The 57,671-nt window shown below is 57.6% G+C and carries 42 protein-coding genes and 1 tRNA gene; 21 read left to right on the top strand and 22 right to left on the bottom strand.

The annotated features are described in order from the left end of the window. The first annotated feature begins 78 nt into the window (after window positions 1-78). The 9 genes from RISK_RS32120 to RISK_RS05970 all read left to right on the top strand — a co-directional run bounded on the left by RISK_RS32120 (window position 79) and on the right by RISK_RS05970 (window position 6,363). Window positions 79-537 carry a hypothetical protein gene (locus RISK_RS32120; protein ID WP_160311402.1) on the top strand — a complete coding sequence of 153 codons (459 nt, stop codon included), beginning with the start codon at window positions 79-81 and terminating at the stop codon, window positions 535-537. A 176-nt stretch (window positions 538-713) separates the two neighbouring features. Beyond that, on the top strand, window positions 714-899 hold the full coding sequence (locus tag RISK_RS06015; RefSeq protein ID WP_047813372.1) for a hypothetical protein: 186 nt from the start codon (window positions 714-716) through the stop codon (window positions 897-899). A gap of 35 nt (window positions 900-934) precedes the next feature. Next, window positions 935-1,183 carry a type II toxin-antitoxin system RelE/ParE family toxin gene (locus tag RISK_RS33525; RefSeq protein WP_201778933.1) on the top strand — a complete coding sequence of 83 codons (249 nt, stop codon included), beginning with the start codon at window positions 935-937 and terminating at the stop codon, window positions 1,181-1,183. Window positions 1,184-1,370: 187 nt separating this feature from the next. After that, window positions 1,371-1,604: an addiction module protein gene (locus RISK_RS06005; RefSeq protein WP_047813371.1), complete on the top strand. Its 234-nt coding sequence runs from the start codon at window positions 1,371-1,373 to the stop codon at window positions 1,602-1,604. A 544-nt stretch (window positions 1,605-2,148) separates the two neighbouring features. Next, window positions 2,149-2,529 carry a T6SS immunity protein Tdi1 domain-containing protein gene (locus tag RISK_RS06000; RefSeq protein ID WP_150122498.1) on the top strand — a complete coding sequence of 127 codons (381 nt, stop codon included), beginning with the start codon at window positions 2,149-2,151 and terminating at the stop codon, window positions 2,527-2,529. 747 nt (window positions 2,530-3,276) lie between these two features. Next, the gene (locus tag RISK_RS05995; RefSeq protein ID WP_047813370.1) at window positions 3,277-3,762 is read left to right on the top strand and encodes a hypothetical protein; all 486 of its coding nucleotides are present in this window, start codon (window positions 3,277-3,279) and stop codon (window positions 3,760-3,762) included. A gap of 381 nt (window positions 3,763-4,143) precedes the next feature. Next, window positions 4,144-4,434, top strand: a complete 291-nt coding sequence (locus RISK_RS05990) for a hypothetical protein (RefSeq protein ID WP_150122497.1) — start codon at window positions 4,144-4,146, stop codon at window positions 4,432-4,434. Between the two features lie 141 nt (window positions 4,435-4,575). Continuing rightward, complete coding sequence (locus RISK_RS05985; RefSeq protein ID WP_047813368.1) at window positions 4,576-4,878, top strand: hypothetical protein; 303 nt, start codon at window positions 4,576-4,578, stop codon at window positions 4,876-4,878. Between the two features lie 738 nt (window positions 4,879-5,616). Beyond that, window positions 5,617-6,363 (top strand): DUF2071 domain-containing protein, encoded by a 747-nt coding sequence (locus RISK_RS05970; RefSeq protein ID WP_047813365.1) that lies wholly within the window; start codon window positions 5,617-5,619, stop codon window positions 6,361-6,363. A gap of 359 nt (window positions 6,364-6,722) precedes the next feature. Here RISK_RS05970 and RISK_RS05965 read toward each other — a convergent pair whose 3' ends face one another. The 3 genes from RISK_RS05965 to RISK_RS05955 are packed head-to-tail and all read right to left on the bottom strand — an operon-like array spanning window position 6,723 to window position 9,628. Next, window positions 6,723-7,619: a DUF6528 family protein gene (locus tag RISK_RS05965; protein WP_047813364.1), complete on the bottom strand. Its 897-nt coding sequence runs from the start codon at window positions 7,617-7,619 to the stop codon at window positions 6,723-6,725. Window positions 7,620-7,640: 21 nt separating this feature from the next. Continuing rightward, on the bottom strand, window positions 7,641-8,792 hold the full coding sequence (locus tag RISK_RS05960) for a 3-dehydroquinate synthase (protein WP_053061073.1): 1,152 nt from the start codon (window positions 8,790-8,792) through the stop codon (window positions 7,641-7,643). After that, window positions 8,789-9,628, bottom strand: a complete 840-nt coding sequence (locus tag RISK_RS05955; RefSeq protein WP_390173924.1) for an alpha/beta hydrolase — start codon at window positions 9,626-9,628, stop codon at window positions 8,789-8,791. The genes RISK_RS05960 and RISK_RS05955 overlap by 4 nt, the downstream gene beginning before the upstream one ends. Window positions 9,629-9,988: 360 nt before the next feature. On the opposite strand from RISK_RS05955, the gene RISK_RS05945 reads away from it, so the two are divergent. After that, window positions 9,989-11,026 (top strand): aldo/keto reductase, encoded by a 1,038-nt coding sequence (locus tag RISK_RS05945; RefSeq protein ID WP_047813363.1) that lies wholly within the window; start codon window positions 9,989-9,991, stop codon window positions 11,024-11,026. 358 nt (window positions 11,027-11,384) lie between these two features. Here the strand turns inward: RISK_RS05945 and RISK_RS05940 are convergent, their stop codons facing one another. Further along, entirely contained in the window at window positions 11,385-11,948 is a 564-nt protein-coding gene (locus RISK_RS05940) for a GrpB family protein (protein WP_047813362.1), read from the bottom strand. A 178-nt stretch (window positions 11,949-12,126) separates the two neighbouring features. Between RISK_RS05940 and purE the strand changes: the two genes are divergently transcribed. The 3 genes from purE to RISK_RS05925 all read left to right on the top strand — a co-directional run bounded on the left by purE (window position 12,127) and on the right by RISK_RS05925 (window position 18,690). Beyond that, window positions 12,127-12,648, top strand: coding sequence for a 5-(carboxyamino)imidazole ribonucleotide mutase (gene purE / locus RISK_RS05935; RefSeq protein WP_047813361.1), 522 nt, complete (start codon window positions 12,127-12,129; stop codon window positions 12,646-12,648). Beyond that, window positions 12,645-13,865 carry a 5-(carboxyamino)imidazole ribonucleotide synthase gene (locus tag RISK_RS05930; protein WP_047813360.1) on the top strand — a complete coding sequence of 407 codons (1,221 nt, stop codon included), beginning with the start codon at window positions 12,645-12,647 and terminating at the stop codon, window positions 13,863-13,865. The genes purE and RISK_RS05930 overlap by 4 nt, the downstream gene beginning before the upstream one ends. Before the next feature lie 349 nt (window positions 13,866-14,214). After that, on the top strand, window positions 14,215-18,690 hold the full coding sequence (locus RISK_RS05925) for a vWA domain-containing protein (RefSeq protein ID WP_047813359.1): 4,476 nt from the start codon (window positions 14,215-14,217) through the stop codon (window positions 18,688-18,690). Window positions 18,691-18,716: 26 nt separating this feature from the next. Here the strand turns inward: RISK_RS05925 and ribD are convergent, their stop codons facing one another. From ribD to RISK_RS05895, 6 genes are all read right to left on the bottom strand, one after another. Then, window positions 18,717-19,907 (bottom strand): bifunctional diaminohydroxyphosphoribosylaminopyrimidine deaminase/5-amino-6-(5-phosphoribosylamino)uracil reductase RibD, encoded by a 1,191-nt coding sequence (gene ribD / locus RISK_RS05920; RefSeq protein WP_047813358.1) that lies wholly within the window; start codon window positions 19,905-19,907, stop codon window positions 18,717-18,719. Next, on the bottom strand, window positions 19,907-22,198 hold the full coding sequence (locus RISK_RS05915) for a tetratricopeptide repeat protein (protein ID WP_047813555.1): 2,292 nt from the start codon (window positions 22,196-22,198) through the stop codon (window positions 19,907-19,909). The genes ribD and RISK_RS05915 overlap by 1 nt, the downstream gene beginning before the upstream one ends. A 79-nt stretch (window positions 22,199-22,277) precedes the next feature. Beyond that, complete coding sequence (locus RISK_RS05910; protein WP_102017529.1) at window positions 22,278-23,096, bottom strand: hypothetical protein; 819 nt, start codon at window positions 23,094-23,096, stop codon at window positions 22,278-22,280. A gap of 38 nt (window positions 23,097-23,134) precedes the next feature. After that, entirely contained in the window at window positions 23,135-26,281 is a 3,147-nt protein-coding gene (locus RISK_RS05905; RefSeq protein WP_047813356.1) for a M28 family peptidase, read from the bottom strand. Window positions 26,282-26,355: 74 nt separating this feature from the next. Then, window positions 26,356-26,748: a hypothetical protein gene (locus RISK_RS05900; protein WP_047813355.1), complete on the bottom strand. Its 393-nt coding sequence runs from the start codon at window positions 26,746-26,748 to the stop codon at window positions 26,356-26,358. Between the two features lie 21 nt (window positions 26,749-26,769). After that, window positions 26,770-28,761 (bottom strand): Mur ligase family protein, encoded by a 1,992-nt coding sequence (locus RISK_RS05895; RefSeq protein WP_047813354.1) that lies wholly within the window; start codon window positions 28,759-28,761, stop codon window positions 26,770-26,772. A 216-nt stretch (window positions 28,762-28,977) separates the two neighbouring features. On the opposite strand from RISK_RS05895, the gene RISK_RS05890 reads away from it, so the two are divergent. The 5 genes from RISK_RS05890 (at window position 28,978) to RISK_RS05870 (ending at window position 37,519) form a co-directional block, all read left to right on the top strand. Beyond that, a complete protein-coding gene (locus RISK_RS05890) occupies window positions 28,978-29,502 on the top strand; it encodes a hypothetical protein (protein ID WP_047813554.1) in 525 nt (174 codons plus the stop codon). A gap of 60 nt (window positions 29,503-29,562) precedes the next feature. Further along, complete coding sequence (locus tag RISK_RS05885) at window positions 29,563-32,847, top strand: hypothetical protein (RefSeq protein ID WP_047813353.1); 3,285 nt, start codon at window positions 29,563-29,565, stop codon at window positions 32,845-32,847. A gap of 17 nt (window positions 32,848-32,864) precedes the next feature. Further along, a complete protein-coding gene (locus tag RISK_RS05880; protein WP_047813352.1) occupies window positions 32,865-34,802 on the top strand; it encodes a polymorphic toxin-type HINT domain-containing protein in 1,938 nt (645 codons plus the stop codon). A gap of 276 nt (window positions 34,803-35,078) precedes the next feature. After that, on the top strand, window positions 35,079-36,575 hold the full coding sequence (locus RISK_RS05875) for a hypothetical protein (protein ID WP_047813351.1): 1,497 nt from the start codon (window positions 35,079-35,081) through the stop codon (window positions 36,573-36,575). A 251-nt stretch (window positions 36,576-36,826) separates the two neighbouring features. After that, on the top strand, window positions 36,827-37,519 hold the full coding sequence (locus RISK_RS05870; protein ID WP_236696071.1) for a hypothetical protein: 693 nt from the start codon (window positions 36,827-36,829) through the stop codon (window positions 37,517-37,519). A 232-nt stretch (window positions 37,520-37,751) separates the two neighbouring features. On the opposite strand, the gene RISK_RS05865 is transcribed toward RISK_RS05870, so the two are convergent. From RISK_RS05865 to RISK_RS05810, 12 genes are all read right to left on the bottom strand, one after another. Continuing rightward, window positions 37,752-39,071, bottom strand: a complete 1,320-nt coding sequence (locus tag RISK_RS05865) for a DUF1501 domain-containing protein (RefSeq protein ID WP_047813349.1) — start codon at window positions 39,069-39,071, stop codon at window positions 37,752-37,754. Window positions 39,072-39,148: 77 nt separating this feature from the next. Next, the gene (locus RISK_RS05860) at window positions 39,149-41,929 is read right to left on the bottom strand and encodes a DUF1549 and DUF1553 domain-containing protein (protein ID WP_047813553.1); all 2,781 of its coding nucleotides are present in this window, start codon (window positions 41,927-41,929) and stop codon (window positions 39,149-39,151) included. A 264-nt stretch (window positions 41,930-42,193) separates the two neighbouring features. Then, the gene (locus RISK_RS05855) at window positions 42,194-44,047 is read right to left on the bottom strand and encodes a glucuronate isomerase (protein ID WP_047813348.1); all 1,854 of its coding nucleotides are present in this window, start codon (window positions 44,045-44,047) and stop codon (window positions 42,194-42,196) included. A gap of 113 nt (window positions 44,048-44,160) precedes the next feature. Then, on the bottom strand, window positions 44,161-45,258 hold the full coding sequence (locus RISK_RS05850; protein ID WP_236696070.1) for a peptidase M50: 1,098 nt from the start codon (window positions 45,256-45,258) through the stop codon (window positions 44,161-44,163). A gap of 3 nt (window positions 45,259-45,261) precedes the next feature. Then, complete coding sequence (panD, locus tag RISK_RS05845) at window positions 45,262-45,750, bottom strand: aspartate 1-decarboxylase (RefSeq protein ID WP_047813551.1); 489 nt, start codon at window positions 45,748-45,750, stop codon at window positions 45,262-45,264. A 4-nt stretch (window positions 45,751-45,754) separates the two neighbouring features. Then, a complete protein-coding gene (locus tag RISK_RS05840; protein WP_047813347.1) occupies window positions 45,755-46,129 on the bottom strand; it encodes a response regulator in 375 nt (124 codons plus the stop codon). A gap of 198 nt (window positions 46,130-46,327) precedes the next feature. After that, a complete protein-coding gene (locus tag RISK_RS05835) occupies window positions 46,328-46,624 on the bottom strand; it encodes a hypothetical protein (RefSeq protein ID WP_047813346.1) in 297 nt (98 codons plus the stop codon). Between the two features lie 337 nt (window positions 46,625-46,961). Further along, the gene (sigZ, locus tag RISK_RS05830; RefSeq protein WP_047813345.1) at window positions 46,962-47,549 is read right to left on the bottom strand and encodes an RNA polymerase sigma factor SigZ; all 588 of its coding nucleotides are present in this window, start codon (window positions 47,547-47,549) and stop codon (window positions 46,962-46,964) included. A gap of 244 nt (window positions 47,550-47,793) precedes the next feature. Further along, window positions 47,794-49,317: an NAD(P)-binding domain-containing protein gene (locus RISK_RS05825; RefSeq protein WP_047813344.1), complete on the bottom strand. Its 1,524-nt coding sequence runs from the start codon at window positions 49,315-49,317 to the stop codon at window positions 47,794-47,796. 235 nt (window positions 49,318-49,552) lie between these two features. Then, a tRNA-Pro gene (locus tag RISK_RS05820) sits at window positions 49,553-49,626 on the bottom strand. Between the two features lie 155 nt (window positions 49,627-49,781). Beyond that, entirely contained in the window at window positions 49,782-50,246 is a 465-nt protein-coding gene (locus RISK_RS05815; protein WP_047813343.1) for a hypothetical protein, read from the bottom strand. Between the two features lie 273 nt (window positions 50,247-50,519). Further along, the gene (locus tag RISK_RS05810) at window positions 50,520-51,125 is read right to left on the bottom strand and encodes an HNH endonuclease (RefSeq protein WP_047813342.1); all 606 of its coding nucleotides are present in this window, start codon (window positions 51,123-51,125) and stop codon (window positions 50,520-50,522) included. A 188-nt stretch (window positions 51,126-51,313) separates the two neighbouring features. On the opposite strand from RISK_RS05810, the gene RISK_RS05805 reads away from it, so the two are divergent. The 3 genes from RISK_RS05805 (at window position 51,314) to corA (ending at window position 57,047) form a co-directional block, all read left to right on the top strand. Further along, window positions 51,314-52,189, top strand: coding sequence for a DUF456 domain-containing protein (locus tag RISK_RS05805; RefSeq protein ID WP_236696069.1), 876 nt, complete (start codon window positions 51,314-51,316; stop codon window positions 52,187-52,189). A gap of 135 nt (window positions 52,190-52,324) precedes the next feature. Continuing rightward, a complete protein-coding gene (gene smc / locus RISK_RS05800; RefSeq protein WP_047813340.1) occupies window positions 52,325-55,903 on the top strand; it encodes a chromosome segregation protein SMC in 3,579 nt (1,192 codons plus the stop codon). A gap of 19 nt (window positions 55,904-55,922) precedes the next feature. Next, window positions 55,923-57,047, top strand: a complete 1,125-nt coding sequence (corA, locus tag RISK_RS05795) for a magnesium/cobalt transporter CorA (RefSeq protein ID WP_047813550.1) — start codon at window positions 55,923-55,925, stop codon at window positions 57,045-57,047. Window positions 57,048-57,671 lie beyond the last annotated feature (624 nt).

Raw genomic sequence — 57,671 nt, 5'->3', positions numbered from 1 at the left:
GACCCAATTTTTGACCGTTGCTTTTCTCCACTCATTGGTCGCCCGTGTTGGCAGGTCAAACGTGGGTACGGATCATTCGTGACGCTCGAATTTGGCGAACCGCATCTCGAAATCCGCGAACCACGCGATCCCAAGCCTGAAGCGTCGGCGAATGTTCGCGACCTGCTTGCACGGCGGCACGTAACAATTCGAGGTGACTGGCATCTTTGGGTCTATTGCTGCAGTTGGTCAATTCTCAACGACGGTCAACCCGTTGGCACTTCCGAGGATGATGACGCAGGGATAGATGACGCCGTACGTTCGTTGGACGGGCAGGCTTTGACTGCATTCTCCGCAGATTCCCAAGCTAATTCCAAATTCACGTTTGATCTGGGTGGTGCGTTATCTACATCCCCCTACGACGCCGACAGTGAGCAATGGATGCTGTACCAGCCTGATGGCAATGTCCTTTCCCTCCGCGCGGATGGCCTCTACTCATACTCACTATCCACAACGAAACAAGACGCCGAACAATGGCTGCCAGCATGGAAACCGTAGTGGCGACGCGACGGTCTTCTAACATGGTTTTTACGCTGGTCCTTCGGCACACCTTCCATCTTTGGCGACGCGGGCTGGCCTTGGTACAATTTCCGGTAATTCAGACATCGTTCGCTTCGTTTAGGGCGGTGTCGTAAAAGCCTTCCGTTAGCCGACCTACCCGCAAGGAAACCCAAATGTCCACCGTTAAACAGGCGATGGCTGACCTCATCGCACAACAACCCGACGACAGTAGCTACGACGAGATCCTACGCGAACTTGCGTATGCCCGAATGGTTGACCGAGGCCTGGCAGATTCCGACGCTGGCAACGTCATCTCCGATGACGAAGTCAAGCAGAGGATCGAATCGTGGCAGAAATAGTCTAGACTCACGAATCGGCTACTTGGCTCGAGAAGATTCACGAACATATCGCAGAGGACAATCCGACCGCCGCATCGGACGTTGCGCGTGGAATATACGCGAAGATTCAATTGTTGCGAACGTTCCCTCGATTGGGCGGACGCTACATGCCGATTACAGACCGTGAAGTTCGCGAGATTCTTTACGGTCACTACCGAATACCATACCTCGTCGTCAGCGAAGACCGTGTTGAGATACTCGGGGTATTTCACGGTGCAATGAAGATTGAGGGCTATCTCCAGTAACCGGTCGCCTAACATGGTTTTTACGCTAGGCCTTCGGCACACCGCTGTCGTTTGTTCAAGCCTCCCACTGGTGGTAGAATCTTTCGTAGTTCAGTCATCGCTCGCTTCGTTCAGGGCGGTGTCGTGAAAAACTTCCGTTGGCGGTCACAAGTATGGATTAGCGTCTCAGGGACGCTACAATGGAAATATGGACACACAATCACAACAACTGCTGGCTACTGCGCTCGGTATGCCAGAGTCTGACCGTGCGACTCTGGCGGCGTCGCTGCTCAGGAGCCTTGACCCTGCCGATGACCCGCAGGCTGACGCTGCTTGGGCGGCTGAAATCCAGCGACGCATTGAGTCCATCGACAGTGGCACAGCGGAATTGCGGCCATGGGATGACGTGATGTCAGAAATGCGACAACGCCGCAGTGGATGATCTTCCGTTTTGGTTTCATCCCGATGCTAATGCTGAGGTGCTCGCCGCTCATGATCGGTATTTCGAGGTGCGTCCAGAACTAGCCGAAGATTTCGCGGCTGAACTTGAGCGATCACGCCGGGTCATTGCGCGCAGTCCACAGGCTTGGCCTGCGCCCCTTTCGGTACGCAGAGATACTTGATGAAAAGGTTTCCGTTCTTCATCGTCTTCCGAGTGACCGATGTCCGCATTGAAATCGTCGCAATTGCGCACGAGCGTCAGCGTCCCGGATACTGGGCAGGCCGATCGGCAACCCAGTGACCGCCAACATGGTGTTTACGCTAGGCCTTCGGCATACCTTCCTTGGTTGGTCACGCGGGATGGCATTGGTGCAATCTCTCGTAGTTCAGGCATCGTTCGCTTCGTTCAGGGCGGTGTCGTAAGAACCTTCCGTTGTGCGGCAAAGCCATCCGTGTAAATCGACGACTATCTACTCGATCGCTCTGACGTCGACTGGCCGACCGTTCTCGCTCCGTGGCACTGGCTTCTCCCTGAAACCCTTACCGTGTGGCTCGTCAATCGCTTCGGTGACGTTTTCGCCGTATTGGACGACGACAGAGTCCACATGCTTGGCGTTGGTGGCGGCACTTTTGAACGTGTCGCTGATTCACGCGATCACTTCTGCGACCTGCTGGACGTTGATGACAACGCTAGCGAGTGGCTCATGATCTCACTAATTGATGCCCTTGTCGCGGCGGGCAAACCGCTGAAATCCGGCTACTGCTATGGATACCTTCGCAATCCTGTTCTAGGTGGCAACTGCGCTGTGGCCAACTCGATCGTAATACCCATCAACGAACACTTTGGACTCAACGCCGAGCTTCACCAGCAAATCAAAGACTTGCCGGACGGCGCGCAGGTCACAATAAAATTCACCGACGATTAACACCGCTTCATTTTCCGCACAACATGGTGTTTACGCTAGGCCTGCGGCACGCCTTCGCTCGTTGGCCCGGTGGCGATAGCTTTGGTACAATTATCGTAGTTCAAGCATCGCTCGCCTCGTTCAGGGGAGGTGTCGTAAAGGCCTTCCGCTGGGCGACCTGCCGTTTACAAATGGCCGGCGACAAACCACCACCCGACCCTTGGAACGTCACTTGGGACACGGCGCTCGTTCGCTTCGATGATGCCGTCCCGTTGGCAACGCCGCGATCGCCTTGGCTGTGATTTCAACGGCGCTCGATTTGGTACACTGTTCGACACTTCCAAGTCGTCAACTTCGTTTGGGGCGGTGGCGTAAAAACAATCCGTTAGGCGACCTGCCGAGGTCGGGGGTTCGAGCGGTCCGAGGGGGCCTATTAGTGTGCGATTAGCGCTGATTAGTGTTCCTGAAAAAGCCGGGCTGCGCTGAACACTAATCTGCGCTAATTGAACACTAATCCCGCGCGGGCTCTCGGCTTCGATGCTGAACAGTCGCCTGACATGGTTTTTAAGCTGGGTCGCGGCTTCGTCTCTAGAGCATCGTTCGGCGGGTCACGTCGTTCGCTTCAATGATGCCTTCCCGTTGGCAACGCCGCCATCGCCTTGGCTGTGATTCCAACGGCCCTCGATTTGGTACACTGTTCGGCACTTCCAAGTCGTCCGCTTCGTTGAGGACGGCGACGTAAAAACCTTCCGTTGGGGGACGCAGTCTATGAGCAATGGAGAACGCAATATCGCGTGGTTGCCTCCGTTGTTCACGAACGCTGGTGGTTCCGCCATCGTCGTCGGTGTGTCCGGGACCGATTGGTTCATTCAGCATGATTCCCCAGTTTCTCTTTCCGTCGATCGTCTTCCCCCTTGGATACTTCCACTCGTCCAACCGGGGTACGGTGGCGACTATCCGACGGCCCGCGGTTTGATCGCCTCCCGACTTGCGGACGCCGCACTGCCCGCGGCGCTCGTTGACACATTTCCGTTCTTTGCGGTCGTTCAACTTGCGTTCCGCTTCTCTGGCTTTTGGGCCGTCAACGCCGCGGAATGGTTGCCGCACTTTGACTTCGACGAATCATTTGCAAACGTGCTCCTTCAATTTCAACTCGACGACCAGCATTCGCAGTCCGATCGGCTGTTGGTAGCGAAACATCTTCACAAATGGGAGTCTGATCGGGGCATCTCGCTGCTGAGACCTTCAACGTAGTTCAGCGTCACCTAAGCAGGTCGGCAGGAGTCTTTCGGCGTTTGAAATCTCTTGGCAAGCGTGGTTGCTTCCACGTCCAACCGGGGCTAACGCCCAAACGGCTCACATGGTGATGCCCGATCATTCCTGCCGACCTGCTTAGCATGGTTTTTACGCTAGTCTTGCGGCACACCTTCGCTCTTTGGCAACGTGCGTTGGCATTGGTACAATCCATCGTGATCCAGACTCGCTCGCTTCGTTTATGGCGGTGTCGTAAAAACCTTCCGTTGGCAGACTCAAACGATGGCGAATCCCTCGCGGCTTCTGGTTCACTATCTTTTGGCCGAATCAATCAAGGAACGCGTGACTCACCTGAAGTATATCTGCGACGACGGAGATGGAATGCTCCACGCGACAAACGCCACAGAGACCTTCGAGGTGGTTCCGCCACCTGTCAGCGTTGTCCCCGGCCTGGTGGCTGAATTGGCATCACTTGCCGGCGTTGAAAATGCTGTCACATCTGGGACGTTTCAATTGGTCAATGCAACTTTCCCCTCCATTGGTTCATGGAATTGTGACCGTCCAGTCTGGGTCGATGTAAAACTATCAGCCGATGGCTTTGACTTGGAATTGACGTATTCGGAATCGCCGGATGCCCCAGTCGAGGTAGGCCTGGAGGATCCGCCAACATAGAACATCTGCAATGGCGGTGCACGATCTCCTTCCCTGTTTCGCAACGTGGGCTGGCGTATTAGAATCCATCGTTGTTCAACGTCGTCTCCTTCGTTCACGGCGGCGAAGGTTGTTCTACCTGTTGTATGACCGAGGCGCTCGTTGGATCGTAAACGCGTAATCTACATCGACGTTGATGACACGTTGATCCGCACTGTTGGCACCACGCAGATTCCGATGCCCGCCAGTGTGGACTTTGTTCGTCGGATGCATGCCGCCGGGCACACGCTTTACTGCTGGTCTCGCGGTGGCGGTGACTACTCACGTGATGTTGCCACGTCGCTCGGGATCGCCGACTGCTTCACCGGTTTCTTGCCCAAGCCTGATATCTGCCTTGACGATCGCGGCGACAAGCTGCTTGACTATTGTGACGTGATCCTGCCGTCAAACGCTGCTAACCACTGACCGAAGCCAATGCTCGACCCATGGTCGCGGTCACATCACATGGTTTTTGTGTTAGGCCTGCGGCACACCTTCGTTTGTATGGTACCGGGCGCTGGCATTGGTAGCCGTTCTCGTGGCTCAGGCATCACTCGCCTCGTTCAGGGCGGTGTTGTCAAAGACTGCCGTTGTGCGGAGTAACCAAATGGAACGCAAAGAGATTCTCGACGTCGCAGTCGGCTTTTTGCCACTCGCGTTGACTTGCGCTCTCGTTCCGCTGCACTTTGATGTTGCGCGGGGTGGTGCGGTTGTTCTCGCCGTCGTGCTTTGCCTGCCGCGTCTCTGGTGGTCATGTGTCTTTGGGCTGCTGTGATCTGACGGCCGCACAAAACCCCGTTGAGCGACCTGCCGAGATCGAAGGTTCGGGCTGGTCGAGGGGGGCTTGGTGTGCGATTGGTATTCCCCAGGAATTGGCTGCGTTGAACACACCTCTTGGCTGATCGTACGCGGTGGGTGTCTTCGTTGGAGAGTGTTTCGGGGGGGCAATTGTCAATCGCTTCGGTCATGATCCATCTGCTGCCAGTCCGCGATCGCCTTCGCTGCTCGGCGACGGGGGTGGGGGATTCGGGGCGTTCGTTCATCTCGTTGGTCGCGGTTGGGGGGATGGCTGGATATGAGGCATCCGTTTGCCGTTGCAAGTTAATCTGGGAACGACGTTGCGGTTCCTTTCATAATCGATCCATCAATCGTGAGGCACTCTGAATGCGAATTCCAACAATTCGAGGACTGATTGATCGGCGTGTGCTGGTCAATTTTCGAGTTGACCTCGACGTGCTGTCCCGCGTTTGCCCGTCCCCGTTCCGCCCGCAGGCCGTCGGTGGGTTCGGCATCGCAGGCATCTGCCTGATTCGCCTCAAGCATATCCGACCGAAACGTTGGCCTTCGTTTCTCGGGATCTCCTCTGAGAACGCGGCTCACCGCATCGCCGTTGAATGGGACATCGACGGAGTCACGCAGACTGGCGTGTATATTCCCCGGCGGGACACCTCTTCCATTTTGAACGCGGTTGCAGGTGGTCGTGTTTTCCCTGGCGTCCACCATCGGGCACGTTTCATGGTCCGGGAAACGGATGAGGAATATCACATCGCAATGGACAGTGTTGACGGGACTGCTCACGTTGCTGTGGAAGGACGGACGGCGGACGGATTGCCAGAGCATTCTGTCTTTGCCAGCGTCGCGGAGTGTTCGCAGTTCTTCGAGGCTGGTTCCCTTGGGTACTCGCCCGCCAGTGAGGCCGCGCAGTTCGACGGGTTGGAGCTTCGGGCGGCCAACTGGCGTGTTCAGCCCCTCGCTGTCACGAGCGTTCAGTCGTCGTTCTTCGATGACCAAGCCGTCTTCCCCGAGGGTTCCGTTGCGTTTGACAACGCGCTACTGATGCGTGGGATGGACCATGAATGGCATCACCGAGAATCGCTTTGCAGTCGCGTGCTTTCAAACGACACGGATTGATCGGCGACGCTTAAGAAGCTCGGCAGAAGTCTTTCCGCATTTGGACTGTTTGGGGGAGCGTTGTTGCTCTCTCGTGCAACCGGGGCGAACGCCCAAACGGCTCACATGGTTTTGCTCGATCATTCCTGCCGACCTGCTTCGCAATAGGCGAAGAAGAAGTGTCGGATTGAAATGGTGAGGCTTCTATCTTGTGTTCCGTGCAATCACAGACTGGAAGCCAATGCCACTTGTGTTAAGAAGCTCGGCAGAAGTCTTTCCGCATTTGGACCCCTTTGGGTAGCGTCGTTGCTCCCACGTGCAACCGGGGCTAACGCCCAAACGGCTCACATGGTTTTGCTCGATCATTCCTGCCGACCTGCTTAGTAGCTGAAGTTGACGTCTTGCCACCAGCGGGCCTTGTAGAACTTTGAGCCAGCGATGGTGTGTCGTTGGTTGGCACCGGTTGGCTGCACGGGGATGACGGAGTCGCTTTGCCAGGAAGTGCCGATTTCGGTTCGTTGCGGATCACTGACCCAGATCGAGCCATCGGCGTGTTGGCTGGCGCTCTTGATCCACTGGAGGTCTGATAACGGTTTGAAGGCTTCGGTTTCGATGTCAAACCAATACAACGCGTCGTTGTTGCTGACCAAAAGCTTGGGTTCCGTTCGCAACGGGAACAGGTCATGGCCGGTTGGCGACGTTGGCAAGTCAAATGACTGGTCGAGCGAGAGTCTCCGGTCTCGGTATCGAAACCGATAGAGTCGGTCGCCGAGAACCCACAGGCATTCGCGTTTTTTGTCCCAGGTCACACCGTGGGCGTAGGGCAATTCAGTGTCGACGAAATCATCGGCTGAGTGATGCAGGCGGAGCATGCCATGGTTGCTGTTGACGGTGGCAATCGAGCCGTCTGGAAGGAGTTCAGCGGAGTGGCAACTGCTGTAGCTTGGGTAGTCTTTGATCAACTTTGAATCTCGGAAACGCACCAGTCGAACGCGTCCGTGGTAAGCGGCGAGGATGAAGACCTCCCCGTCGATTTCGACTCGCTTCGCATCCGTCGGGATGTATTCGCTTGGCGGGGCTTTGGACGCTGGGTAGGTCCAGAGGTCAGCATCTTTCGCGAATGGATCGACCAGTCGGATGCGGTTGTCGGATTGGTCGGTGCAGAGGATCGCAGGGGTTTGCGTTGAGACGCCACCATGGACTTCGTCATTGGCTGGCTGTTGCGCGTGAGCAACGTTGACCAGCAGAACCAGGAAGACAATCGCCAGGGCTTTCATCGGTCGTCTCGTCGCAGTTGGTCAAGCGGTTTGTGGTTTGGCAATTTCGCGCAGTTCGTCGATGCAGGATTTCATGACCGGAAGGTCGATCTCGTGCACGTTGATGGCTTCGCCTGGGTTCTTCAGCATGGTCACGGTCAAGCGACCACCGAGGTGTTGGCGGAACTCTTCCAGGCCTTGCAGGACGTCGTCGGGCGTGTCGAGTTGGTCGCACCAGAGCGGCGTGCCCAGGTCAGCAAGGGTTCGGCAGACCGCGTGAGCCAACGGCGTGGGGAAGCCGAATTTTCGGGCTGAATACAGCGTGTCGAGAGCCACACCGATGCCAACCGCTTCGCCGTGACGAAGGGCGTAGTTGGACATCGGTTCCATGCGGTGAGCGGACCAGTGTCCAAAGTCGAGCGGGCGAGCTTCGAGGGCTTCGAAGGGGTCGCCTCCTGCGGTGATGTGATCCAGGTGCAATTGGCAGGAACGCGCGATCGCTTCCTGGGAGACATCGACGACTCGCCGGCGAAGTTGATTGGCAGATTTTCGCAGGAAGTCGAAGAAGGCAGCGTCTTTCAGCAAGGCGACTTTGACGGCTTCGGTCAAACCCGATCGGAAGTCGCGATCGGGAAGCGTCTTCAGGATGGCGGTGTCATTGAAGACGGCCCAGGGCACCGCGAAGCTGCCGATCCAATTCTTCTTTTCGAAGTAGTTGATCGCGTTCTTCACGCCGACGCCGGAATCCGCTTGCGCGAGCGTGGTCGAGGGCAACCGGATCAAACGCACGCCTCGGTGAGCGATGGCGGCAGCGAATCCGACCGCGTCCAGGACGGCACCGCCGCCGGCAACGATGATGTAGCTGCGGCGATCCAGGTCGTGCGAGTTGATTGCAGCGAGCAGGTCCCGAAGGGTGTGCTCGGAGTTTTTGCAGGATTCACCACCGGGCACGATCATCGGTTCGCGAACCAATCGCATTCGGTCGCTGGTTCGCATTTGTGCGATCAATGCGGTGGCGAATTCGCCGCTCTCGAGGTTGCTGTCCAAGCAGAACAGAACCTTCGGCGGGGAGCTTTCACTTTGTTCGCTGTGCAGGACTGATTCCAGCACCGGGAAGTCGGCTTGAGAGACGTCGTCGGTTTGTCTCAGGCGATGAACAAATTTGACTTCGAAGGAAATGTCATGTTCGGTCACGGCGTCAACTCTTTCCATCCGCGCCACAGCCACCGCAACGAGTCGGGGAAGATCGAGCCCCCGTGCTTTCCGTTGTGGCCACCTTCGCCGTAGACAAACTTGTAGTCGTATTCCTGGAAGGCCAGAGCCGCCGCCATTTGCTGGTTGGCCAGGGGCCAGTTGCCGTGCCGGTTGTCCAGGTCGCCGCTGCCGTCTTGCAAGAAGACTCGGATGGGTTTGGGATCGGTTTTGCGGATCATGGCGGGGTAGTGATCTCCGCCACGAATGTTGACGAAGCTGCCGATGTGCGACATGACTTTTCGAAACGATTCAGGTCGGAACCAGGCGACTGAGAATGCACAGATGCCACCGGAGCTGTTGCCACAGATGGCTCGCAGTTCGGGATTGTCGGTGATTTTGTATTGCTCTTGGATCACCGGCAGCAGTTCAGTCAGCAAGAACTCGGCGTAGTCACCCGAGACGGTGTCGTATTCAAACGCTCGGTTGGATGGCGTGGGGCTCCAGCCACGTTTGGGTGGCAGTTCGCCTTTGTGACCGGGGTCGACCATCACGGCGATCGTGACGGGCATGTCGCCTGCCGCGATCAGGTTGTCAAACACGGTGGGAAGGCGAAAGTCGCCGCCGGGGCCTTGGAACGTGTGGCCGTCTTGGAAGACCATCAAAGCGGCGGGCTTTGACCCGTCGTATTGGGCCGGCACGTAGACGCTGTATCGACGCTGGGTGCCTTCGAAAACTTTGCTGTTGGAAAACTCATGCTGGGTGACTTTGCCTTGAGGAACACCCGCTTGGGGGTTCGAGTCAGCCGACCAGGTGTAGTTCTCTTCCGCCGCGAGCATGCTGGATGGCTGGATCGCCAGGAGCAGCACCAAGGCAATCGGGGGGATGCGAAACCACTGGGCGTTCACCGGTCTTGAGTGGGCGTTCAGCGAGGCGGGAGGCGTCTGTGAATCGAAAGGCGGGCGGGCATGCCCGTGGGACTGGTTCATGTGTTTTCGGTTCGGCGAGGTGGGGATTTGGCGGGAATACGGTCGGAAGAGGGAGGGAAGCGATCCGGGGAGGATTCGGCAGGCGGGTTTCGACGACGAACGGGCAGGTGGTGGGATTCCAATGCGGTTTGGGCTAAAACTTCCGCCGTCGAAGACCGAGCCTTCGAAAGACCGAACAGTGTAACCCAATTTTCTCTTGGTGGATCCGTCGTGCAACAGCGTCGTTTAGGAAGCAGCGGAATTGTCGTTTCGGACATTTGCATGGGAACGATGACGTTTGGAAGTGCGTGTGACGAAGCCCAGAGCCACGCGATATGCGATCATGCGTTTGATGCGGGGATCAATTTCTTTGATGCAGCCGAGATTTATCCCGTGCCTCCGAAGGAGGAAACCTACGGCGTCACCGAAGAGATCTTCGGTCGTTGGTTGAAGACAAAACCTCGGGACTGCGTGACGGTCGCTACCAAAGTGACGGGGCCCGGCCACGGATGGTTCACGCCACCGGTTCGCCACGGCCGCACCACGCTGGATCGTCATCAAATCATTCGGGCCTGTGAAGACTCGCTGCGTCGTTTGGGGGTGGAGACGATCGATCTGTACCAGATTCACTGGCCCGATCACGGCATGCCTTACGAGGAAGTCCTGGAGTCACTGACACATCTGCGTCGCACTGGAAAAGTCCGCGTGATTGGCTGCAGCAACGAGACGTCTTGGGGGCTGATGAAGAGTCTTTGGGCGGCGGACGTGCACGGCGTCGATCGCTATCAAACGGTCCAGAACAATTTCAGCTTGATCAACCGTCGCTGTGAAAACGAACTGGCTCAGGTTTGTCGTCGTGAGAACGTGAGTCTGCTGCCTTACTCGCCGCTGGGGGGCGGTGTCCTGACGGGCAAGTACGAAAACGGGCCGCCACCGGGAGGTCGTTTCTCGGAGTACTTGCAAACCGGGAACGACCGCCAGAAAGCCATGGCTCAGCGATTCGTCAACGACCGCACGATTGAAACCGCGGTTCGGATGCATGAGATCGCTGAATCGATTGGCACGACGGGAACGGCGTTGTCAGTCGCGTGGAGCAAGCAACATGACTTCGTCGCGTCGACGATTGTGGGAGCCACGTCGGTCGAGCAATTGAAAGAGATCTTGTTGGCGGACGACATGATTCTCGACGCTGAAACGCTGGCGCGAATCGATGCCGTCGAAGTCGAGATTCCCAACGCGATGACCGAAGATGGGCTTCGTCGGTTGTAGAGAGCCGGGGTGCGAAGCAGGTCGGCAGGGGCCTTTCAGTATTCGGCCTGTTTTCATCCCGTTAGGGATTTCAGATGGTAGCCGGTGGTCGCTGCAACGCAGCGCACCACCGGAAAACAAACGCACCCCCAAACAATCCGCCTCCCGCCGATGGCCGATGGCCACGGCGGGAGGCGGAACGGGAAGGTGGAGGCTACAGGTCCGTCGGTGGCGCGATCGCTTACCGACGGCTACCGTCTTGAATCCCTACCAGGATGAGAACTCACGCAACAGTGCTTCACAACGCCAAAGATTGCGCAGTCCAGGCGAACGCCCAAACGGCTCACATGGTTTTGCCCGATCGTTCCAGCTGACCTACTTAGGAGCCGGAGATTTGGTCTTCGAGATGGGCAAAGTAGATCGCTTTGTCTCGTTCGTATCGTTCGGAAACTCCGCCGCTCTGTTTCCAGCGGTCGACTTTGGTGCTTTCGAATCGCACCGCTTCCTCTGGATTGGCTCGCAAGAAGTCCCGCAGTCGAATCAATCGCCGGTGGGCGGGATGGTCGTTGGTGATCAGGAAGACTTGATGAGTTGGGGCTCCATGCCGAGGCTTTTGCAACACAAGTGAGTGATCGAGCCAATCGGGAGAGTCCACGACTCGATAGTTGAGCCCTTCGATGTGCAGCGCGGCCGCGTCGAGGCTGGAAAGATTGGTCACCAGAGCCACCACATCGATGACCGGTTGAGCGATCAGGCCTGGGATGGCGGTGCTGCCGACGTGGTCGATTTGGGTCACGTGGCCTTGGCAGGATTGCAGGAGGCTGCTGCGGGTCTGCTCGAATTCTTGTTTCCAGCGGGCGTCGTGGTGCATCAGCCGAACGGGCAGTGGTCCCTCCGAATCGAAATCGTCCCGAGGCGTCCGATCAAATGGTGGCGATGTCATGAGTGATCCACACGAAGAAGGATGGGGCGGAACAGGGGCAATTCATTGTGGCGAGTCGTTGCGGTATAACCCGGGGATGATGACGGGCTGACCAGGGGGAGGATTGATTGTTGCTCTCCGCCGCGATCTGATTCACCGTCACCCGATTGTTCCAAATGATCCATCTTCAGAGTACCTGATGACCGACCAAGACGATTCCGCGGTTTCTCACCCGTCTGCTCCGCGCGTGGGTGTGATCATGGGCAGTCGCAATGACTGGGAGACCATGTCGGCGGCCTGTGAAATGCTGGATCGACTTGGGGTCGAGCATGAACGCTCGGTCGTATCTGCTCACCGCACGCCGGAAAGGATGTTCGAGTACGCTCGTTCGGCTGCTTCTCGCGGGCTGAAAGTGATCATCGCCGGGGCGGGGGGAGCCGCTCACTTGCCAGGCATGGTCGCGTCCGAAACGGTGTTGCCAGTGATTGGCGTGCCGATTCAAAGCCGGGCCCTGCAGGGACTGGATTCGTTGCTTTCGATCGTCCAGATGCCGGGCGGCATCCCGGTGGCCACGATGTCGATCGGTGTTGCGGGAGCCAAGAACGCGGGGGTGATGGCCGCTCGCATTTTGGCGACCCACGACGATGGTCTGCGTGAACGTCTGGAAGCATTCGTGGCAAAGCAGCGTGACGACGTGATCGCATCGGCCGAGCTTCCATGAGCGATCGTCAAGCATCCAAAATCGATCCAGCCTCTGGTTCCGAGCACGTCATCCTTCCCGGAGCCACGATCGGCATGGTTGGTGGCGGTCAGTTGGGGCGAATGTTCGCCATGGCCGCGGCTCGAATGGGATATCGGGTGGGCGTCTTTTGCGGCAGCAGCGATGAGCCGGCCGCCGAGGTGGCAGCGTTCACGGTTTGCGGGCCACTGACCGATCATTCCGCCATCGAAGCGTTCGCAAAGCGATGCGATGTGATCACGTTGGAGTTTGAGAACATTCCCGCGGACACCATCGCCGCGTGCAGCAAACACGCACCGACCTACCCGGATGCCTCGGTGTTGGCGATGGCCCAAGACCGTTGGATCGAGAAAACGACTCTGCGTGAAGCTGGAATTCCGGTCGCTGGGTTTGAGCCCGTCTATGACCGGGAATCCGCGATTGCTGCGGGCGAGTCGTTGGGATGGCCAATCATCGTCAAGACGTGTCGCAGCGGTTACGACGGCAAAGGTCAGCATCGTTTGAATTCACCCGATGAGGCCGCGTTGGTCCAGTGGGAGGGAGCGGAAAGCGGCGACGATGGCCAACCGCCTTGGGTGGCCGAGGCATTGGTGTTGTTTGAGCGGGAGGCTTCGGTGATCGTGGCTCGGACGCTCGATCAGCGAGTCGAGACGTTTCCGGTGTTCGAAAATGACCATCAAAACCACATTCTCGACGAAACCAAACTGCCTGCCAACGTTTCCCCAGAGCTGCAATTGCAGGCACGCGAAATCGCGACGCGGGTGGCGGAGCACTTGGGATTGGTGGGGTTGTTGTGTGTGGAATTGTTTGTGACCCCCGACGAATTGATCGTCAATGAGGTCGCGCCGAGGCCTCACAATTCGGGGCACGTGACGATCGAAGCTTGTGCGACCAGCCAGTTTGAGCAGCACGTGCGCGCGATTTGCGGGCTGCCTCTGGGCGATACTTCGATGGTGGTTCCTGCGGCCAGCATGTTGAATCTGCTGGGCGACATCTGGGAAGCCGCGGAGGCTCGCGAGACGCTACCAAACTGGGGGGCGTGTCTCGATACACCCGGTGTGGCGTTGCATCTTTATGGCAAGCACGCCGCGAGAGCTGGTCGGAAAATGGGGCATTTGTCGGCCGTTGGGAGCGACCTGGCGGACGTTTCCGAGCGGTTGCGGTTGGCTCGTGAGCGATTGCTCAGCGACCGGGGCTGAGAAATCTCGGCTGGACGGGCTCTTCGGACGACCGAACCATCACTTTGGCCCGGAAATCGCGTCTTTTCCTCTGCGAAGTCATTGAGAACCCGATTGCAGCGGAGTGCTGCGGCGTTTCGCAACAGGTGTTGCAGAATGCTACACCCTACAATCGGAATTCTTGGCGGTCCAAGAGCTGTTTGAAGCGGTTTTTTCGTGGAAATTGAAGTTTCCAGAAATAGACTGAATGGTCCGCGCCTGGCTTTTCGCCGTCTCATCCCGCGACTAATCGCTGAGAATCACGATGAACCTGCCACCTGACGCATCCCAGCATCTCTCCTCTGGTCCCCACTCCTTCTCTGAGTTGTCGATGAAGATCTTTTCCACTTTTGGCTGCAAGTTGCCAGCCCTTTTGACGTTGGCGGTCATGGCGACTGCGGTTTCGGCGGCTCCACCGGCCGCGACTGATTCCCAGGCTGTTTCCTCCGAAGCGTCGATTCGCATCGTTTCCCACAGCATGGACGACGGCGGTCAATCGATCGCTGCTTCGATCCAGGCTGGTGCGGAAGATTCCATGCTTCGCGCGGTTCGCCAGTCCGCTGGTGACCTGGTCATCGTCGTTGACACGTCGGCCAGCCAAGTGGGAGCGTATCGCGATGACGCGATGAAGGCTCTGCAAGCGGCACTCGAGTCTGTTCGTGACCGCGATGTCCGCGTGGCGTTGTTCGCTGCGGACGTGCAGGCCAACGAGCTGACCAGTGGATTTGCGGTTCCTGGCGACAGCAACTTGGCAGCCGCGACCGCGAAATTGACTTCGCGATTGCCGTTAGGCAACACGAATTTGGTCTCGGTCTTGGACACTGTCCGAGCCTCCTTGACCGGTCGTCCAGATTCGCGAACACGCTCGATCGTTTACATCGGCGACGCGGCTTCGATTGATGCGGCTCAAAACCTGTCGCGATTCGAGAACCTCATCGATGCGTTGCGAAACGATCACATCTCGGTTCACTCGGTTGCGATTGGTCCGACCAAGAACGTTGCGATCATGGGAGTTCTGGCAAATCAAACCGGTGGTGTTTTGGGGGTCGTGGGGACCGACGCAACGCCAACGGAGATCGCCGATTTGGTCGCCGACGCGGCCGTGATGTCGCCCATTTGGATCACCGAAATCAAATCCAATGCGAAGATCGACTGGGTGCATGGCAATCGTTTGCCGCCCCTGCGATTGGACCGTGATTCGATCTACTTGGGACAACTGAAGTCGCCCGCGGAAGAGGTGGCGATCGACTTGGTCGGTGGCACTCGGAACAGCGACATTCAAATCAAAGCCAATGCAAGCGTCGAGTCGGACAATCCTGACTTCGCTTTCTTGACTGGCTTGATTGCCGAACACAAAACGGCTCATGGGTTGTTGTTGGCAACCGCCGGTTCGCCAATGCTTCGTCAAACCGCTCAAGCGATGACGGCTCGTGCAGAATCGTTGGCAACCGCCGCCACGATGGCGATGCAGCAAGGCAACATGCGTGGAGCGCGTGCGGTTGCTCTGGAAGCTTTGCAAGCCGATCCTAACAACGCGGAAGCCAAAGCGATCTTGAAGATGGCGACGCCGGAAGGCAAGCGATTGATCCTGCAAACCGGGGATGACAACCCCTTCGATGACATCTTCGGTGGTGGCGGTGACGCGGCTGCTGAAAGTCCCTTCGGTACGGAGCCTGCTGCCGGAGACGATGTCTTCGGTGCGGCGGCTGATGATGCTCCCGCGATGGATGCACCTGCTGCAGAAGCTCCTGCCACGGCGGCACCCGCGGTTGATGCGGCACCTGCCGCTGACGCTCCCTTGGCAGCCGACGACGATGTCTTCGGTGCTCCCGCTGAGGTTGCTCCCGCGAACCCAGGGCCAGCGAACGCAGGACCAGCCATGGGCGGTGGCGGTCAATTCGACAGCGGGTTCGGACCTGTTGTGGGCGACAATGAACTGCGAGAAGACGGTGGCGATTTGCTGGGCCGCTTCGAACAACTGCGTTCACGTGAAGAAGGTCGTTTGCGAGGGGAAGTCCGGGCTCAATTGCGAGAAGCACGTCGGCTGATTCGCCAAGACCCCATCGGTGTCGCTGGCAGCTTGAAAAGCCTGCTTTCGCGAGTCGAGACAACTCCTGATATTGACCCTCAACTGCGTCGTGAATTGCTCGGCCAAGTTCGTTCGGCGATTCAAATCGCCAGTGCTCGTGAGGCTGACTTCCTCGAGCAAGAGGCCAATCTGGAGCAACTGGCCGCCGGTGCCACCGCGTCCGCTCGTTTGTTGCAAGAAACCTATCGTCGCGAAGATCGTTTGAAACGATTGTCGTCTCAGATGAATGCTTTGATCGATGAAGGACGCTACACCGAAGCCGATGGTGGGGTGTCGTTGGAAATTGCTGCTTTGGCAGGTGACACGATCACCGACGACAGCGTTCTTGGACGTCACGTCACAGACGAAACGCTTGCTTTGCAAACCTACGCTCGCGATCGTCGTTATCGCGAACTGCGTGAACGCAACTTTGTGGATGCGTTTTCGTTGGTGCTGAAGGCGGCCGTGCCTTTTGTTGACGATCCACCGATCGTTTATCCAGAAGCTGAAACCTGGCAGCGTTTGAGCCGTCGACGCATCGAGCGTTACGGATCGATCGAATTGGTCGGTGACAGCGAATCAGAACAACGCATCGAAGCCAGTTTGTCGGATGAGGTCTCTTACAACTTCCTCGACACACCTCTGAATGATGCGATCCGAGTGATCAGTGAAGACCGCACGATTCCAATCCGAATTGACGTCTTCAGTTTGGAAGGCGAGGGATTGTCCGAAGACATTCCTGTGAACATCGCACTGGAAAACGTTTCGTTGCGATCGTTCCTGCGGCTGATGCTGCGTGATCAGAACTTGACCTACATGATCAAGGACGAAGTTCTGAACATCACGACTGTGACCGCTGCCGAAGACAACTTGGTCACGAAGGTTTACCCGGTCGGTGACTTGGTCGTGCCAATCGTCAGCCTTGGCGGCGGCGGCATGGGCGGCGGCATGGGCGGCGGCATGGGCGGCGGCATGGGTGGCGGCATGGGCGGCGGCATGGGCGGCGGCATGGGCGGCGGCATGGGTGGCGGCATGGGTGGCGGCATGGGTGGCGGAGGAGGAATGTTCATCGTTCCTGACGACGCCTCGCTGCGATCCAAAGCCAATTCGTCCGCTGTGACAAGTGCCTCTGAAACCAGCCAAGCGTCCAATGCGGATTCGATCGAAAACATCGATCGCGCCATTCAGCTCGACATCCCAGAAGGGAAGTCCGTTGACCAAGCGTGGTCAGAGCACTTCGCCAATTGGAACGTTGAGTCGGCACGCGATTTGACGATTTTGGACCGCCGAGTTCGTGCGACGGTGTCGCACTTCAACGTGAAGGCTTCGGCCGCAGAACAAGCGGGTGACAAAGACGCTGCCAAGGCTCATTTCAACGAGATCCGTGCCGTGATCGCCGGTGCCATTTCGGCCGGGCACATCCAACCTTGGATGTACCAAGCCTATGCGTTGTCTTTGGCCGCGACGGACGCACCTGAATCGGAAGTCGAACGGGCCCTGCTTTCAGCGGCGGACTTCGCCGAAACCCCCGAGGATCTGCTCAACGTGGCAGCACGTTTGGAAGACATGGGGCAACTGGCAGCGGCTATGAAGCTCTGTCGCCAGATCTCGGACGCGGACCCAGACCGCCGCGAACCTTATGTGATGGGACTTCGATTGGCGAAACGCTTGGATCAACCCTCCGATTTGGCCTGGGCTTGTGAAGGCGTGTTGGGATTGGCTTGGAGTGACAAATTTCAGCCGCTGGTCGAAGAAGCTCGTTTGATGGCTCGTGCGACTCACCAAGAACTGGTGGCCGAAGGCGACAGCGAATCGGCCAAGCATTTCAGCGAAGCTCTCCGTCGAGCTGCTTCGCACGATGCGATTGTACGAGTGAGCTGGACCGGCGACGCCGACGTCGACTTGTCGGTGGAAGAACCCTCCGGAACGGTTTGCTCGTTGGAATCACCCAATAGCACCAGCGGCGGCACCTTGCTTGGCGATGCCTATCCGGGTGCCCAGGACGATGCCACGGGACAAGTTTCAGAAACGTACCTGTGCCCGAAGGGTTTCTCGGGTGAGTACCGCGTCCAGTTGCGTCGCATTTGGGGCAACGTTTCAACCGGCAAAGTCACCGTGGAAATCTTGACCGATGTGGGGCGTCCGGAGCAAAAGTTCATTCGCCAAGACATCCCTTTGATGGAACAGAACGCGTTGGTGATCTTTGAAGTCAAAGATGGACAACGAAAAGAGAAGCTGGCTGAAGCTCAGGTGGAGCACTTGGCTGAGTTCGGCCGCGATGTCGGGCACCAAGCGTTGGGGCAGTTCATTGGCCCGGCCGCTGGCGGGGGCTTGAACGCTCAAGCCGCGAATGCATTGGGGGACAATCGTCAGTTGCTGCGAGAGTTTTTTAGCGACTATCCCTCGTTGCTTCCCGGGGCAAACGGTGGTCCTTTTGGGACTGGCGGCGTCAACGGGATCAATGGCTTCAACCCACAAGGTGGTGTTGGTTACATGCCGGTGATCACCTCCTTGCCCGAGGGGGCCTCGATGACCGGTTTGGCGATCATCTCTGCTGATCGTCGTTACGTCCGAATCAGCCCCGCACCGATATTCTCGCAAATCGGTGAGGTCACGACCTTCAACTTCGTCTCGGGTGATACCGGTACTGACGCAGGTGGAGCAGCCGGCGGTGCTGCTGGTGGAGTCGGTGGTGCGGCTGGCGGTGCTGCTGGTGGTGTCGGTGGAGTCGGCAACTGAGTGGCGACGATGTCGGTCAGTTGGACCTACCGTCGATAGATCAATCGCACGTCGTTGTCGAATGAGTCCAAGCGGCTGATTCGCAGCGACGTCGCGTCGGTCAAAGCCTCGACTCCAGGATCACCAAGTGGTCCTGGGGCATCCCGGCCGCCGATGCACTTGCCAGCGATGAAGGCGTGCACTTCGTCGAGTTGTCGGGCGGCGGCAAAGCTGCCCAGCAACTGGCTTCCGCCTTCGACCATCAGATGGGTCATGGCAAGCCCACGTGGGTTGTCGTTGCTGCCCAGCCAAAGCAGTGACTGACGGATCATCTCGATGGGATCCGACGACTCGCATTGCCAGGTTTCGACATCGTGATCGGCAAGCTTGGCTAAGTCAGCGTTCGCGATCTGAGGTCCCGCGATCACCCAAGTGGGTGTTTCCGAAGCGGTCTGGACCAATTGAGTTTGCAGGTCTGGCAGCCTTGATCGGGCATAGACCAAGCGGACCAATTGGCGAGTGCTGGACGCGATCTTCGGGTTCGTGCCGCCGGGCGGTTTGGCGTCGGCGATCTGGGGCAGGCGAACGGTCAGCAAGGGGTTGTCCGCGATGACCGTGCCCATGCCGACAGCAATCGCGTCGACGCTGGCCCGGAGTTCATGAACCGCAGTTCGAGCGGCCGGCCCCGTGATCCATTTGCTTTCGCCGGTCTTGGTGGCGATGCGTCCATCCAGGCTCATCGCCCATTTCGCGATCACCCAGGGCATGCCCGTGCGGACACGTTTCAGGTAGGCACCCAGCAGATCCTCCCCGGCCTCCTTGGCGACGCCCGTGGTGACCTCGATTCCCGCGGAGCGAAGTCGTTCGATTCCGCCACCGTCGACTTGGTCAAACGGGTCCACCACCGACACGACGACCCGGGCGACCTGGGCTCGGATCAATGCGTCGGCGCACGGGGGGGTTTTGCCATGATGGCAACAGGGTTCCAACGAAACGTACGCGGTCGCTCCGGTTGCATCGGCGCAGTCGGACAAGGCCTCGACCTCGGCATGGGGGCCACCGAATCGTTGGTGGTAGCCCTTGCCGATGCAGACCGAATCACGAACCAGAACGCAGCCGACCGGAGGGTTCGGTTCGACCTGACCTCGCCCCAGGGAGGCAAGGTCAATGGCTTCGGTCATCCAGCGGAGATCTTCCGCCGATTGACCATTCGCGGTTGCGTCGGGCTCGTTTGCCATCAGTCCATTCCGGGGACCCAAAGTTTGCCACCACCAGAAGCTTCGCCACCAGCAGGGCTGGCGGGGGCGGATCCGCCGGAGTCGCCGTCGGGAGTCCAGAGTCCGCCGCCGGCAGGATCCTGCGATGCAGGGCCCATGCCTGGGGCCTGGCGAGGCGTTCCGTCGGGATTGATCAGTCCGAGTTGAGCCAAGATTTGCTGCAACCGGCCCATCACTTCGGGGTTGTCACTGTGCTTTTGAACGATCGCTTGCACGGTGTTTTGGAACAAATCGATTTCTTGGCGACGCAGTCGAAGGCCGAGTTCAGCCAGCAACAACGAAGCGTCGGAGAGCTTGTGTTCTTCGGCGTAGACCTTGGCTTTGTCCAAGTAATCCACCGCTTCATCGGACTCGGTCGCACGCTGCATCAGGAACGAATAAGCGATGATTTTGGCACCGATGAATCGGCCGTCATCAACCGATTCGGTGTCCGCTTCCAGCAACGCGATGGAAGCCCGGCGGCCGATGGAGGTGGCCGAAATCTGCTGAGCACGCTGGATCAGGTAGATCAGGTTTTCGGGATCCAATCCGGATGGGTCGATTCGATCCAGGTCACTGCCTGGGATCTCTTCGAGTTCGTCGCCGGTGATTTTTTTACGTTCAACCTGCGGAAGGTTTCCCAGCTCACAAAGGCGGTTGATCAATTCTTCGTCTCGGGCCACCAAGCTGTCTTCGCCTTCAATGAATCGCACCATGGCGGCACGTTGCAGCTTTTTGCTGTCGTCGCTAGCAGCGTCCTTCAAGGAAACGTCGCCGAGCAATTTGACGGGTGTCGTCGAGAGTGTTTCAGGAACACGTTGACGGATCAGCTCTTTGACCACGGCATCCAGGTCCTTCTGGTGCTCGGGACGAATGCCGCCAATTTGAGGTGTCGCGATCATGGCCAGGGGCAGCTGACCCTTCTCGCCTTCGGTCCAATTGACATTGGGAGCGACTTCGTCCAGAAGTTCTTGGACTTGGGGGCGTTTCGCGACGGGCAGACCAAGGACTTGCAGGCGTGCGGACCGATCCGTTTCACGACCGAACAGGAAGAGAGCCGCCAACCCGACTGGAATGTTGTCGGCCGTCAGCGTTTCGCCTTCGTCCAGCACGGCGCGGTCGAGAATCTGGAAGGCGGAGCGAGGGGCAACATCGCCTTCGCGTTTCACGGATTCCAACGCGTCCGCTGGCAATTCTTCGAATCGGGGGTTGGCGATCAACGCCATTTGGTACTCATCGATGGAATCGACGTCCGCCATCAGTTCCGTGTGTTCAACGGTCATGCCATCGGCATCGGGACTGGCAATTTGTGCCAACGCCAGGAAGCGAGCACGCTCATCAAAGTCCAGTTCTTCGCACTGGGAGAGTTTGACCAGCAGTTCGGATTGAGCGACGTGATCGCCTCGCCAAATCGCACAGTTGAGCAAGCCGGAAAGGACGGCCGGCTGCAGGGGGGCGGATCGCTGCAGAGATTCAAATTTGGTTTGTGCCAGGGCGACTTTGTTGTTGGAAAGCAACAGAGCGGCTTCGTCGTAGCGTTCGACCCAATCGGCGCTTTCTGGCGGCGGAATCAAATTCGGGACGGCCTTGGCCAATTGGTTGACCGACGGGTCCCCGTTGATTTGCTGCAGCACATTGGCAGCCATTCGGCTGTCTTCGTAGCCGGTCGAAACTAACGCCAGGGTGGCGTAGACACGCGACGTCAACAGGATTCCGTTGCCCGCCAGGGCGTAGGAGAGCAGCGATGCGACGTCCAGAACGAACGAATCGACCGTTTGGCCGCTTTCGGTCAACGCTTCCAAAATCAGCTCGGTGGCGGCCGACAAGTCTTGGCGGAAAAGGGCGGCGGCGGCACTTTGGGTCAACGCCAGCGGGTTGGAGGGCTGCAAGCGTCGGAAGCGTTCCGCGTTTTCTTCCAGTGACGTGTATTCACGCAAATCCATGAACAAACGGCCGCGAATCGCGAGCGCCCAAGCGGCGTCAGGATGTTCTTCCAAGATCGCGCTCAAGCGGTCCAAGGCGGGGACAAGTTGGCCCCCATCGATCATCTTCAGCACGCGGTCAAGTTCGTGTACAGAGTCCTTGCATTTGCAAAACTTGATCTTCTTGCCGCTACCACAAGGGCATATCGAGTAGGTGTCGATGGACATAAACAGTCGCAATAAATGGGGGCGTGCGGGCAGCTTGGCTGCCGTGTGAGCGAGTGAAGCTGGCAACTTACCACGCGGAACGATGTGTCCCAAGATGCGATCCGCCGTCGGAGAACTCGGCATCGCGATTTCGTGAAATTCCTCCGCCGCTGAATCCAATCCGGCGGAGTCACGCACTTTGCCGCCGGGATCGCGATCGGAACTAGTCCGATTGCGGCTCGCCGTCTCGTTCGGCCGAGGAATGATCGAGCCACTGTCGAAGGGGGCTGTCTGTCGGAACCGCGAACGAACCATGGGCGGTTTGTCGGTCCAGCTCACGGTAGCGAATTTCGATCAACTGGAAGGTTTGGTCGAAGTGCTCGCGAACTCGCTCGTTGATCAGCTTCCGAACTTGTTCTGGGGTCAGACGCGGTGAGCGACGGTTCGACGTTCTCGAGTTGGCTTGCTCGCCGAGGATCGACTCGACTTCTGAAAAGCTGAAACGCAAACTCTCTTCACTGCGAACGGCCGTCTCAAATCGCTTGAGCACGCGCGGGTCGGTGGAGAGTCGGATGTGGTCGAGTTCATGCTGGACCAAGCTCAAGGACCAAAACTGGCGGAGGTCATTGGGGCGTTGGCGGAACCAAACCTCGTGAAAGACCTTGAGATTCAGTTCCGGGTATCGAACTCGGATCACGATTCCATCTTCGTCCCACCACCAGCGGCAGCGACTGGAGAAGTGGTAGGACAAGCTGAACCGGGTCTCGGCGTCAAAGTCTCGGTTGATAAACCCAGGGGATCGTAGGCCACGGGTTTCGGAGGGGCGCGGCCCGCCGGAGATGAATTCAACCTGTCCGACCTTCAGCAGTTCCGCCACTTCATCACTCGGGGCGGGCAGCGACGACATTTCGATCGGCTCGGCGACCAACTTGTCTTCGTCGATCAGGCCTTCCGCCACGAGCGGGGCCCGCGGCGCGTCTTGCCCGAAAACTGGATCCTGCCAGCAACCGACATGCAGAATCAGACCGACAAGCGAAGTCATGAAGACTCGCCATCGAGAATCGGTCCGTTTCGTTGCAATCAATCTCGTGACCCGGGGGTGATGGAGAGCGTCACGTCCTGGCCTTCGCGATGGACAACCATCTCGACCGTCTCGCCGATCTTCAACGCTTCAATGGCATAAGTGTAGTCGTAGATGTCCTCGATGGTTTGCTTGGCCAACTTCACGATCACGTCGCCGCCGCGAACCCCCGCGGTTTCAGCGGGCCCCCCGGATGCGACTCCACTCAGCTTCAGGCCTTTGATTTCGCCGGCACCGTAGTCTGGGATCGTTCCCAGGTAGGCGGTCAAGCGAGCCCGTGGGACTTCTTCGGTCGATTGACCTTCGTCCAGTTTGAACTCGGGCACCTCGCCGGACATCAGAAAACCGCGGGTCAGCAATCCAAACAAATTCGCGATGTCGGCGTTGCCTTCGTAGTTCAGTTTGTCGGGGGTGTCTCGAGGTGTGTGGTAGTCCTCGTGTGCTCCCGTGAATCCAGACAAAATCGGCACCTTGCGAGCCACAAAGGCAGACGCATCGGTTGGCAAACGTGTGCTGGTTCGATCGAGTTTCAAGGCAACACCCACCGGCACGTTGCGGCGTTGGACTTCCCCTTCAAAACCAGGCGATGACCCGATGCCCTGCACGATCAGTTTGTCTCGCAAGCGACCGACCATGTCGAGGTTCAGGTAAACCGCGACCGCATCGCCAAGCGAAGCTGCATCGGGGGTCATCCCATGAGCGTGTGCAATCGCAATGTCATCTTCGCTGGGGTCTTGGATCGGAGCAGCTGGGTAGAGTTTTCCAAAGTCATCGACGTAGGCTTGCGATCCAAACAGCCCCAACTCTTCACCGCTCCAGGCGGCGATCATCAAGTCTCGTTTCATTTGCAAACGGCCGGAGTTTCTTTGGTCGACGAGGTACTGAGCGATTTCCAGCATCGCCGCGACCCCGCTGGCATTGTCATCGGCTCCGACGTGGACTTGGTTTTCTTCGTCCGATCGGGCCAGTGAGTTGCTGCCTCCGCCTCGTCCCAGGTGATCGATGTGGGCACCCACCATCACGACCGGGAACTGAACGGGGGTGGATGCGTTGGCTTTGGAGTCAGCCGGCAAGCGGGCGATCACGTTTCGACCTGTGCCGGTTTGGCGGTTGATTTCGATCGATGCTTTGACCGTGATACCCGACATTGGAATCCCCATCGCCATCTTTCCGTCATCGAGATGCGTTTGCAGCTCTTTCAAGTCGCGACCGCCTGCGCGAACCAACTTGGATGCGACTTCGTTGCTGATGGAGACAGCAGCCAAGCTGACCTGTGCTTGGGACGCGTTGCTATCAAAGCGGATCACGTCTCGCTTCACTTGGCTGTTGGGACCAGCAGCGAAGATGATTCCGCGAGCTCCCAGGTCGCGAGCGATGGTGGCTTTGCGACGTGGATCGCCGTAGCGTGCCATCCGTTGGCGTTGTTCGGCGGAGATGTTTTGCGGCAGGTCTCGCAGAACCAAGACCCAACGGTCGGCAACATTCAAGTGAACGTAACTGTCGTACTCATCGTTCTCTTCATCGCCGGGAACTTGCAGGCCGTAACCTGCGAAAACGACTTCAGCTGATTCGATGTCGCCTGTTTGTGAGAACGAAAGCGGGGCCCACGATTCCGTCAATTCGGCGTCAATTGTCGCGGAATTGCCACCAGGCGATGAGGTGGTGATTGTCAGTTGGTTGGCCGGCCCCAGGGACGAACCCGCTGGGAATTCAAAGTCATGAAAGAACGTTCCGTCCTGCCCGGCGGGAACCAACCCCAAGCTTTCCAAGTAAGCCGCCACGTAGGCGGTCGCTCGCTTTTCGCCCGGCGTTCCCGTCAATCGACCGCCGAGTTCAGGACGAGTCAGGTAGTCGACGTGACGCATCACATCGCTCGGGCGAAACTCCGGTGCCGTGGCGGTCAAGTTCGTTCGGGCCAGCGACGCATCTTCGTCTGTTTGGCTGTTGCTGTTTGGGTCAGCCAACCCCAGGCGTTGACGAGCGGTCTCGACATCAAAGTCCGCCACGTAGATCTGCGAGGTGCTTTGCTTGGGCTGGCCATCTTCCATCACGACGTTGCCGTTGCTGTCCACAACACGTGTGGTCGTCCAAGACAACTGGTCGCCAGTGGGAAGAAAGACCGGCAGACCATCGAAACCTTCCGTGGTGGTCAATCGAACGGGCTCGCCTTCGCCGTCGGCTCGAACCAAGTACAGTTCAAAGTTTGCGAACCCGTGTTTGTTGGTGGTGAAAACCAGGAACTCACCGCTGGGGTGATAGAACGGTGCCCAGCTCATTGCGTTGATTTCAGTCAATCGTTTGACGTCGGAGCCATCGGTCTTCATCGTGAAGATTTCCGCGGTGGCTCCGTTGGGAGCGAAGCGTCGCCAGCAGATTCGTTGTCCATCGGGCGAAAAGAATGGTCCGCCGTCGTAACCGGGTTCACTGGTCAGTCGTTTCACGTTCGAACCGTCCGCGTCCATGATGTAGAGGTCGTTCATGAAGGCCGGGTCACGCTCGAATTGTTCTTGTTCGCGTTCGGACAACTCTTGCGAGTAAGCGGCGCGGTTGGACGCGAAAACGATTTGCGTTCCATCCGGGCTGTAGCTGGCTTCCGCGTCGTAACCCTTGGCGTCCGTCAGGGCGGTCAAACCTTTCGTGGTGCCTGGTTCGATTTGATCCAGGTCAGCGGCGTAAAGTTCGTAGCTTGGGTCGTAATCCCATGAGTAGCGACGGGATTCGCCGGATGCCCGGAAGTCGAGTTCTTCCTGTTGCAAACGCTTTGACGCTGGATCGGCGTGCGTGCTGGCAAACAAAACCTGTTTGCCGTTCGGGTGGATCCAACCGCAAGTCGTTTTGCCAAAGCCAGGCGAAACGCGTTGGATATCACCGGTTTCCAAGTCGGAAACATAGATTTGATAGAACGGGTTGGATGGATCGCGTTCGCTTTGGAAGACCATCCGGGTGCCATCGGCACTGAAGTAGCCTTCGCCGGCGCGCCGTCCTTCGAACGTCAGCTTGCGAACGTTGGTGAGGAAATCCGATTCATCCTGGGCAATCGCCGTGGCGTTCCCCCCGAACAAAGTGCTGATTCCCAACAGAAGCCAGCAGGGCAAGAACGTGGTCGAAAGCGAGTTGAGAACCAAAGAATCGCGGCGATCAAACATGGCGGCTATCGAGTCTGCGATGGAAAGGTGTGAGTGCAGCAAAGGAAGCAGGGCGAATCGAGTTCTCCCTCGAATCAACTTAGCAGTCCTTTCGCACCCCGCAAACAGATCAACCCTTCACTCCAGTCGCGGAACAGCTCGACGCGTTGTTCCGGCGTGTCAAACACACGCACCTGGCTGCGGTTGTGACGAATGTCTTCGTGAACCAAACCGTACAGTTCGTGATAGACCGGATCGGGATCTGGTTCATCATCGGGCGTTTGGAAATCCACGCGTGCGCGAACATCAAACCGAAACAGTTGTTGCCAACCGGGGCGTTGGACCGCGACCAGTCGCACGCCGCTCAATTTGGCGGTCGCGCCGAAGTACCCATTTTGACGCAGGTGCCGACGAATGGATTGCTCCATTTCGCGATCACCGCACCACTCATCCCACTTGGATTGAAGTCGTTGCCACCAAGAGGTCATAGCAGTCTCATCGGGGAGGGATCAGTTTCCGTCGAACAATTTGAGTTGGGGGGGATCAGCGTCGGTGCCATTGTTCTGACCGGGCAAGTTCTGGCCGTGCAGGTCGGAGTTTGGCAGACCGGAGTCGGGCAGGCTTGGGCTGATGGCTGGTTGCGAATTCGCTTGCAGAGCTTGTTCGCGTTCTTCCGCACAGGCGGTGATGACTTGAGTGACCGCATCCAAGGATCGGCGTTCCGAGTCGGGATTGCGACGGTCGATCCCGCCGATGACCAAGATCATGTCGTTGTGACTTGCTTCGCCATGCGCCCACTGGATTGCGCGGTTGGGATCGGCGACCAATCGCATGGCGGCGACATCTTGGATCCCGTCCAAAACACCGTGGCTCATCGATAGAAAGTGCGCTTTGTCCGATCCGACGCAGGTCAGCACACAGTGATCGGGCATGGTTTCCAGCAAGCGACCGTACTGCATCAGCGTGTCAGCATCGTCTTTTTCGCTGACCGCCAAGACGCACCAAAGTTTGGGACGTTTGGCCCTGCTTGCTTTGGAGGAAGCGTGCATGGGCAACGTCATTGGGGCGGAGCTGGCGGGGGTTTGCAGCAGTTCTTTGCGAGCCGCTTGCAAAGCAAACTTGACTCGTTCAGGCGTTCCACCAATGTCCAAACGCACGGCGGGATTATTTTGATCGGTTTCCCAGTCGTCGGTCGTGATGGCTTCGAACCGGCCTGGCAAATCGCGAAGTTTGCAGAGGGATTCGGCGATTTGTGGCAAGGGGTTTTCGGTCACCACGCCAACGGCGGCAGCGGCGGCCAAGCATTCGGCAAAGTGTCCCCGGCCGAGGAACGATTCCATCACCGCGGCTCGGGATTCATGTCGCAGCATGGCGGTCAAGGTGCCGTCTTCGTGCGAGATCGTGCGGATCGAAACATCGGCGGCGTTGTCGACTCCGTAGGTCACCAGTTCGATGTTCTGTGTCTGTGCCGTCGCGTGTGCTGCGGAAAGGATGTGTTGGTTTGATTCTGGCACAATCAACACCCCGCCCTGCGTCACCAATTCGAAAGCACATTCGATCGGTGAAGGCCCAAAGTCGTTGCTGCCTGCATCACGCCCGGTCACGACGACGATGTCCAATTCAATCTGGTCGTAGGCTCCCAGACGCAGTTGAGTGGAATCCATTTCGGTGATGCTGACGGCTGCGCCCGCATCCACGGCATCGGACAAGGCGTCAATCAGCGACGCGCCGTTGGTGGCCTTGGCGGGCCCTGCTTCGGTGACCACCGAATCGCTGGATCCAAGGTCCGTTTGGTAGGCGACTCGGCAGGGGATGTCGCGCAGAACGGAGGCGGTGAGGAATGCGGTGACCGTTTTTCCGGCCGAGCCAACGATGCCGATCGTGATGAGTTTTTGGTCGGGGCGATCGGTTTGCTTGGATCGAATTTCCGCGAGGGCTCGGTCGGTGTCCGCCACAATGGCTTGAGGAACCGGAGCTGGCAAAATTTGCTCCGTCAGAATGCCGGCGGCACCACGGGCGAGAGCTTGCGAGATCAATTCAACCGGGCAGTCATCGCCCAAGCGATAGACCACCAATTGACCGGGTTCGCAGGTCTCGGCTGATTGGGCGATCGAGGTGAACTCGATGTCGGATCCCGAGAAGAAGCGAACTTTCTTCAGCAAACCTGACAGACGCGTCGTGGAAGCATCACGCCGGGAGGTGGAAGGGCTGGGCGAATTGGATTCCGTGGCGCCAGCAAGCTTGGTCGCTCGCGATTGGATCTGCTCGGAGGCAGTCGATTGGTCAACGCGGCGAACCGTTTGAACGTTGCTGCCTGAGGGATCGTTCCACTTCACCGCTTCGTGAGGCGGCATTGTCGAGGAGCCGAATGAAGACCGGAAGGTTCCACCCGGTTTGGTTTGGCTCAACCATTGATCGATTGCGTGACGCATCTCGTCGCCTCCTTGCTGACGTGAATGGATCGTCGTGGTGCTTCGTTGTTCACGTGAATCCAGTTTCACGCGAACCCAATTCCTGGGAAGCACACTTCTTGAGAACTCCTTTCTCAAGATTTCTGCGGCCGAAACGAATCGTCTCGACCACGGAGTCAAATTGTTCCCATCCTAGAAAATCAGTCAAGGTCGAAAATCATTTTGTTGATCCGGGCCATTTCGTCGTTGGAAGCATCCCAGCCCGATTCACTGGAAGGCTACAATGAAGGCAGTCAATTCACTGCAATGGAAGGTAGCAACATGGCCGAGCAAGCGAACAATTCACGCCGTTTGAGTGTCAACGCGGCGTTTATGCAGGACATCAAGAATGACAATCGCGACCTGAAAATATTGACGGACCGCTTGGCTGTTCTGACGCAGCCGCGGGAGGCAGCGGCCAACCATTGGCCTGAATTAATTCAGTTATTTAGTGACTTGAACGACCAGTTGGCTCTGCATTTTGGCTTGGAAGAAGCTTACGGCTACTTCGATCAGGCCTTGGATGCGGACCCGGAAATGTCTTTGGCGGCGGAAAATTTGCGGAACCAACACGCCGTCTTGTTCGAAGATTCGAGACACTTGGCGGAAGCGGCCGCGCAGGCTTGCACCGGCGACACGCCGATTGAGGGCGTGACCCCCGAAGTCACCACCGCCCAAGAAAAGGTTCTGGTCCGTTACGACGCGTTTGTGAAGCAGTTTCACGAGCACGAAGAGGCCGAATTGAAGCTGATTTTGGACGCGTTGGATGACGACTTGGGTGTTGGCGACTGACCGGCGGTCGAAGACTGAAGGAGGTTGCACCGAATTTCTACCCTTCGATGAGGGACAGGCATGTTGATTCGAGGTTGGCTTCTCCCGTGTTGGTACGGACTGGCGGTCGCGGTCTGTTTCCTAGGAGTGACGCAGACATCGGCCCAGCAACCAGGTGAGGATGCGGCCCGAGAGGCGTTGGAAGCCGCAGGGCTCGCTGACCGCTTTGAGAACAACCTTCCGCAACCGAACCAAGACCTTGCGTTTCAAGATGTTGCCCCTCCACTCGCCTATCGAGTGGCGCAACAGGCTTTCTTTCGTGGTGAAATCACTCGGGCGATCGCGATTCTGAACCAGTTGGAACGCGACGCGGCGTCGACCAGCACCATGCGGCATTTGCTCGGTCGAATCTCCATTCGAACCTTGCTGGGCGAATGTCATCTTCAAGCTGGGGATCTGGCCGCGGCCGCGGAACACTACGACACCGCGATCCAGGTCATCGTCGCCAACCCAACGTTTCTATCAGGGATTCAGTGGCGAGTCTTAACGTCTCCGCCAAGCGATATTCCGAGGCGAAGAAGCGTCGGAACGTCCAGGCAAATCGAGGATGATTTCAATCGCTTGATGGAAGCTCCGAACGAACTGGTACGCACGAATCTGGATTTGTGGCCATCGGCAGAGCGTGTGCCGTTGGTGCGTCTTCGACGCTACTTGATGGCGGGAGTCCCAGCTGGCAACTGGTTCATCTCGGAGGATTTGCCAGAGAATATTGATCAATTGCGAGGACTGGATATCGCAGAAGTTCTCCGTCAGCTTTCGCTCGCTGCCTATCGAATGCGATGGTTGCGAGGTCGAGCGTTCGTGCTGCAGAATCCGGTCGGTCAACAATTGCTTGCGGCGACGGTGCCGCCTGGCGTTCTCGGTTCTGACCAACGATTTCATGCTGCCGGAACCTTGGTCGCTGCTTCTCGGGTGGCGGTGCGTTATCACGCTGGCGACGACTCTGACATCCAGTTGGTCGAACCGCTCGATCAAATCTCCGGGGGCTTTCATGTGCTGACGCCGATCGCCCGCTTGACCCGTTTGAGATCCTTGTCGAACCGATGGATGACCCATCGACAGATCGCGAATCAGGAGATGCGATTGAGGGAGGGGCTGCCGGCGGTGGTTTTGCCTTCTCGACAAGACTTGGTTGAATTTGTTGAAACCGCCGTCTCGACATCCGAGGTGTCTTTCGCGTTGGGGCAGTTCCAGTTGGCCGTCGAATGTTTCGAACTCGCATTGGACGAACTGGATCGTTGGGAAGACATCGAGAGCCTGGCACTTGCTTTGGAACGGGACTTGGTCACTCGATCGGAGATTTTGCGTCGTCAAACCCCTGCGATCGCGTATCAATTGAGAGTGTTTGCGGCGAGAGCGGCGCTCCTGGCAAACCGACCTGCGGCCGCAGGCAATCATCTGTCGATGTCAGAACGGTTTCGCAGGGCTCGTCGATTGGATTTGCCTCACTCGGCGGCCGTTGCGAATTGGTTGCAGCTTCAAGTCGATGTTCAACGAACGGTCGGTTTGGCCCGGTTGGATCCGGAAGGAGACGACGCGAAGAATCTTCAGACGCTGAAGGAACTCCAACGCCGTCGAATTGTCCGAGAAGAGTTGCTCGAGCAGACGCGTCGGTTTGCAAGCGGGATGCAAACGAGCGATCCATCGGCTGAGGTTCGTTCGATCACCCATCCCTTGGCGTTTCGGTTTTGGGAACTTCAACTGCCCAATCAGAACCGCGTGCCAGCCGCCACTCGAAGTCAGCGTTATCAATCGCATTGGCGCGAATCGCTGGCGGGGCAGGACCTCACCGCATTTGATCAGTTTTGTTTTGAGCTGGACCGGCAATCGTGGACCGGGTTGGGCGTTCGACTTGCAGTGGCGGCCGGCGAAGCGGAACGCGTTGCCGTTCGAATGGATGAACAGCAATCCGCCAGTGCGAGAAACACGCTGGGCGAACTGCCCGGAACAACGGATCTGCGTTGTGCACTGCGTCAGGTCTTGAGAAACAAAGAGCTTTCGCTGGAGGACTTCTTTCCAAATCAAGCGGATCTGAACAAGGAATTGCAAGCTCTTGCCCCGGCCATGCAGCTCAACCCCAGGGTGCTCGGTTTGGACGCGGCGATTTTGCATGAGCGGTTGCAGGGGCAGTTGTCGTCGCTGGCTTCCAACCAAGCCTTGCTGCCTCGTGTTGAGCCGCCGCCAATCCCGGAACGAAACGAGCGACCGGATTGGAGCGTCTTGCCAGCCAACATGGCGATCGTTTCGTTTCAAGTGGATGATGACAATGTGGTTGGAACCTTGGTGCATCGAAACCAAGCCAGCCATTGGCAGGTGCGTTCAGCAACCGAACTTCGGCAGCAGTGCGAACGTTGGCTGGCAACGATCTTGAGTTTGCCGACCACGGTGGACGAGATCGAGAACAAGGCACAACGTCTGCGAACTCAGCAGATGGAGTTGGAGTTGACCCAGCGTTTGTTCCCTCCGTTGTGCGGCATCGATCACCCGGGGATCCAGCACGTGATCGTTGTACCGAGTGGTTTTTTATGGCAACTGCCGTTCGAAGAATTGGTGATTCGGCACGATGCCAACGACCAAACTCAGCGTTGGAGAGACCGGGGAACGGTTGCCTACGCACACACGCTCGGCACCGCGATGAGTGTCGCGACCTCTCCCAGCCAGGACTTTGTTCCAGAGGATTCGGACCCGGTGGCGCGGTGGGATGCCTCTCAATCCGGAGTTTCCCCGTCACTCAACGACCCACCTTCGGAGACGGTTTCGGCTGGTCCGATTGCAACCTGGGGTGACTCTGTTTGGTGGGGCAGCATCAGCCAAAATTCATTGGTGCCACCGGAAGCATCCGTCCCGCTTGCATCGCAGGGCGAAAGAGCGACGTCTCGCGGAGTCCACGCCTGGGACCAACGCCTTGGGCAGGTTGGGCAAGTTGGCCTCCATGGTTGGGTTGATCTCAGCTCGAAATACCCTCCCTTTGAAAAAGTGTCCCAGATCCTTCGACCCGAAATTCAGAATCATTTGTTTGTCCAGGCGAGCCGCCTGCACGCGGCAGGTCTGGAGGACCTTGTGATGCCGCGTCTGCCTGCAATGCAGGAAGCCAGTGATTTGTTGGTCGAGGAGCTTTCGATGGAACTGGGGCAGGTTCGCTTCCGGGAGGCCTGGGAACGTTCGCTGGAAATCCTGCGGGTGTCGGAATTTACTTTCCCCGAGGGGGTGAATCTTGTACCCTTAACGAATGCTGCGGGGGGAATGGCTGGCAATCATCCACGTGTGCAGCTTCCCTACATCCACCTCCCCTTTTCTGGCCTCTGACGTCAATGGAGATGAATATGAAGGCGACGCGATTGAAACCCAGGTTTGGTGTTCGCTACTCGATGGGGATTTTCCTCGTCGGTGCGACTTGTGTGGCGGCGACCGGAATTGAATCCCAGGCGGTTGCAGCAGACGCGACTTGGTCGGAGCAACTGGTGCAGGCTTCGTCAGTTGGGAACGTCCAACTTCGCGAACAGTTGCTTCAGAATCCACTGGCGGATTCCGAGGCACAGTCATTGGCCAACGCCTTGAAAGGGCGATTGAAAGACAGCGACGGCCAATGGGTTTCGATTGAAGAATCGGTTCAGGACGACGTGCGTTCGAATCGAATTGCCGAGTACGAACGTCGACGAGATTCGCTGGAGGACACGGCGGAGGATCACTGGCGATTGTCACGGTGGTGTCGAACAGCGCACATGCCGGGGCGGTCTCGAGCTCACGCGGTTCGTGTGATTGAACTGGACCGAAATCATGCCGCGGCGCATCGGTATCTGGGAAACGTTCAGGTGGGCGACGTTTGGGTTGCCGCAGAAGAAGCGATTGAGCAACAGAAAGAACTGCGTGCAACCCAGCAGAACTTGCGAATTCACTCGCCAAAGATTCGAGCCATCGTAGAAGCCTTTCAATCGAAAGATGCTGGCAGAAAGCAGAAAGCACGCAAACAGCTCGAACGCATCGACACGCCCGCTGCCATTGATGCGGTGTTGCAACAGGCCTCGGTTGGATCCGATGAGTTTGCAATCGCTGCTGTCCATTGGCTGGGCGAACGCGAGGAGGCAAACGCTGCAGTGGCGTTGGCCCGATTGGCGGTCTTTGATCAACGGCGAGGGTTGCGTGATCTGGCAACGCAGCAATTGAAAACGATCGATCCGGCGCTGTTTGTGCCAACGCTGTTGGATTGGTGTCAGGGAACCGTCGAATCAACGCACAGTTTGGTCTTCAACGAGGGGGATCGATCCTACCAAGTCGTCCGGCAATATCGTCGAGAGGATGCGGAAGGCGTGAAGGTTTTGGATTCCGTGACCCAGGTCTTTGCTGTGCAGGGAGGCGTGTCCTCTGGCGGAGTCATTGCTAGCCGCGACGCGGTGGAGAGTCTTCAGGCCGAAAGTGCTCGCGATGCCAGTGTTGTCCGGTCCGAAGCAGAGCAATTCAACGAACGCAGTCGTTTTTTGCAAAGTCGTACCGCCGCCGTGATCCAACAACTCGATTCGAGCTTCAGCGGCGAACAGTCCGCTGAAAGCATGCGAGATTGGTGGCATGAATATCGTGGATATGGTGACACGGGAATTCCGCCCGTTGAGCGTCGGTTGGTCCGGAATGTCGCGTACCGCGCCGTGGGCAATACAGCTCCGATCGGAGCGTCACCGACTCGAGTTCGAACGCTTTCCTTTTTCTCAGAAAGCCCCAAGAGTGCTCCATCGGAACCACAGGAACCGATGACTTGGGCGCAGAAGCGAGCCGCCGCGATTCCCGATGCCAAGATTGGCGTTTACGTGCGTCCTTCTCGGGATTGCTTGGTCGCTGGAACGCCGGTGTGGACGGACCGCGGCATGCGTCCCGTTGAGAGCTTGCGATTGGGGGACCAAGTGTTGAGCTGCGATGAGCACACCGGCGAGCTGAGCTATCAGAGTGTTTTGCGACGAACCGTCCGTGAACCCGAGCCACTGACCAAAATCCAGCTCCGCAGCGAAGAGATTGTGGCTTCGAAAGGGCACCCGTTTTGGGTGATCGGACGCGGTTGGACGACGACCGAACAGCTTGTTCCTGGCGATGCACTGCATGGCGCCGATGGGGTGGCGGTGATTGAGTCCCTTTCTTCTGCTTCGGCGGATGAAACCTACAACTTGGTGGTGGACAAGAACCACAGCTACTTTGTCGGCAAATCACGCATTCTGTCGCACGACGCGGAAGTGGAACGTCCCGATGGGATCGCCATGCCGGGTGTGGCCTTGTAAGCCAGCCTGGATGCCCTGTTGACCGGAGGTCTCCGGTCGATGACTGAAAATTGATCGCCGCGATTCAAGTGATTCGAATCGCGGCGATTTTTTTGTTTGGCAGGGACGAAAGTTCCTCTTTCGTTCCTTTTGGGCAGTCCCGGTTCGCGATCCGAGGTCAATCGACGAACTCTTTCGGTGCCGTCAGTCGGAGTTTCCGTTGACACCCGGGGTCGGCATTTGATAACTGAAACTTGAGTCAAAAAATCATCCTTCTCCGGTTTCAGGAATTTCCCGTTGTTTCAACGGTCAGCCGTCTCTGTGAACGCTTCGCCCAGCCGCTGTGGTTCGGGACGCTGGAGTGTGCGCCATTCCGCTCAATGCAGCGGGAATTGCGGCCTGGAACAAGCTGAAGTCGAGCGAACTGAAAAACAAGACTGTGCTGCGTTGACCGCGCAAGCGTTCCTGATCGCAATGGTTGGTTGCGTGGTGTTCTCGCTGACCGGATGCCGGGGACGAGCCAAGCAGGAGGTCTACAGCCAAAAAATGGCGAGAGAAATTCGGCTGTTGGAAGATCAGCTCTATGAAGCCGACTACGAAAATCGCGTGCTCATCGAAAAGTTGCGGCGAGCGAAGGCTGCTACGGCGGCGGCAGTGAACCCTTCCCCCGCCGCTCGTCGAACTCCAAATTTGATCCCAGGACTGTCGAAACCTGGCCTCCTGGACTCCAAGCGGCCGCCGGATCCAGTCGTGGATCCAAACCCCGACTCCTTAGAGGATCTATCTGCCGATTTGGATGACATCGACATGGGAAACGTTTTGGAGGATCCCGAGTTCGTCGATCCCGGCGTTCCCGACAAGTTCACTCCGCGGGATCAACCTTTGGTCGACCCAAGCGACACATCACCAGCCGACCTGGATTCGAATGCAGATTCGGAAGACATTCCGCCAGGAACCAAGACCCCTGCTGAAACGCCCTTTGATTTCGGCAATGGGATGGACCTGGATTCCATGATCGATCCAGGGGAACCATTCATTCCCGATAGCGATCCTGGATCGTTGCTGCCTGCTCCGGCGCAGCCCGTTCCTCCGGGACCGGATGATCTGAAATTTGATCCGGTTGTCCCGGGAGACCCCGTGCCACCGAACTCGCCTTCTGGGCTGCCAGACAATCCGCCAGGTCAGATTCAGTTGCCGGATGGCTTGGGAATGCTTGGTGGCTTGGGCAAGGTCAACGGTGCCCCCGAAAAGATTGAGCTCTTCACTGCCAAGCTTTCGGTCAACGACAAGAACTCGTTGCCGCGTTTTGTCAGCGGCATCACGCAAGCGGCGCAGTCACCATCGAATCCCGATTATCCGCCAACCGAAGGCATTGATGTCGTCGTCGATTCAATGGATCAATATGGACATGCGATTGCGTTGATTGGCGACTCGCTGGATCCGTTGACGAAACTTGCATCGTCGGACAAACCGCAACCCAAAGCCATGCCAGCGTTGCTGGAGCAAACGAACTTGAGTGTCGTGGTTCTGGATGCATCCAAGTCGGGTGACGAAGCCAAACTGGGACGCTGGGACTTTGGGCCCGATCAGTTGGTTCGATTGCAGCAAATGTCGGCAGTGGATCTGCCTCGAGACTCATTGCGAATTCCGATTCGTTGGAAGGACAAGCGTCCAGAGGGCGAGAAGGTGGTTGTGTTCGTGCGTCTGAAACAAGGCGATCGCGATGTCCGTTGTGATGTCGAGATGGATCTGCGATCCAAAGCATCCGTCGCGGGTTGGTTGCCACGACGCTGAAGTCCCGAGGGACGCTCTCTGGACTTCGCACCGTGAGCTACGCAATTCGTGTTTGCAAAAACGTGGCGATTGTGCCGGTTGAATCGGTTGTTGAATTCAGCGGTTCGCAACCAGTGTGGAATTTGATGCCTCGGCGACGGGCTGGACCGGTCGAGTAGCGAGGGATGACCTAGGGTTGAGAGTCACTTGGCTCTCGGTCTTCCCACCTCACTTGGTCGTTCTCTATGGGCATGAACTCCTTCGATCCCTCCATGGATCTAAGCTCCCTGCCAGTCATTCCGCTGTTGACGATCATGGTTGTGTTTTGCCTGGCGACCATTGCGGTCTATGGCTTTGCGATGAAGTGGAGTTTGTCTTTGGCTGGCTGCGGTCAGCATGGATTTGGGTGGTCCTTTTGCGTGTCATTTGCGGCGGGGCTGTCGAGCGGATTGGTCACGGTTGTATTTGCCTTCTTTGCCGATGTGGTGCCTCCCATTGTGCCCTTAGTCCTGGCGATCGCTGCTGCGGTGATGACGGTTGCCGTCATGACTCGAAGTGGGCCCATCTCCGCGGGGGTTGCTTACATCGCATTTGTCTTCATTGGTGGGTTGGGAATGATGGTCACAGCGGTCGTGATGGGGGTGGCTTCGTTTGCCTTCATGGACATGAAAGAATTCGCGAAAGCGGCTGAGGCGATGGATTCTGGAATGCTGCAGAACGCAGAGGCGACCAGCGACGACGCAAACATGTGGGCGACCATGCCCGCGCAGTTCGACAACGCGTTCTTCGAAAGTGAGGAAGCGGTCAGCGAGGTCAGTGCGTCGAGTGATGAATCACTTGATCGTGACGAAGGTGTGTCACCGCTGCCCTACCATGGGGAGCGAATGGATGATGCCTCACACAACCCACACGCTCAACGGAAATCAAACCCGAACTCCGTTCAGGTCAATCCGTTCGTTCAGTAACGAACGATCGTCGTAAGCACCTCGTTCAGCCATCGGCTTTGGCGGCGATGAACGTTGAAGGCCGGTGTTTGGTCAGGCAAGGCCAACCAATGCGTGGGAAAGAGGCTGGTGGTCTGTCACGACTTGTTTTTAGGGTAGTGGACGAGGCCACGAGTCCTGAACTGGCGTCAAATCCAAGGACTCGTGGCCTCGTCCACTACGAACAACCCTAACTTTTAACTTTGACAGACCACTAGCTGAACAAAGCGTCGATCGGACGACCATCGCGAACTAACGTGATGGGGCGACCGGTTTCGCTGTCGAATTCCATCGATGGGTCGATACCCAGGTTCTGATAGAAACTGGCAGCGACGTCGTCTGGCGTGATGGCTTCATGCCGAGGTCCGGCGGCAGTGTCGTCGCTTTCTCCAATCACTTGTCCGCCGCGGACATTGCCTCCCGCCATCAGCATGAACATGCAACGTGGGTAGTGATCGCGACCTCCTTCGGCACTGCGATCATTGATCTTGGGTGTGCGTCCAAATTCGCCTGTGACAAACACGGCAGTGGATTCCAGCAGACCACGTTGTTCCAGTCCAATCAGCAGTCCGCTGAGGCCAGAGTCCAGTTTGGGAAGTTGTTGTTCTTTCAGCTTCGTGAAGTTGTCTTGGTGAGTGTCCCAGCCACCGAGTTGCAGCGAAACAAAACGCACGTCTGATTCGACCAGACGCAGGGCGAGCAAACAGCTTTGGCTGAATGCATCTTCGCCGAATTGCTTCCGCATGCTCTCGGGTTCGCGTGAGATGTCGAAGGCTTCCCGTGCCCGCGAAGAGGTGATCATTGCATAGGCTTGTTCGCCAAAGCGGTCCAAACCTTGCAACAAGGATTCATTCTTTTCGATCGAGGCGAAGCGGCGATCCAGTTTCTTCAGCAGGCTTTGGCGGCGCGTGACTTCATCGATGGAAACATTGCCGGGAAGCGAGATTCCTCGAACGGAGAAGGGTTGGTTGGGAGTCGGAGTCGCCTTGGTTTCCAGAGCGGCGTGTTGGATGCCCAAGAAACCTGCGCCGTGGGATGCTCTGGGAATCGCGACATGGTTGGGAATGTCATGATCGCCAGGGCGCTGCCGTGTCATCACGGCGCCGTAGCTGGGGTATTCCAGGGAAGGAATGGGACGCGTCCCGCTGTTGATGTATTCGCGTCCCAGTTGGTGCGCGGCGAGCGTGTGGCTGACGCCTCGAAGAATCGCGAATTTGTCGGCGACCTGTGCCAGCTTTGGCAAGTGTTCACTGATCTGGATGCCAGGAACATTCGTTTGAATGGGTTTGAACGGACCACGAACCTCATCGCTTGCACCGGGTTTCGGGTCAAACGTGTCGAGGTGTGACGGTCCACCGTTGAGTTCGACGAAAATGGCTCGCTTGGCACCGCCCGGCAGGACTCGCCCGGCTTCTTCCGCACGCAGCATGGTAGGCAGTGAGATCCCAGGCAATGCAACCGCACCCAATCCCAATGTGCCCGCACGAAGAAAATCGCGGCGTACGATGCCATCGCATGTTCGGTGAAGATTCATTTGGAGTTGCCAAGTGGAATGTTGGGAAGGATGTGTGTTTGACTCAGCGTTTCTTCGCACACACGAACGTGTTGTGATCAGTGCGTGATGATGAATTCTTTCGTGTTCACCAGCGCCCACATCAGCGATTCGAGTCCGGATTGGGGCGAATTGGATTCGGAGATGAACTGAAGCGAAGTCGCACGTTCGTCTTCGCTGGGGTAACGCGAAAGCGTTCGCAGGTACGCGTCGTCAACGACTTCGTCCATGGAGGTCGCCGGTTGAACGTCGCGTTCGGGTTCGATCCGCGTGAGTTCCCAAGCGTCAGGATCACCCAGCAGCGTTGCCAAATCGGGCGAGGCGTACCCGTAAAGTTCGAGTTTGTTTTGGACTCGCGCGTACTCTTCGCGGATTCGAACTCGGTTGGTGCGTCGTTGCTTGGGAGCCATGCGTTGGTAGCGTTTGATCTTCGCGATGGTTTGTCGGTGGAATTGCTCCGCTCGACGTTGGACTTGAGGATCGACGCTGGTGTTCCCAGATTCGAGCCCGAGCGACTTCATCGTCTGTGTGACCCAGCCATCCTTGGATCCCAGTTGCTGATACATTTCGAAGTCGTTTCGCAGGTAGATCGACTGCAGCAGGCTGGGCGAATCGCTGCGGTCGCAGTCGCAGTTGCTCTCGCGTTCGGATTGGCCGAACACTTGGAGCGCGAAGTTGCGATTGTTGCGGTTTTGAGTGACTCCGTTGGCGATCGCCATTTGTTGCAATCCGCTTCGCATGCGATCCGATTTGCTACTGGACTGGGTTGCCAACTGCACCGCATCGTGAATCACCTCGGCAGGGAGTCGTCGAGGAACGTGACGTGAAAAGTTGCGATCGTCGTGAAGGTTGCTGGCGTTGGCGTCTATGCTTCGCTGGTAAGCATCGCTGGTGGTGATCTCGCGAGTCAGCCATTTCAGGTCGTAGCCACTGTCAATGAATTCACTCGCGAGTTCATCGAGCAAGGCAGCGTTGCTCGGCGCGTTGGCCAGGTTCATGTCATCGGTCGGATTGATGATGCCGATGCCGAAGTAATTCGCCCACACTCGATTGACGATGGCTTTCGCGAAGTAGGGATTGTCGTCTTGACGCAGCCACTGCATCAGATCGCCTCGCGGATCGCGGTCCAGTGGAACCGAATCGGATTGGCCTAAGATGAAACCTGATGGAATCCTGACTGGGGCAGCCTTGGGGAACTTCTTCGCCCTCGCTTTGGCTCGTCGTTGTTGGGATTGAATCGCGGCCGTGTTGTAAATCAGTTCCGGAAAGGGAACCGTTTGGCCTTGTTGGGCAGCCTGATAAATTTTGCGACGTAGGTCACCGTTGCGTAGTTTTTCCTCGCCAGTGATTTTTGAAATCAGTTCATCGCGTTGTTCACGCGATTCGCGAGCGACGGTGTTGGGTTTGGCATCAATGCTCTTGAAGAGTGTTGCGAATTGGTCAAAGTCGTCCTTGGACCACTGGTCGAAGGGATGCTTGTGGCACTGGGCGCACTCAATCCGAATCCCAAGAAAAGAATAGGCAAAACCGATCGCTCGTTCTTCTGGCTTTTGGAAGTTGCGACGAGCCCAAAAGAGAGGCATGCCCGAACGTTCAGCGAATTGGGATTCATTGCCAGGTTGGCATGCTTCCGTCATCGTTTTGCAGTATTGAAGGTAGGATTCGTCCTCTTCGCGATTGTCGGCCATGACGATGCCTTCGACGATTTGGTCGTAGGGCACGTTGTCCTCCAAACGGACACGCAACCATTCATACCAAAGCCGCGACGCGGACCCTCGAACAGGCAACGCGTTGTTCAGTTGCACATCACTGTTGCCGGTCCAATCCGCGAGCCGGGTGGCCCACCAGGCGGCGTAGCCGGGTGATTCGAGAAGCTCGTCAATCAAACGCTGGCGTTTGTCCGGCCGCGTGTCGGTTAAGAAGGCACGCACATCCGCCGCAGCTGGAAGCGTTCCCGTGACGTCGAAGCTGGCCCGGCGGATGAAGTCGGAATCGCTGCAGATGGTCGAGGGGGTGATGCCGAGTTTGTCGAGCTTGAGTTGGATCCTTTGATCGATCCGATGTTCCGAAGGTCGGGGCGACGCAATGACTTCATTCATCTCGACCCGTCGAATGACCAGGACGGGAACCACCGCGCGGTCGTAAGCGATCACAACGTGAGTGTCACCCGATTCGCCTGCGGAGACCCGTCCGTCTTCGTCGATGGCGGCGATTGCGTCATCGTTGGTTGTGAAACGACACAGTTCGGTCACCTCTTCGCTCGTTCCGTCTGCCCAGTGTGCGATCGCTGTGAGCGAAACGGTTTGCGAGTCGGCTTGGAATTGAATCTCGGCAGGTTGAATCTCCAGGCGGTCCAATGCGTGAATTGTTTGACTGTCAAACTTCGCGCCAGTCGCGATCCAGTTGCGAAGCGTGTTGTATTGCCAACTGCCTTCGTCGAGACGCTTGCCTCCTTCGTGCATGTCCGCATCGGTTGGCTTGGCCAGGATCAAGCTCTCGGCAACATCATCGATGTCGACCCGTCCGGTGTCGGGATCGAGCAGTTCAGCATGGTCCGCTCGAAAGTCATAGCCAAACAATGAGAGTTGAAAATCGCCGCGACCTTGGAACGAGCCATGGCAGGCGCGGCCGTTGCATCCCAAGCGGCCAAGCAGCGGGGTGATGTGGCGTTGGAAGTCGGGCACTTCCTGGGAGGAACCATCCGCCATGCGGATCGAGAGCGACGCGGTCACTTGGTCGCTGGAGCCGGAGGTTCGCTCGGTCGCCGGCGGGGGTGATTCAGCAAACGAGGGCACCGCGCCGAGTACGAGCCCCACAACGACCGCGAAAACGGTCGCCATGCAGGTTGCCAACTTCCCACCTCGTGTCAGTCGAACCACATTGTCTCCCTCAGATTTCGTCGCCGTCACGCATTGCCAATCAAGCACGTCCCTCAAGAATGGAACGTGTGTCGAGCACCAAAGTACCGTGCCGGGCATTGGATTTGGGCAAAGAAAACGGAGGTTTCTCCGTCATAGCGGGCTCGTTTTGAGCGTTTGAGTGACCTGAGGGGGCTTCCTTTGACTTTCGGGAGATTCAATCGCGAAGTCAGCTGCCTCCAGCGGCTACTTGGATTCCTCATCATCGTCCAGGAATTCCAGGTCGAACTCTTCCAGCTCTTGGACCGTCTCCGCGGTGGGATCGGATTTCTCAGCGGGTGAGTCGTCGTCGCTTGGCGAGATTTCAAGGGTGTCGTCGCTGTCGCTTTCGTTGACCGGAAACGTAAATTCACCGGTGTTGGGATCTGGTTGCAATTGCAGGGAATCATCGTCCGGGCTGAACGAGGACTCACCACGCAATTGAGTGATCTGGGCGGATGGTTCGTCATCCAGCAAGTTGCCAACATCCAGCGTTTCGTCTTCGACCAATGTTTCCAACTCGTCCGCGGAGGTATCGCTTGGGGATGGGGTATCTCGCAGTTCCACATCATCCACGCCGAGCTCATGGACTTCTTCTTCGGCTGGCAAGGCATCGATTTCGAGCACTTCGGTGACACCCGCCACGGCCGTTGCGACACCGACAACGCCCAGGGACTCAATGCCGGAACGCGGTGATTCCACGGCGTCCTCGCCGCTCGATTCTTCGCCCGCCGCCCCGTTGGGACGTGGGAAGATTTCGTCGACATTGTCACGCAAGACTTTGCGGCCGAGTTCGACGGCACGTTCGATCGACCAGCCTCGATCGCCGACGAATTGGTCGGTCAGCACGCCACTGAGGACCTTGCGGTACATGTCAAACTTGGGCCAGATGAACTCCAGTTTGTAGGCGTCGCTGTAGTATCCGATTTGCTTGGTTTGCGGAACGGCTTCCAGTCGTGCTGCCGAATCGCGAGCGATGAATGAAGGCGTGTTGCTGTACCACCAGTGACCGTTGGTGATCATGTTGGGGAAGATCCACGCGTAGCTGACCAATTCTTGGTTGGTGACGCTCGCCAGCACGGAAACAGGGAATTTCACGTTGGGGAACGAGTTGAACAATTCGCGATACTGAATCAGAGAAACGCGTGAATCGTAGAGGTCCTGTCCTTGGAAGACGCCTTCGGGATAGACCTGGCGATTGACGCCGATCATCAAGTCAAACGGCAAGCCGAATTCATCGCACAGTTCGGCCAGTGTCCAGAACACCCGACGCGACAACGCTTCGTGATGAGACGCATCGGCCGAAATGCCCTTTTGCAGCACCGCGTTGAGGGCGGTCGAGGCTCGGCCGTCGCCAACAGGAGTTGGTGTGAACGTGGGAGGGATCGAGATCGCACAGGCGCGAGCACCGCGACTGACGAAGTGTTCAAAGCGTTGTTTCAAACTCGAACGAAGACTCTCCAGAGTGCCGTCCAGTTCGATCCCGGTGCAGGCCGCCAATCGACCGCGAACTTCGGGCTTGGCCAAATGAAAAACCAAGTCATCGGTGCGGAGGCAGGGGATGTAGGTGTCCGTGTCGAAGCCTTCCAGTGCATCGTCGAAGTCGTTGGTCAGGAAGACCGCTTGGACGTTGCTTTGATCGAGCACCGTTTCGGACCACTGCGCCGAAGCCATGATCGATTCACTTCGATCGTAAAGGGCTTCCCAGTTGTTCAGGTGCAGGCGGTCCTCTTCAAAACCAAAGAACGTGCGACAGATTTCGATCAGCCAACTGTACTGGGCTGTGTTTTCGAGTGGCTGCAATCCACCCACCAAGCGTTCGACCAATTCTTTGGGGCCGATCGCTTTGTCTTCGATCCGGGACTTGGGCATTCCCGCCGAGTGCGCGAGTTCAGTGTAGTAGTGGTAACCGAGCAAATCGGCCAACGTGGTGGATGCCGGCGCATGCGGGTTGATGTGCGAATGCGGGTCAATCAACCGAATGGACGTCAACGCTTCGTAAATCTCGGATTTGGGTCCGTTGGCAACGCTGGACGAGTCTGACATGGCGGAGGCATTCATGAGTGGCGAAATTCAATCGCAACAGGATACTCACTGATGCTCCCAGGATCGACCGTGGAATGTACCAACCGAGGGCTGGATCGAGCAAAATCATGGCACTCGGTTATCACCGTTCAAAGCGGCAGCCACCAATCAGCGAGCGGGCCCGCGACCCGCCCCGAGAAGGCGGACATTGCCTCCTGAGATCCTTTGTCGAGGTCGATCCAAGTTGGCATCATGGCAGGGATTGGAGGGACGCGTTCACTGGGATCGTACCAGCGGTGACGCGACCAAACCCACCATCCGAACAAGGTGCTCCCCGTCATCGATCCGATGTACACCAGGCTGATCACCCAGGACGTCCAGCGTCCCGGGGCGGGCGTGATCAGAGATTCGTAGATCTGCAGGACCAGCGACGCTTTCTGGGGAGGCGGCAACGCTTGCAGAGCGGTTTCATCAATCGCCGAGGCAATCGTCGTGATCGCCGACTCGGGGATCTGTCGCCGTTCCGGTGCGGCGATCTCGCGGTCGCTCAACTGACGACTCAGCCAACCGGTGCGATAGGTCAGCGGCATGGTGAACAGAAGTGGGACGATCAGCAGCAGCAACACAGGTTCACCGATCAACATCCCAAGTGCCGCGATTGTCAGGATCGTCAACCCGCGTCCCAGCATCTCTCGCCAAGGAGATGGTCGAGCAAACGTTGACTGGACGATTTTTCCACCATCGAGGGGCAACAACGGAAGCAGGTTCATCCAGTTCAGCAGCAGACCGAGCCCACCCAATTCAAACAGCCATGGATGACTGCTGTTCACCGAGAGCAGCGGGACGGGCAATACCGACGCGTCGGGGGACATGGTTGCCAGCGACGCGATGGTCAGCAGGCCCATCGAAAGGGCGATTCCCGGCAAAGGGCCCGCAAAGTAGACGACGGCTTTTTTCCAGCGAGCGAGTTGGAGCGGGTGGCCACTGACGGCCGCACCAAGCATTGGGACGAACACCATGCGAATGTTGCGATACCCGAACACTCGCATGGCAACATAGTGCCCACCTTCGTGCAGCAGCAGAATGCCCACCAACATCAACACCAACCGAACGTTCCACCAAATCAGACCGACGGCGATGAACAGGACCAAGCTGGCCAACAAGATCGCGAGTTGACGCGACCAATCGTTGGGCTGGTTTTCCTTCGCCCGAATCGCAGCGACGAGCGAAGCGTCGGGGCCAGGCATTCCCTAGCAGCCTTCGGCGAGCGGTTGTCCGTCAGGCGTCTTCGGAGAGGAGCTTGCCAATGGCGGGCCGTTGTGGTCGGGCTGCGATGCTTCGGCGTTCGAACGCAAACCCGGACCCGCAATCTCGGGCCCCGTGTGAGACAACTGATTGTTGTCGTCGACGAAGATCAAACGCGGTTGGTGGGTTGCCGCGTCGGCTTCGGGGACCATCGCGTAAGCGGCCAAGATCACGTGGTCGCCGGGGCGAATCAGGTGAGCGGCCGCGCCATTGGCGCACACATCGTTGGAGTTCGGCAATCCTTCGATCGCATAAGTTTCCAAGCGGGTGCCGCGAGTCACGTTCCAGACATGGAGTGATTCGTACGGGTGAATTTTTGCAGCGGCCAACAGTTCCGGCGGAACGGTCAGGCTGCCTTCGTAATTCACGTCGGCGCCGGTCACCGTGGCACGGTGAATCTTGGCCGCCAGCATTTTTCGATAAGGTGTGTCCACCAACTCAGTCCACCAGGTAAGGCTTCAGTTGTTCGATAGTTTTGTCCGAACCGATTTCGAGCTTTCCAAACCCGCGTTCGGCCCCTTCCTTCATGGCCGCTTCTTGATGCTCGTCATAATTGGTGACCAGCATGACGGGGATCTTGGCCAGGTCCGGATCGGATTTGATTTGCTTGATCACGTCCAACCCATCCGAGTAGTCGCGATCCAGTTTTCGGTTGACAGTCACGAGGTCCACCTCGCGTTTCTTCAGCAATTCGATGGTGTCCTCCACGCCGTGTGTCTGCATCACCGAGGCGTCAAAGTTAGAGGTCACCATTTGACGAATGGCATTGAAATCGGGGCCGCAGTTGCCGCAGTCGACTAGGGTTTTCGCCATCGGATGTCACTTCTCCGTCGAGGGGGTTCCAGGAAGTTGCCTGGGAACGATCGAACCGAAACATTCTGGTGTAACCGCGCCGGCATGAATCAACAAGGTGCAAGAGTCGTCACCGTGGTAGCAACGGCCGGGCCAGTTTGGCTGGAATCCGGTCTCGCGGGCGTGGGACCCCCTGAATTCTGCTCCCGAAAACGGGGGTCACCCCGTTCGTTCACGATCTTGAATCCAACGCTGCATATCGGCGTGGATTTGCGAGGGAGTGCGGTCATCGCTCAGGGAGGGGGAGGCGGCGATGGACAATTCTTTGGCCAGCATTCGCAGGGCCATGGCGTGCAATTGGCCCAGCAAATGGTCGCGTTCTGCGACAGCTTGTCGCAAATCCGCTTTGGTTGCACGGGATTCAGGCGGGGCCGGTGCACCTTCGACCAGGAACCGTTCGATCCAGTCGCGATTGGGATCGAGCGGGCGTTTGCAGCTTCGACAGGATTTGACCATGGGCGTTGTCTCAGCCGGAGAATTCAAGTGACCAGCTGAATGTTTGGGCGAGAAAGGGGCGACACAATTGGAAAACCGCGATCCGCCGTGGGCTTCTACCCTCGCCGCGGTGGCTCAAAACACGATCCGTGTGCGTGAGAAAATCACTGGTGGTGTGTCCAAGCCTGATTGATAGGGTAGCGAAACTCGTCAAGAGTTTCGACTTGCTTGATGAAATCCCGAATGCCTTGACCGCTTCCGCGATCGTGATGCCCCTCCTCTTTGACGCTGACGCACCACCAGCACGCTTTCCCTGCGACGCAGACGCGGTCCCGATGATCCAGGCATCGAGCTGGCTTCAGGCGTCGAGCGGGGGCGAATCGTTCGCGTGATTTCTTTGGTAGCCGATCAGGTTGCCTCGACGGTCGTGTTCGAAGCTGCAGCAGTCAAAGAGGACTTGCTTGAGTTTCGTTCGCCCTCGCTGAACACGCGATTTAGCACCGGACAGCGAAAGCCCCAGCCTGTCTGCAATTTCTTGTTGCGACAGTCCCTGGATTTCGTACAGCTCGACTGCCTCACGGTGCTCGTCTGGAAGTTGTTCCAGCATCTTGGGGAGCCAGCTGATCACGACTTCCTCGAGGCTTTCTTCGCTTTCGTCATTGGCTGCGATTTCGTCGGCCAACGCCGATGCTTCGCGTGATTTTGCACGGTAGTGATCGACGACCAAGTTGCGAGCGATTTGGAAAACCCACGCTCGGATGCGTTGTTGGTCGTCGACTTCGTTCAGCTTGGTATGGATTCGGACAAAGGTCTCCTGGAGAAGATCTTCTGCGACTTGTGCGTTGGGAGCTCGTTGCAACAAGAAGGCTCGAAGTTGTTCCCCGAACAAGCTCCAAATCTCAGCGGTTGTTGGGGGCGACGCTGGTGAGGAGTTTTCCGTGTTCATCGTTTTTCGTGTGGGGCTCGGGCGCCGTTCCTTACGCGAAAAACAGGGAAGTCGTTCGGTGTGGAAATCGGGGTGGCCAACTGGATTGCATGCCACCCAAATAGCTAAGCCATACACGATGAATAAGTAGCGGGTTTCGTAGTGGACGAGGCGACGAGTCCCGTGCTGGAGGATTCGTCGCCTCATCCACTACGTCAGTAACTTGCTAGGTGGAGTCCCTCCGTTGGAGTCTCGCCACATCGGGTCAGCAGCATTGGGAGCTGGACTCACACTGCCCACTCGGTTTGCCGGAGGCACTCGATTGGCATGATCCGCTTGGCTCTTGGTATGCCAGGTCGGTGGAGCAAACGCCGGTCGATGGCAGGGTGAGCTCAACCTTTCGGGCGGCTTCGTGATCACCGGCCAGTTCCGCTGCGATGGATCGAACTTGTTCGTACCCCGTCCGCATCAAAAACGTCGGTGCTCGACCATAGCTTTTCATGCCAGCCAAGTAGAACCCACGTTCGGGGTGTTTCAGTTCCGCTGCTCCATGAGGTGGAACCGATCCGCAGCTGTGTTGATTTGGGTCGATCAACGGTCCGAGTGCTTTGGTGGCTTCGGTGGAAGCATCCAGTTCCAGGCGAAGTTCGCGAAGCATGTTCAGGTTGGGGCGTGATCCAGCCGCGACAATGATTTCGTCGACGATCACTTGGGACACGCCTTTCACATCGAAAACCTCCAGGCCGTCTTGGTGCTCACGGATGGCTCCGATCGAAAGTCCAGTCAGCAAAGTCGCTTGGCCGCTGTCGACCGCTGCTTTGACGCGAGTTCCCAGTGCGCCTCGGGCTTCAATTTCATCCGCCTCGCCACCGCCCCACAGTTTGGCTGGGTTGGTGCGGCGAACCGCCCAGGCGATCATGGTTTCCGGGGATTCGTTGGCCAATTCAACCAAGTTCAGCACCGCACCGGTGGCGGAGTGCCCCGAGCCAACGACCAGCACACGTTTGCCTGCGTAGCGTTCTCGTTCGCGGTCCAGCACATCGGGCATGCCGTAGCGGATGTGATCTTGGAACTGGCGTTCGCCATCTGCCTCGACCCCGCCGGCTCCCATCGGATTGGGGGTGTTCCAGGTGCCGGACGCATCGATGACGGCGCGAGCGTGAAAGCGGCGTGGGCCAGCAGGCGTGTCTGCCACAATCAAAAAGGGAGCGTCGTTGCGATTGCCGTCCTTCATCCGGTCGTGCCCATCGCGAGAGATCGACGTGACCTTGTGTTCCAGTTTCAGCCGGGAGGCAATGCGATGGTTTGCGGCGAGAGGATCCAAGTAGCGTTCCACCAATTCCTTCGCGAAGGGAACCTCCGTGGCATTGGGCTCTTCCCATGACTCATTGGACTGAAGCATCCGCTTGGAGGCTGGGTCGATCAGGTAGGACCACGGTGTGAACAAGCGGACGTGTCGCCATTCCCAGATGCTCGCGGCGGTTCGCGTTCCTGCTTCGAGCAGGATGAACTCTTGTTCTCGTTCCAGCAGGTTCGCAGCGGCGGCGAGGCCGATCGGGCCCGCGCCAATGATCGCGATCGGCAGCGTTTGGCGGTCGTCGTCGGCAGGAGATGCCTGCGAGTCTGTCTTCGCCGAGAGCGTTGTCGGTTGAGGCTCCACTTGAGCCTCGCCGCAGCAAGGAGTCGCGGTGGCTGGTTGAGGAGCCGGCGGGAGCGGTTGGCTCGTCGGTTGAAAGACGTTGGCCTGAGGTTGGATGAAGTGGCGGGGATTGGGGAGCGATTGGTTCATGGCTTTCCTTTCAAAAAATGACTTCTCTCCAATCAAGACGAGCTGGCCAACGAAAAGACGCACCCTTGGTTCGCTTGGTGGGAGCAAACTTCAGGAGTGATCGCGTCTATCACGGGCGCAAGAAAGAACTTGAGTCGCAAATTTGGTTTCCGCGTGCCGTCAGGATGAAGTTCATCGGACGGGAGTTGCCAAGAGCGGCAGCCTGCAAAAATAGGCTGCCCGCGGCAAAAGAAAATCGGGGCGACACGATTCGAACGTGCGACCTTCTGGTCCCAAACCAGACGCTCTGCCAGGCTGAGCTACGCCCCGATAAGCAGATTCTGGACGCGTTGAAACGTCTGTGAAAGACACTTCGCGTCCAAGAAGGCGAGAGGTTAGCGAACGATTCAATTTCTTGAAAGTCCACTTGTGTTCCGAGCCGCAGAATTTTTCAGCGGCTCAAAATCAGCTCTCGATTCATTGATTCACTGTTGTTGTTGCTGTGCGATCGGTTCGCCGGTTCCCAATTGCGCGAGCACCTGCAAAATGCCGTTCAAATGAGCCATTCGAGGACCAAAGCGATCGATGAATTCGTTCAGCATGTATTCGCCTTCGACCAAGTGGTCGCCCGAATCGTCAATTTCTTCGGTCAGCGTTTGCAGGAATTCGGTTTGCACTTCGCTGAGTGTTTCAGCGGCTCGGCGACAGGCTCGCGACAATTGCGGGTTGGCGTCTTTCCACTGCTGCAATTCGCCAGCACGTTGCTTGTGCATGGCCGCGTTTTGCTGCACCAATTCGGTCAGCAATTTGGTTTGTTGCTGCTGGCTGACGACCAATTGACGCAGCAACCCAACCGTCAGTTCCTCATTGGAAACCGGCACTCCAGCGTCTGTTTCCGCAGACACATCAATGCGAAAAACGGGCGATGTGGGGTTGTCGTCGTAGGACATAAGCGATGCTTCCGATTCGGGTCCGATGGGGTCGTGTCCGATGATGTCCCGAGTATAACCACGCCGAAAAATGTTTGTCGAGCAATTCATTATTTTCGGGTTGGTGCCGCTGCAGCAGGCAACGGTGGAATACGATCGTGCGTGTCCCGGTGAGTCTGACGATTCGCGAGACAAACCGGGCACAGGGGCGATCGGGCACAGGGGCGATCGGTCCGCGAGGCGACCGGGCAAGCACGTTGCGGTGGCCAAGTGGTTGCCCGTTCACCAGGTTGCCTATTTTGCCGCGTGCAAGAACGTCTTCCACGACGCGTAGCGTGGGTCATCCATCGAATGCGTCATCAGCAGGTTGAACCGTGGTTTGACCGGTCGCGAAAGCAACTTCATGCGGGCTTGCTGTGGCGTGCGACCGCCCTTGCGACCGTTGCAGCGCAGGCAGCAGCAGACGATGTTTTCCCACGTGGTTCCACCGCCATGGGAGCGTGGCACGACGTGATCCAGGCTGAGTTTGTGGGTCGGTTCCGCCTTGCCGCAGTACTGACACGTGTGATCGTCGCGAGCGAACAGGTTCTTGCGATTGAACCGGACCGTTTGAGCCGGCATCCGATCAAACCGCGTCAATCGCGTGATTCGGGGGACCTTCATTTCAAACCCGACGGCTTGAATGTATTCGTCTTCCGGTTGCTTTTGATCCGAAGCCAATTGGCTCAGTTCGCACCAACTGTCGAAGTCGTATCCGGTGAATTGCCCATCCTCGTTGTCGATGACCTCGGCGCAATCGCGATACAAAAGCGTCAACGCTCGACGAACATTGACCACGCGGATCGCCATGTAAAAGCGATTCAGCACCAACACGTTGGTATCTAAAACCCGTCCGCTCATTGTTGCGTCAGTCCTTTCCTCGAGTCAGAAAGTTGGCTGCGAAGTTGCTACATCTTAGCGTTTGGGAAAACAAGAAACCACAGTTTTGCGGTCGCTTCTTGGCTCGCTCGATCGTTTTTGGAGCTTGACAGGGCGGGTTCCCAATTCGCCAGTGAGACCGGAAATTACCGGGTTTGGTTCACGCTTTTGTGTCCAAGCAGCCTTTCCACATCAATTCTTCCGACAGTTTTCACCGCATGATCGATCTGCAGATTGGATGGATGCTCGCCGCGACACTGTTGTCTTGGGGGCACACGGGTTGGACGGACCGCATGGTTTTCGCGGATGTGGAGGTCGTTTCGCCGCGGCAGACTTTGGTTGCCGCGGTGGCGGATTCAAGCCCGTCGTCAATTGCGCCAGCCTCGGCGGACGCCTCGCAGGTCCCGTCGGAAGCTCTGGTCGCGGAAGAAAACAGCGATGGTTTTTGGGCGCGCCTCAGCAACGCCTTGGTCTGGGCCCGCGACACGATTCGCGACGTGATGATGCCGATTGGTGTCGTCGCCTTGGGCCTGGGTTTGATCCTGGTTTGCACGCTGGCGTGGTTGCTCAACCTGGTCGCTTTGCCTGGGAATTGGCTGGCGATTGCGTTGATGGCGTTCTACGTGTGGTTGGGGCCTGAAACCGGGCGTTGGCAGCTCGGGATGGCTTCGTTGGCGATCGCCTTTGTGCTGGGATTGGTGGGGGAATTGGTTGAGTTTCTAGCGGGTGCGATGGGGGCCAGTCGGGCGGGGGCGAGTCGCCGAGCCACCCTGATGGCGATTGTGGGGTCAATCTTGGGGGCGATTGTGGGTGGCATCGTGGGCTTGCCCATTCCTGTGATTGGACCGGTTTTGGCTGCCATTTTGTTTGGCGGATTGGGGGCCACCGCCGGGGCCATGTTCGCCGAGTGGAATGACGGCAAGTCCTGGCGGGACAGCTGGCGGATCGGGCAGGCCGCGTTTTGGGGCCGAACGACCGGGACGGTGGGCAAAATGGTCGCCGGGCTGTTGATTCTGGTTGTTTGCGCGTTTGGGGTGCTTTTTTGATGCCCAGGATTGTGGCCCGTTTCACGTGATCGAACTAGGATTTTGCCAGCTTTTTGGCTAGTCTTGAGGCGTCGAAACAACGTTTCACCCATCCGTCGTCTTCCTTTTCATTCGCTCCCGGCAACACAATCATTCATGCTCAAAGCACTCGAGCTGGCCGGTTTCAAGAGCTTCGCGGATCGCACGCGGTTTGATTTCCCCGATGGCATCACGGTCGTCGTGGGCCCCAATGGTTCTGGGAAATCGAACATCGTCGATGCGATGAAATGGGTGCTGGGCAGCCAAAGCGCCAAAAGTCTTCGCGGCAAGGACATGTCCGATGTGATCTTCAAGGGATCGCAAACTCGCGGGCCTGCAGGCGCAGCGGAAGCAACAATCATCTTCGACAACACCGGCGGTCAAATGCCGATCGATGCACCCGAGGTCCACCTGACCCGGCGGGTGTATCGCAGTGGCGAAGGCGAGTACCTGATCAACCATCAAGCCGTTCGGTTGAAAGATGTCCGAGCGCTGATTCGCGGGACCGGCATCGGAATCGACGCTTACAGTTTGATCGAGCAGGGCAAGGTCGATCGGATGTTGCAGGCCAACGCCAAAGATCGGCGGGCCATCTTCGAAGAAGCCGCCGGGATCAGTCGATTCAAGGCCAAGAAGGTGGAGGCCGAGCGTCGGCTGGAGCGTGTGCAGACGAACTTGACCCGCTTGGGTGACATCGTTGACGAAGTCGCGACGCGTTTGAAAACGCTGAAGAGTCAAGCCGGAAAGGCGGAACGCTACCGCCAAGCCAGCGACCGATTGAAAGAGCTTCGAACGGTGGTGGCCTGGACCGATTGGATGACGTTGTCAGCCGAGCTGAATGATGCCACCGCAAACTTGGAAACGGCCCAGCGTCAGCATCGCGAAGCGGACGCCCTGCGAGAATCGCTGGAGGAACAGCGGCAAGCCGCTGAAATGCAACTGCAAACGATTGCCGAGGCGGCTCGGGAAGCGGAGCAAAGCCGCAGCGAACTTTCAGGCGAGATCGCCCGAATCGACGGTCGCCGCGAATCCGATCAAACGACCTTGGTCGAACAACGTCGCACGTTGGTCGGTCACTATCGCCGCCTGCGAGCGATGCGGACCGAGGCGGGATCCGCGATTGCCGATTTGCGAAAAACGATCGCGGCATTGGAAGTCGCTGAATCCGAGATGGCTGGCGTCCAGGAAAAGAAGGAAGCCATCGCGGCGAAGCGCGACGCGGAGCAGGCCACGGTTCATCGCATCGAAACCACGCGAGATGATCTGCAACGCGATCATTTGGCGGCCGTTCGCCGAGTCGCCGAGCACGAAGCCAACCGCGGTCGGGTGGCGCAGCAGATGCGGGAGGCAACCCGTGCTCTCGAAGAGATCGCTCGCAATTCAGTGACGGCGGATGAAGGGCTGAAGACGGCCCAGCGGGACCATGACGAAGTCGCTCGCAATGTATCGGGATTGGAAAAACGAATCACCGAGGCTCAGCGCGAAGTGGAAATCGCGGACGCGAAGGTTCGTGAGACGCGGCGAGTTTTGGAACGACGCCGAGAAGAAATTGGGTCGCTGAAAATTCGACTGCAGGGGATCACCGAGCGGGCTCGCGTGCTGGAAGAGCTGCAGCAGAAACAAGAAGGCGTCAGTGGCGGCGTTCGCGAAGTTCTGCGGATGAGCAATGCTCAGCTGAAAAAAGATTTGGTCGGCATCGTCGCGGATTGTTTCTCCGTCGATCGGCAAGTCGCTCCGCTGATTGATGCGGCATTGGGGCCTCGCAGCCAGTACGTCATCGTTCGCGGTGGTTCGGTCAGCGATGCGATCAGTCGCGGCGAAATCAAAATTGGCACGCGAGTCGGAATCATCCGATTGGATGAACTGCCCAATCGACGTCCCGGCGACAAGATTCGCTTGGACGGGTTGGCCGGCGTGATCGGTCGGGCTGACAAGATGATCGATTGCGAAGTGGAGCTCGAGCCATTGGTTCGTCACTTGCTCGGCAACACTTGGTTGGTCGATACCTTGGCCACCGCCATCGGATTGCGAAAGCTGTCCTCGGCCGGTCTGCGTTTCGTGACTGCCTCCGGCGACTTGCTGGACAACGATGGATCCAGCGTGGTCGGGCCTCCCGGTGGTGAAACCGGTTTGGTCAGCCGACGCAGCGAGTTGGCTGCGGCGAAGTCTGAGATGCAGCACTACAGCTATCAAATCGCCGAGGCTGAAAAAGAAGCTGGCCGTTTGACCGGTGTCGTTGATAGTGAAGCAGCGGAGCTGGGGCGTCACGAACAAGCGATGCGGAACTGGATCACCGAACACGCCGCCGCAGAAGCCAAGTTGCACCATGTTGCGGAGCGATTGGCGGCTCGCCAAGCGTCGGTGGACGAACTGAAGCGAGCTTCGGTGTCGCATACAGAATTGCTGCAAACCGCTCAGCACCAAGACGGCGAGTTGGCGCTGTCGATCCGAAAAGGAAAGCAGGAAATCGAGACGCTCGAAGCTCAACGCGCCGAAATCGATGTGCAGCTGACGGCCGCGTCGGAGCAACTTCGCGCGGTGCAATCCGAGGCGATGAGCATTTCCGTCGAGGCAGCTCGCAGCGAACAGCGTGTCGAATCATTGACGATCGCTGCGGATGTGGCGAGACGCGATCAAAGCCAACGTGAGGCCGCCAATCAAGAAGTTCGCGATGCAATGACTCGAACGCGAGAGCGGATCTCCGAGATCGAAACGCGAATCTTGGAAGCCGACAATCGGTTGGCGGAATTGATGATTGCGATGGAAGAGGCCGATTCCAAGCTACAAGTCTTGGCGGCCGAAGCCAATCGGGAACGCGAGGCCACTCGCCGCGTTCAAACCGAATCGCAGGCGGCGATCAAAGCGGTTGCCAAAGCGACCGAATCCGTTGCCACGATCAGTTCCGCTCGGGATGCCGCGGCGCTCAAGCAAACCACGCTGGCCGACCGCATTGCGGAGGACTACCAGATCGACTTGCGAAGCGATGAGCCTCCCGAGGAGTTGGCTGAAATCGAAGACCGGTCCTCGGTCGATGACGAAATCAGTCGTCTGCGAGGTCAGGTTCAGAACGTTGGCTCAGTCAACATGGAAGCGTTGGAAGAACTCAATGAGTTGCAAGTTCGCTACGACGAACTGCATGGTCAGTATCAAGACCTGACCGCCGCGAAAGACTCGTTGCAGCGCGTGATCGCTCGTATCAACGCGGATTCACGGCGGTTGTTCTTGGACACGCTGGAAGCCATTCGAATCAACTTTCAAAAGCTGTATCGGAAATCGTTTGGCGGTGGTCACGCCGATCTCATCTTGGAAGAGTCCGACGACCCGTTGGAAGCTGGTGTGGAGATTGTTGCCACGCCTCCTGGGAAGCCGAGTTTCAGCAACTCGTTGCTGTCCGGTGGTGAAAAAGCGTTGACCGCCGTCGCGTTGTTGATGTCGATTTTCCAGTATCGTCCCAGCCCGTTCTGTGTGCTGGACGAAGTGGACGCGCCGTTTGACGAAGCCAACATTGGCCGTTTCGTGACCGTGTTGACGGAGTTCTTGGATCAGTCCAAGTTCATCGTCGTCACACACAGCAAGAAAACCATGACCGCGGCGACAACGTTGTACGGTGTCACGATGCAAGAGTCCGGGGTCAGCAAACAAGTCTCGATTCGGTTCGAAGATGTCAGCGAAGACGGACAAATCAACGCCGCGTAAACGCGATTTTTTGCTTGCGATGGGGGCGTTGCCTGGCAAGTTGCCAATGCGTCTTCGGGTGCATCGGCCGCGTTGGGCTCGGTCACGTTCCAAGGTCGGAAACGTCCCCGGCGATTTGTCGAGCGATGTGTCGTCGAAAAAGAAGGACACCGTTCCCAGTCACATTCGAGTGATTCAGTACGACGGTCGGACGCATTTGAATGAGGTTGTTGATTCGATCGAGAGTGACGATCCGGCCAATCCGGACGTTGTGACTTGGATTGATTTGCACGGCATCCGCGACATGGAGGTGCTCCGCGCGCTCGGTCGGAGGTTTGGGCTGCACCCGCTGGCGTTGGAAGACGTCGTTCAGATGGACCAGCACGCCAAGATGGAGCGATATGGCGAAACGTTGTTTTTCATCGCTCGCATGCCCGTTGGCGAGGACGGGTTCCAAACCGAACAAGTCAGCGTGTTCTTGGTGGGCAGAACCGTGATCACGATTCAGGAACACGTGGGCGATTGCTTGGATCCCGTCCGGGAGCGAATCTCGCGTGCGATGGGGCGCATTCGCGAGCGTGGGGCGGACTACTTGGTTTACGCGATCATTGACGCAATCATCGACGGTTATTTCCCGATCATCGATCGTTACGAGCGTCATCTGTCTGACATGGCGGAGTTGTTGCAGGACAATGACAATGACAACTTGCCGATGCATTTGCACCACATTCGCGCCGACCTATTGGCGATCCGAAAGACGGTCCAGCAACACCGGGACGCGCTGCGATTGTTGTTGCGAGAAGGCGAAGGCATCTTGGCCAACGACACACGGTTGTATCTTCGCGATTGCCAGGACCACATCGGGCAATTGATGGAAGCGGCGGACACGGACCGCGAAACGTGTGGCGAACTTCGCGAATTGTATTTCGCGTTGCTGGGGCAAAAGAACAATGACGTGATCAAAGTGCTCACGATCATCGCGACGTTGTTCATCCCGATGAGTTTTGTGGCGGGGATCTACGGGATGAACTTCGATCAGAAGGCGTCACCGCTGAACATGCCCGAACTGGAATGGAGCTTTGGCTACCCGTTCGCTCTTTCAGTGATGATGGTTCTGGCATTGAGCCTGCTGTACTACTTGTACCGCAAGGGCTGGTTGAGCTAGTGCCTCGCGGGCCTTGCTGATTTGCCTCGCGGACGTGTTCTTAAGTTGCGTTTTTTCGTCGGCTGGATCAAGCAAACACATCGAATTGCCGGATCTGCGGACGAAAGCAGGAGCAGTTGATTCCATGCGAACACCAGAATGCATGTCTGAGATTGCGTCGCTCCGGCAGCCTTTTCGTCCTTGATGCCGGCCTACTTTTCGCCGCGGTTTGCATGTCGACGGGGCTGGAAGGCCATCGTGCGGGGACGCGAACCGGGGGAGCGTTCGGGAAGGGCAACAAACAACTGCCGTCGCTCCGCGACTGGTTTTGCGCGTCGGGGGATCCAACAACCGCGGAGCGGTGACGGTTGTCAGCCTCGGGTTTTTAACCCGAGGTCTCGATCGCGACACCCTTGCTCGGCAAGCCGCGGAGCGGCGACAGGCGGCGGGCGACTAGATGGGGATGAATTGAAAAAGTGAAATTGTAAATTTTAAATTGCAAAATCCGGGCGGTGCTGGCGATGACGGGCTGGCTTTCGTAGCTCGGGGCGGAAGCCGAATGGCACTTACTTTAGATCCGAGTCTTTCAGTTTTGACGGTGGTTTCTTTCGCTTTTCGAATTGCGCGTCTTTGGGCCGTTTGCGG

This window comes from Rhodopirellula islandica, from assembly GCF_001027925.1.
GTDB classification, from domain to species: domain Bacteria; phylum Planctomycetota; class Planctomycetia; order Pirellulales; family Pirellulaceae; genus Rhodopirellula; species Rhodopirellula islandica.
Note: the sequence above shows the minus strand (reverse complement) of the source record. Positions and strands in the feature narration are given on the sequence as shown.

Excerpts from the sequence above, each read along its gene's own strand:
- RISK_RS05925 (WP_047813359.1), top strand. The coding sequence starts at position 14,215 with ATGAAGATCTTTTCCACTTTTGGCTGCAAGTTGCCAGCCCTTTTGACG.
- RISK_RS05910 (WP_102017529.1), bottom strand. The coding sequence starts at position 23,096 with ATGACTTCGCTTGTCGGTCTGATTCTGCATGTCGGTTGCTGGCAGGAT.
- RISK_RS05890 (WP_047813554.1), top strand. The coding sequence starts at position 28,978 with ATGGAAGGTAGCAACATGGCCGAGCAAGCGAACAATTCACGCCGTTTG.
- RISK_RS05815 (WP_047813343.1), bottom strand. The coding sequence starts at position 50,246 with ATGTCCTACGACGACAACCCCACATCGCCCGTTTTTCGCATTGATGTG.
- RISK_RS05940 (WP_047813362.1), bottom strand. The coding sequence starts at position 11,948 with ATGACATCGCCACCATTTGATCGGACGCCTCGGGACGATTTCGATTCG.
- RISK_RS05885 (WP_047813353.1), top strand. The coding sequence starts at position 29,563 with ATGTTGATTCGAGGTTGGCTTCTCCCGTGTTGGTACGGACTGGCGGTC.
- RISK_RS05855 (WP_047813348.1), bottom strand. The coding sequence starts at position 44,047 with ATGAATGCCTCCGCCATGTCAGACTCGTCCAGCGTTGCCAACGGACCC.
- RISK_RS05880 (WP_047813352.1), top strand. The coding sequence starts at position 32,865 with ATGAAGGCGACGCGATTGAAACCCAGGTTTGGTGTTCGCTACTCGATG.
- RISK_RS05995 (WP_047813370.1), top strand. The coding sequence starts at position 3,277 with ATGAGCAATGGAGAACGCAATATCGCGTGGTTGCCTCCGTTGTTCACG.
- RISK_RS05900 (WP_047813355.1), bottom strand. The coding sequence starts at position 26,748 with ATGACCTCTTGGTGGCAACGACTTCAATCCAAGTGGGATGAGTGGTGC.
- smc (WP_047813340.1), top strand. The coding sequence starts at position 52,325 with ATGCTCAAAGCACTCGAGCTGGCCGGTTTCAAGAGCTTCGCGGATCGC.
- RISK_RS06005 (WP_047813371.1), top strand. The coding sequence starts at position 1,371 with ATGGACACACAATCACAACAACTGCTGGCTACTGCGCTCGGTATGCCA.
- RISK_RS05915 (WP_047813555.1), bottom strand. The coding sequence starts at position 22,198 with ATGCCGAGTTCTCCGACGGCGGATCGCATCTTGGGACACATCGTTCCG.
- sigZ (WP_047813345.1), bottom strand. The coding sequence starts at position 47,549 with ATGAACACGGAAAACTCCTCACCAGCGTCGCCCCCAACAACCGCTGAG.
- purE (WP_047813361.1), top strand. The coding sequence starts at position 12,127 with ATGACCGACCAAGACGATTCCGCGGTTTCTCACCCGTCTGCTCCGCGC.
- RISK_RS05850 (WP_236696070.1), bottom strand. The coding sequence starts at position 45,258 with ATGCCTGGCCCCGACGCTTCGCTCGTCGCTGCGATTCGGGCGAAGGAA.
- RISK_RS05970 (WP_047813365.1), top strand. The coding sequence starts at position 5,617 with ATGCGAATTCCAACAATTCGAGGACTGATTGATCGGCGTGTGCTGGTC.
- RISK_RS05930 (WP_047813360.1), top strand. The coding sequence starts at position 12,645 with ATGAGCGATCGTCAAGCATCCAAAATCGATCCAGCCTCTGGTTCCGAG.
- RISK_RS06015 (WP_047813372.1), top strand. The coding sequence starts at position 714 with ATGTCCACCGTTAAACAGGCGATGGCTGACCTCATCGCACAACAACCC.
- RISK_RS05810 (WP_047813342.1), bottom strand. The coding sequence starts at position 51,125 with ATGAGCGGACGGGTTTTAGATACCAACGTGTTGGTGCTGAATCGCTTT.
- RISK_RS05840 (WP_047813347.1), bottom strand. The coding sequence starts at position 46,129 with ATGGCGAAAACCCTAGTCGACTGCGGCAACTGCGGCCCCGATTTCAAT.
- RISK_RS05965 (WP_047813364.1), bottom strand. The coding sequence starts at position 7,619 with ATGAAAGCCCTGGCGATTGTCTTCCTGGTTCTGCTGGTCAACGTTGCT.
- ribD (WP_047813358.1), bottom strand. The coding sequence starts at position 19,907 with ATGGCAAACGAGCCCGACGCAACCGCGAATGGTCAATCGGCGGAAGAT.
- RISK_RS05865 (WP_047813349.1), bottom strand. The coding sequence starts at position 39,071 with ATGAATCTTCACCGAACATGCGATGGCATCGTACGCCGCGATTTTCTT.
- RISK_RS05835 (WP_047813346.1), bottom strand. The coding sequence starts at position 46,624 with ATGGTCAAATCCTGTCGAAGCTGCAAACGCCCGCTCGATCCCAATCGC.
- corA (WP_047813550.1), top strand. The coding sequence starts at position 55,923 with ATGGGGGCGTTGCCTGGCAAGTTGCCAATGCGTCTTCGGGTGCATCGG.
- RISK_RS05825 (WP_047813344.1), bottom strand. The coding sequence starts at position 49,317 with ATGAACCAATCGCTCCCCAATCCCCGCCACTTCATCCAACCTCAGGCC.
- RISK_RS05860 (WP_047813553.1), bottom strand. The coding sequence starts at position 41,929 with ATGGCGACCGTTTTCGCGGTCGTTGTGGGGCTCGTACTCGGCGCGGTG.
- RISK_RS05990 (WP_150122497.1), top strand. The coding sequence starts at position 4,144 with ATGCTCCACGCGACAAACGCCACAGAGACCTTCGAGGTGGTTCCGCCA.
- RISK_RS05870 (WP_236696071.1), top strand. The coding sequence starts at position 36,827 with ATGGATCTAAGCTCCCTGCCAGTCATTCCGCTGTTGACGATCATGGTT.
- RISK_RS05955 (WP_390173924.1), bottom strand. The coding sequence starts at position 9,628 with ATGCTCGCGGCGGAAGAGAACTACACCTGGTCGGCTGACTCGAACCCC.
- RISK_RS05905 (WP_047813356.1), bottom strand. The coding sequence starts at position 26,281 with ATGTTTGATCGCCGCGATTCTTTGGTTCTCAACTCGCTTTCGACCACG.